39 protein-coding genes and 2 tRNA genes (2 of these 41 cut by a window edge) are annotated in these 57,671 nt (G+C 40.7%); 20 read left to right on the forward strand and 21 right to left on the reverse strand.

Annotation, left to right across the window (positions count from 1 at the left end):
* Window positions 1–1,248, reverse strand: the 5' portion of a protein-coding gene (locus V7K79_RS26360) for a RecQ family ATP-dependent DNA helicase (RefSeq protein ID WP_335051920.1). 198 nt of this gene lie to the left of the window's left edge; only the first 1,248 of its 1,446 coding nucleotides appear in the window; its start codon is at window positions 1,246–1,248; its stop codon lies off the left edge, out of view.
* Between the two features lie 153 nt (window positions 1,249–1,401).
* On the opposite strand from V7K79_RS26360, the gene V7K79_RS26365 reads away from it, so the two are divergent.
* Window positions 1,402–1,839: a GNAT family N-acetyltransferase gene (locus V7K79_RS26365; RefSeq protein ID WP_335051922.1), complete on the forward strand. Its 438-nt coding sequence runs from the start codon at window positions 1,402–1,404 to the stop codon at window positions 1,837–1,839.
* A gap of 134 nt (window positions 1,840–1,973) precedes the next feature.
* Window positions 1,974–2,267 carry a hypothetical protein gene (locus V7K79_RS26370; protein WP_335051924.1) on the forward strand — a complete coding sequence of 98 codons (294 nt, stop codon included), beginning with the start codon at window positions 1,974–1,976 and terminating at the stop codon, window positions 2,265–2,267.
* An 80-nt stretch (window positions 2,268–2,347) separates the two neighbouring features.
* Here V7K79_RS26370 and V7K79_RS26375 read toward each other — a convergent pair whose 3' ends face one another.
* From V7K79_RS26375 to V7K79_RS26390, 4 genes are all read right to left on the reverse strand, one after another.
* A complete protein-coding gene (locus V7K79_RS26375) occupies window positions 2,348–3,028 on the reverse strand; it encodes an ester cyclase (protein ID WP_335051926.1) in 681 nt (226 codons plus the stop codon).
* A gap of 404 nt (window positions 3,029–3,432) precedes the next feature.
* Entirely contained in the window at window positions 3,433–3,939 is a 507-nt protein-coding gene (locus V7K79_RS26380; RefSeq protein WP_442938973.1) for a GNAT family N-acetyltransferase, read from the reverse strand.
* A gap of 74 nt (window positions 3,940–4,013) precedes the next feature.
* Window positions 4,014–5,618 carry a 2-isopropylmalate synthase gene (locus V7K79_RS26385; RefSeq protein WP_335051928.1) on the reverse strand — a complete coding sequence of 535 codons (1,605 nt, stop codon included), beginning with the start codon at window positions 5,616–5,618 and terminating at the stop codon, window positions 4,014–4,016.
* Between the two features lie 91 nt (window positions 5,619–5,709).
* The gene (locus V7K79_RS26390) at window positions 5,710–6,231 is read right to left on the reverse strand and encodes a LabA-like NYN domain-containing protein (RefSeq protein WP_335051930.1); all 522 of its coding nucleotides are present in this window, start codon (window positions 6,229–6,231) and stop codon (window positions 5,710–5,712) included.
* A gap of 734 nt (window positions 6,232–6,965) precedes the next feature.
* On the opposite strand from V7K79_RS26390, the gene V7K79_RS26395 reads away from it, so the two are divergent.
* Window positions 6,966–9,320, forward strand: a complete 2,355-nt coding sequence (locus tag V7K79_RS26395; RefSeq protein ID WP_335051932.1) for a CHASE2 domain-containing serine/threonine-protein kinase — start codon at window positions 6,966–6,968, stop codon at window positions 9,318–9,320.
* A 253-nt stretch (window positions 9,321–9,573) separates the two neighbouring features.
* Here V7K79_RS26395 and gorA read toward each other — a convergent pair whose 3' ends face one another.
* Both gorA and V7K79_RS26405 read right to left on the reverse strand, forming a co-directional pair.
* Window positions 9,574–10,920, reverse strand: coding sequence for a glutathione-disulfide reductase (gorA, locus tag V7K79_RS26400; protein ID WP_335051934.1), 1,347 nt, complete (start codon window positions 10,918–10,920; stop codon window positions 9,574–9,576).
* A 330-nt stretch (window positions 10,921–11,250) separates the two neighbouring features.
* Window positions 11,251–13,578, reverse strand: a complete 2,328-nt coding sequence (locus V7K79_RS26405) for an AAA family ATPase (protein WP_335051936.1) — start codon at window positions 13,576–13,578, stop codon at window positions 11,251–11,253.
* Window positions 13,579–13,842: 264 nt separating this feature from the next.
* Here V7K79_RS26405 and V7K79_RS26410 point away from each other — a divergent pair, with 264 nt between their 5' ends.
* On the forward strand, window positions 13,843–14,688 hold the full coding sequence (locus V7K79_RS26410; RefSeq protein WP_335051938.1) for a peptidoglycan-binding domain-containing protein: 846 nt from the start codon (window positions 13,843–13,845) through the stop codon (window positions 14,686–14,688).
* 553 nt (window positions 14,689–15,241) lie between these two features.
* On the opposite strand, the gene V7K79_RS26415 is transcribed toward V7K79_RS26410, so the two are convergent.
* From V7K79_RS26415 to V7K79_RS26425, 3 genes are all read right to left on the reverse strand, one after another.
* Window positions 15,242–16,843 (reverse strand): TROVE domain-containing protein, encoded by a 1,602-nt coding sequence (locus tag V7K79_RS26415; protein ID WP_335051940.1) that lies wholly within the window; start codon window positions 16,841–16,843, stop codon window positions 15,242–15,244.
* A 37-nt stretch (window positions 16,844–16,880) separates the two neighbouring features.
* Window positions 16,881–17,002, reverse strand: a tRNA-OTHER gene (locus V7K79_RS26420).
* A 36-nt stretch (window positions 17,003–17,038) separates the two neighbouring features.
* Window positions 17,039–17,168: transfer RNA gene (locus V7K79_RS26425), tRNA-OTHER, on the reverse strand.
* 166 nt (window positions 17,169–17,334) lie between these two features.
* On the opposite strand from V7K79_RS26425, the gene V7K79_RS26430 reads away from it, so the two are divergent.
* Entirely contained in the window at window positions 17,335–17,496 is a 162-nt protein-coding gene (locus V7K79_RS26430; protein WP_335051942.1) for a hypothetical protein, read from the forward strand.
* A 209-nt stretch (window positions 17,497–17,705) separates the two neighbouring features.
* Window positions 17,706–18,431: a hypothetical protein gene (locus V7K79_RS26435; RefSeq protein WP_335051943.1), complete on the forward strand. Its 726-nt coding sequence runs from the start codon at window positions 17,706–17,708 to the stop codon at window positions 18,429–18,431.
* A gap of 264 nt (window positions 18,432–18,695) precedes the next feature.
* Here V7K79_RS26435 and V7K79_RS26440 read toward each other — a convergent pair whose 3' ends face one another.
* On the reverse strand, window positions 18,696–19,856 hold the full coding sequence (locus V7K79_RS26440; RefSeq protein WP_335051945.1) for a quinone-dependent dihydroorotate dehydrogenase: 1,161 nt from the start codon (window positions 19,854–19,856) through the stop codon (window positions 18,696–18,698).
* Window positions 19,857–19,870: 14 nt separating this feature from the next.
* On the reverse strand, window positions 19,871–20,245 hold the full coding sequence (locus V7K79_RS26445; RefSeq protein WP_335051947.1) for a hypothetical protein: 375 nt from the start codon (window positions 20,243–20,245) through the stop codon (window positions 19,871–19,873).
* A 116-nt stretch (window positions 20,246–20,361) separates the two neighbouring features.
* On the opposite strand from V7K79_RS26445, the gene V7K79_RS26450 reads away from it, so the two are divergent.
* The 5 genes from V7K79_RS26450 to V7K79_RS26470 all read left to right on the forward strand — a co-directional run bounded on the left by V7K79_RS26450 (window position 20,362) and on the right by V7K79_RS26470 (window position 33,371).
* Window positions 20,362–23,280, forward strand: coding sequence for a sensor histidine kinase (locus V7K79_RS26450; protein WP_335051949.1), 2,919 nt, complete (start codon window positions 20,362–20,364; stop codon window positions 23,278–23,280).
* A 788-nt stretch (window positions 23,281–24,068) separates the two neighbouring features.
* The gene (locus tag V7K79_RS26455) at window positions 24,069–25,901 is read left to right on the forward strand and encodes a vWA domain-containing protein (protein WP_335051951.1); all 1,833 of its coding nucleotides are present in this window, start codon (window positions 24,069–24,071) and stop codon (window positions 25,899–25,901) included.
* 20 nt (window positions 25,902–25,921) lie between these two features.
* The gene (locus V7K79_RS26460; RefSeq protein ID WP_335051953.1) at window positions 25,922–28,669 is read left to right on the forward strand and encodes a tubulin-like doman-containing protein; all 2,748 of its coding nucleotides are present in this window, start codon (window positions 25,922–25,924) and stop codon (window positions 28,667–28,669) included.
* A 30-nt stretch (window positions 28,670–28,699) separates the two neighbouring features.
* The gene (locus tag V7K79_RS26465; RefSeq protein WP_335051955.1) at window positions 28,700–31,756 is read left to right on the forward strand and encodes a hypothetical protein; all 3,057 of its coding nucleotides are present in this window, start codon (window positions 28,700–28,702) and stop codon (window positions 31,754–31,756) included.
* Between the two features lie 757 nt (window positions 31,757–32,513).
* Window positions 32,514–33,371 (forward strand): PEP-CTERM sorting domain-containing protein, encoded by an 858-nt coding sequence (locus V7K79_RS26470; RefSeq protein ID WP_335051957.1) that lies wholly within the window; start codon window positions 32,514–32,516, stop codon window positions 33,369–33,371.
* A gap of 540 nt (window positions 33,372–33,911) precedes the next feature.
* Here the strand turns inward: V7K79_RS26470 and V7K79_RS26475 are convergent.
* Both V7K79_RS26475 and V7K79_RS26480 read right to left on the reverse strand, forming a co-directional pair.
* On the reverse strand, window positions 33,912–34,160 hold the full coding sequence (locus V7K79_RS26475) for a hypothetical protein (protein ID WP_335051959.1): 249 nt from the start codon (window positions 34,158–34,160) through the stop codon (window positions 33,912–33,914).
* 107 nt (window positions 34,161–34,267) lie between these two features.
* A complete protein-coding gene (locus tag V7K79_RS26480) occupies window positions 34,268–34,474 on the reverse strand; it encodes a hypothetical protein (RefSeq protein ID WP_335051961.1) in 207 nt (68 codons plus the stop codon).
* 1,078 nt (window positions 34,475–35,552) lie between these two features.
* Here V7K79_RS26480 and V7K79_RS26485 point away from each other — a divergent pair.
* Both V7K79_RS26485 and V7K79_RS26490 read left to right on the forward strand, forming a co-directional pair.
* Complete coding sequence (locus V7K79_RS26485; protein WP_335051963.1) at window positions 35,553–35,747, forward strand: DUF2256 domain-containing protein; 195 nt, start codon at window positions 35,553–35,555, stop codon at window positions 35,745–35,747.
* Entirely contained in the window at window positions 35,747–36,700 is a 954-nt protein-coding gene (locus tag V7K79_RS26490) for an isoaspartyl peptidase/L-asparaginase (RefSeq protein WP_335051965.1), read from the forward strand. Before V7K79_RS26485 ends, V7K79_RS26490 begins: the two co-directional genes overlap by 1 nt.
* On the opposite strand, the gene V7K79_RS26495 is transcribed toward V7K79_RS26490, so the two are convergent.
* The 4 genes from V7K79_RS26495 to V7K79_RS26510 form a co-directional block, all read right to left on the reverse strand.
* A complete protein-coding gene (locus tag V7K79_RS26495; protein ID WP_335051967.1) occupies window positions 36,691–37,113 on the reverse strand; it encodes a hypothetical protein in 423 nt (140 codons plus the stop codon). The genes V7K79_RS26490 and V7K79_RS26495 overlap by 10 nt on opposite strands.
* A gap of 241 nt (window positions 37,114–37,354) precedes the next feature.
* Window positions 37,355–38,707, reverse strand: a complete 1,353-nt coding sequence (gene glmU, locus V7K79_RS26500) for a bifunctional UDP-N-acetylglucosamine diphosphorylase/glucosamine-1-phosphate N-acetyltransferase GlmU (RefSeq protein ID WP_335051969.1) — start codon at window positions 38,705–38,707, stop codon at window positions 37,355–37,357.
* A 203-nt stretch (window positions 38,708–38,910) separates the two neighbouring features.
* Window positions 38,911–40,158 carry a response regulator gene (locus tag V7K79_RS26505; RefSeq protein ID WP_335051971.1) on the reverse strand — a complete coding sequence of 416 codons (1,248 nt, stop codon included), beginning with the start codon at window positions 40,156–40,158 and terminating at the stop codon, window positions 38,911–38,913.
* A gap of 510 nt (window positions 40,159–40,668) precedes the next feature.
* The gene (locus V7K79_RS26510) at window positions 40,669–41,592 is read right to left on the reverse strand and encodes a tRNA (5-methylaminomethyl-2-thiouridine)(34)-methyltransferase MnmD (protein WP_335051973.1); all 924 of its coding nucleotides are present in this window, start codon (window positions 41,590–41,592) and stop codon (window positions 40,669–40,671) included.
* Window positions 41,593–41,619: 27 nt separating this feature from the next.
* Between V7K79_RS26510 and V7K79_RS26515 the strand changes: the two genes are divergently transcribed.
* Window positions 41,620–42,441, forward strand: a complete 822-nt coding sequence (locus V7K79_RS26515; protein ID WP_335051975.1) for a sulfurtransferase — start codon at window positions 41,620–41,622, stop codon at window positions 42,439–42,441.
* Window positions 42,442–42,489: 48 nt separating this feature from the next.
* Here the strand turns inward: V7K79_RS26515 and V7K79_RS26520 are convergent, their stop codons facing one another.
* Window positions 42,490–43,806 carry a hypothetical protein gene (locus V7K79_RS26520; RefSeq protein ID WP_335051976.1) on the reverse strand — a complete coding sequence of 439 codons (1,317 nt, stop codon included), beginning with the start codon at window positions 43,804–43,806 and terminating at the stop codon, window positions 42,490–42,492.
* Window positions 43,807–44,451: 645 nt separating this feature from the next.
* On the opposite strand from V7K79_RS26520, the gene V7K79_RS26525 reads away from it, so the two are divergent.
* The 4 genes from V7K79_RS26525 (at window position 44,452) to V7K79_RS26540 (ending at window position 49,809) form a co-directional block, all read left to right on the forward strand.
* A complete protein-coding gene (locus V7K79_RS26525; protein ID WP_335051978.1) occupies window positions 44,452–46,140 on the forward strand; it encodes a FecR domain-containing protein in 1,689 nt (562 codons plus the stop codon).
* Between the two features lie 336 nt (window positions 46,141–46,476).
* Window positions 46,477–47,853, forward strand: coding sequence for a glutathione-disulfide reductase (gor, locus tag V7K79_RS26530; RefSeq protein ID WP_335051980.1), 1,377 nt, complete (start codon window positions 46,477–46,479; stop codon window positions 47,851–47,853).
* 70 nt (window positions 47,854–47,923) lie between these two features.
* A complete protein-coding gene (locus tag V7K79_RS26535; RefSeq protein ID WP_335052043.1) occupies window positions 47,924–48,562 on the forward strand; it encodes a YqiA/YcfP family alpha/beta fold hydrolase in 639 nt (212 codons plus the stop codon).
* Between the two features lie 98 nt (window positions 48,563–48,660).
* Window positions 48,661–49,809 carry a histidinol-phosphate transaminase gene (locus tag V7K79_RS26540; RefSeq protein ID WP_335052045.1) on the forward strand — a complete coding sequence of 383 codons (1,149 nt, stop codon included), beginning with the start codon at window positions 48,661–48,663 and terminating at the stop codon, window positions 49,807–49,809.
* Window positions 49,810–49,817: 8 nt separating this feature from the next.
* Here V7K79_RS26540 and V7K79_RS26545 read toward each other — a convergent pair whose 3' ends face one another.
* The gene (locus V7K79_RS26545; protein WP_335051982.1) at window positions 49,818–50,372 is read right to left on the reverse strand and encodes a hypothetical protein; all 555 of its coding nucleotides are present in this window, start codon (window positions 50,370–50,372) and stop codon (window positions 49,818–49,820) included.
* A gap of 898 nt (window positions 50,373–51,270) precedes the next feature.
* Entirely contained in the window at window positions 51,271–51,909 is a 639-nt protein-coding gene (locus V7K79_RS26550; RefSeq protein WP_335051984.1) for a GNAT family N-acetyltransferase, read from the reverse strand.
* A gap of 1,030 nt (window positions 51,910–52,939) precedes the next feature.
* Between V7K79_RS26550 and V7K79_RS26555 the strand changes: the two genes are divergently transcribed.
* Both V7K79_RS26555 and V7K79_RS26560 read left to right on the forward strand, forming a co-directional pair.
* The gene (locus tag V7K79_RS26555) at window positions 52,940–56,467 is read left to right on the forward strand and encodes a response regulator (protein WP_335051986.1); all 3,528 of its coding nucleotides are present in this window, start codon (window positions 52,940–52,942) and stop codon (window positions 56,465–56,467) included.
* A gap of 68 nt (window positions 56,468–56,535) precedes the next feature.
* On the forward strand, window positions 56,536–57,671 hold the 5' portion of the coding sequence (locus V7K79_RS26560) for a hypothetical protein (protein WP_335051988.1). Its footprint extends 79 nt past the window's final position; only the first 1,136 of its 1,215 coding nucleotides appear in the window; its start codon is at window positions 56,536–56,538; the stop codon falls past the right edge of the window.

Here is a 57,671-nt window from a genome sequence, read left to right on the forward strand (position 1 = left end):
TAGCTGACCACTGCTATGGAGTAAAGCTAAAGCGATCGCACCTTCAGGAAATTGTCGGGTTACAGCATTCACTTCTCCCTGTTTTGGTAATTTTTTCACAAGTTGCTGCGCTATTTGTTGTTGCGATCGCATTTGTTGTTGAAAAAATTCCTGTCTTTGCTTATCCCCTGAATCTAACCACCCCGTAGGTTCACTCACCAATGTTAACGCCTCTGCCGGTTTCCCATCCCTTCCAGCCCGGCCAATTTCTTGCACATATTCAGATAATAAATGTGGTGCATGAAAATGGGCAACCCAGCGAACATCTGATTTATTTATCCCCATGCCAAACGCACAGGTACAAACCACAAAAGGTATTTTACCACTTAACCAGCTTGCTTCTACTTCACGGCGTTCACTTGCACCTAATCCCGCATGATAGCTAGCTGTCGCAAAATCCATCTCTGCTAACCATTGGGCTAAATCTTCACTATCTCTGCGAGTGCGAACATAAACTAATCCCGATTGTTGCGGTCTATTTTGAATAAACTTTAATAATTGTTGTTTTCTACCTCGTGGTGTCCAAGCGATGCGAATGCTGGGATGCAAGTTCGGACGGTAGGGATTCAAGCGGAAAATCTCTGGTTGCTGTAATTGTAAAACTGTCTGAATAATTTTTTGGGCTGAGGGGTCAGCAGTAGCAGTAAAAGCGGCGATACTAATTTTTGTTCCTGGTGGTTTTGATTTGAGCAATGCCGGACGCACTGCCCCTAATCTGCGGTAAGCTGGGCGAAAAGTATCACCCCACTGCACTAAACAATGGGCTTCATCTAAAATCAAACCATTAATTTGCAATTGCGGCTGAGATAATTTTTCCCAAACTGGCGCACTCAGCAAAGTTTCGGGTGATAAATAAAGTAATCTTAGCTGTTGACGTTCCAAAGCTTGCAGAGTTGCACGACGTTGAGATGAAGATAATTCACTATGCAAAAGTGCTACTTTTTGGTGGCTTTGTAGTAATTCCTGAACTTGATTTTCCATTAGTGCCACCAAAGGCGAAACTACCAAAGTTAATCCTGTTTGTAGTAGCGCGGGAAGTTGAAAACAAATCGACTTCCCGCCACCTGTGGGCATAATAATCAGCGCATCTTTTTGTGCCAATAAACTGCTGACAATTTCTCCTTGCGGTGGACGGAAATCTTCATAACCCCAGATTTGTTTGAAAGCAGCGCGGACTTCTTGCCAAGATTTTGTTGTAGGCTGATTCATAATCAATGGTAGATACACCCATATCATTGAATGCTGAATATAGCCTTTGTTATCCAACTAATGGTTCAGTAATTTCATCATTTGAGATAACAAACCATTGACCCCAAGAATGAACTATAATTTTTCAACCTATTAAATAAAAGATGTAGTGAGATGAATGAAGAATTAAAACATCGATTTTACATCAATACCGATAAATCTAAATTAGATATTCAAATAGTTCATGATTTTTTACAAACTTCTTATTGGGCTGAAAACATCCCATTAGCCACTGTAGAAAAGTCAATAAACAATTCTTTATGTTTTGGACTTTATGAAGATAATCAACAAGTTGGCTTTGCCAGAGTCATCACTGATTATGCAACTTCTGCGTTGTTAAAAGATGTTTTTATTCTGGAGCCTTATCGAGGACAGGGTTTAGGAAAATGGTTTATAGAATATATTTTAGAATATCCAGAATTGCAAGACGTTCAAAGATGGCTGTTAGGTACAAAAGATGCTCATGGACTTTATCGCCGTTATGGATTTAAAAATTTGACAGAACCGGAAAAAATTATGATGCGTTTAAATGTCAATGCTAATCAAGCTTGAGCAAAGCGGGGGTAAACAAGTGCGACGCCGAATAGCCCGTCGTAGACATCGCTAACCTGTATTGATAGTTAGATTACAATCTAGGTATAGTTTCTCTGACTGGAGTTGTTCATCGGGTGATTCAATCCGATTCAATGACAAAGCATACCAGACAAGTATTACTTAGTGCGGGTTATATCAATGAACGTTCTCGCTTGCGTCAAATACAAGCGTTCGTAGGGGCACAGCAATGCTGTGCCCCTACCGTTTATTGGGGTGTACTGCATTCAAACAAGAAGTGCTATATCTGGGTTTACACCTTCAGTCAAAACACCAGTTACTACTGTGCAAACACGAATACCATGAACGGCATTTTTCAATTCATTAAAGTTTCTCCGCATCTCCTCATCAGCATTAATAATAAGTCTGCAATTGCAGATTTAGGATGATTGTAATCACTAGATCGGCGCTCACTGCTGTTTGGTAAGAGCACCGATCTAGCGTACCGATAGACTATACTAAATCAAAATTAGTGATTATTCTGATTTTGGGAATGGAAAGGACAACCACCTGCGGTTAATTTCTGAAGAAAGACATTATTATCAAAATAATGCTCTAAAGACTCAATCTTTAAATCATCAGTGACGCGAGCAATACTAACTCCGATGATTTCTATTGTTTCACCTGTAGGTGTATAGTCTTTATAGGAACCATTAAATGTTCCCCAATGTCGCCACTTAAAGGTAACATTAGGCGGCCCCGAAAGTACTTCTGTTAATTCCCAGAGGAAGCCATTAGGAAAGGCTTTATGAAAAACTTGAAATGAAGATTCAAAGGTTTCTGTTTCAGAGTTATATTGCTCAGTTTTACCCAAAAACAGGTTATATGTACCCTCAACTGCAACATCCTCAGCAGTGAATTGTTGTCCGCCATTGGTACTCATCTTAAACTTATCAGTAACAATCGAAAGCCACTGTTGAGGATTAGATTTATTAGAAGCTTCCATCTCAAAAGTGCGGACTAAGTTTTGAGCGATCGCTTCTAAAGAACCTTCTGGATGCTGAAATTTACTCTCTTGATGAAGAAATTCATTGGTGTATGAATAATCGGGGCGTTTTCCTTCTCGCCACTGTACTTCTTCATCATGAGCCATGACTATATCTCTATCTTGTACCCAGAGTGGCAATTCTGTTGTTTTCTCGCTACTCATACAAGCTAACTGACTATAAACATCGTTTCTCAGAATAAAGTTTTATGCATACAAGTAAATCGAAAAATCTAAAAAAGTAAAAAATATTCATAATTAACTCAATAAATTTAGCTTATCATATCCGAGATTCCGCACTTTTACTGTCACAATCGGTTTTTTCGGATTTTAATATACAATTAAAGCTACTTTTTATACGAAAGTGAATAAATGTCCAATAGCGATCGCTAATCCCAAATCTTAAAACATCCAAAATTCATTCTGTGACAGTTTAGGGTGCAGAATATGGGTTGTATAAATCCGAGTATAACCAAACACAGATGTTTATTGAGTTAGAAACTTATCCTATCAGATTTAGGTTTATTTATCCGCTAATTACACAGAATTCATTTCTGAATTATATTTTGTTAAATCAAATCTAATTGCATTGCATTACCTTCAGAGAAACCGAGGCTGGAGTAAACTGGTTTACCCAATGGCGAAGCGTTAAGAACCACTCGCGTGCAACCGATCGCTTTTAAATATTCAATTGCTCTATTAGTTAGAGATTTAGCAATGCCTTGTCTGCGGTAAGATTGTTCAACGTAAACGCCCCAAATATATCCAAATTTGCGGTATTCATCTTTGAAAACATTCGGGTATAAACCTGCAAACAGTTGACAATTTACAGAACCCACAACTGTATTATCAATCTCTGCAATAAAAGCCTTATAAAACAAATCTCGACGCGCTTCTTCTATAAATTGTAGGGTAATATTTTGCCACTCCAGAAGAATATTACTCTCATCAACACCAATATCTAGCCACATTTGGTAAGAGTGTTTTGCAATCAGTGAATCTTCTTTGGTAGTGGCCTCTCTGATAGTTATATGTTTTTCTGTCAGCATAATTCCCAACAAGTTTTTGGAACTCACGAATAACTCCTCCCCAAAGTTGGAGAGGAGTTTGTTAGCATCAGCTAAAAACAGATAGTTTGACAGATCCGATCTCAGACTTTCTGTGCAGTTACTTCCTCTAGTTTTTCTTGAGTTCGCAAAGATGCATACAACCTATTCAATGCATTTATATAAGCTTGCGCGGATGCCACAATGATATCTGTGTTTGCTGCATGACCAGAAAAGACTTTAGATTCATAACGTAAACGAATCGTTACTTCGCCAATGGCATCAATACCGGCTGTTACTGATTGCACAGAAAACTCAATCAACTGATTAGGTACATTCACCACACGGTTGATGGCTTTGTAAACTGCATCCACTGGCCCAGTACCGATCGCAGCATCAGTTAATTCTTCACCTTCTGGGGTACGCAGAGTAACTGTAGCAGTAGGACAAGCGTTGCTACCACAGGAAACTTGCACCAACTCTACGCGGAACAAATCGGGTGCTTGTTGGATTTCATCATTAACGATCGCTTCTAAATCCCAATCAGATATTTCTTTCTTTTTATCTGCTACTTCTTTGAATCTGACGAAGGCTTTATTTAATTCAGTATCTGATAGTTCAAAGCCCAATTCTTTCAATCGAGTGCGGAAAGCATTTCTACCTGAATGCTTGCCCAAAACTATTTGATTGTCTGTTAAGCCAATCAATTGGGCATCCATAATTTCGTAGGTAAGCCTGTTTTTTAACACACCATCTTGGTGAATTCCAGACTCATGGGCAAAGGCATTTGCCCCAACGATCGCTTTATTTGGTTGTACCAACATTCCCGTCAAATTGGAAACTAAGCGTGAGGTTTTATAAATTTGTCGGGTGTCGATATTTGTCAGGGATTCTTGAGATTCTTCTGGTCTTCCGAGATAGGGGTTAAAATATTGCCGCCGCACGTGTAACGCCATTACCAATTCTTCTAATGATGCATTTCCGGCGCGTTCGCCAATGCCATTGATCGTACATTCTAGTTGCCGTGCGCCATTTTTTACGGCTTCTAAAAAGTTAGCAACTGCCAAGCCTAAATCATTGTGACCGTGAACTGAAATAATCGCTTGGTCGATGTTGGGGACATTCTCAATAATCCCTTTAATTATGGCTCCAAATTCGCTAGGAGTTGTGTAACCTACAGTATCGGGAATGTTAACTGTTGTTGCACCAGCTGCGATCGTTCGCTCTAATACTTGGTATAAAAATTCTGGATCGGAACGAGCCGCATCCATTGGCGAAAATTCCACATCTGTCATGAAAGATTTGGCATAAGCTACCATTTCTTCAGCGATCGCTAACACTTCAGCCCGTGACTTTCGCAATTGATACTCTAAATGAATATCAGAAGTCGAAATGAATGTATGAATTCTAGCATTAACTGCTGGTTTTAATGCTTCAGCAGCCGCTTGAATATCTGCTTTAATCGCTCTTGCCAAACTACAAACTACCGGGCCATTTTCTGTCCCGACAATTTGAGCAATCTTCTTGACTGCTTCAAAATCTCCGGGACTGGCAAAGGCAAAGCCTGCTTCAATTACATCTACACCTAGACGCGCTAATTGCTTGGCAATAACTAGCTTTTCGTCTATATTCAAAGTTGCTCCCGGACACTGCTCTCCATCTCGCAATGTTGTATCAAAAATAATGATTCGATCTGTTTTGTTTGTCATTTGTCGTTTGTTTTTTAGTGTTTAGTGTTTACTTATGGCTTAATATATCTTCAACTCTAGTTTTGATTTTTGTAAATAATTGTTAAAGTTACTAACCTTCAGTTTTCTCTATTCGATCTCTGATATCATTTAAATCTATATATCTATCAGTAGCATTGCGTAGTTCCCTTGCAATCATTCCTTCTGTTGATACTACTGTAATATGTGTATTTTTTGAGCGTAATAGTTCGATTGCTCTTTCAAAATCTCCATCACCACTGAATAATACTACTCGGTCATACTGGTCTACTGTATTAAACATATCTACAACAATTTCAATATCTAAATTCGCTTTTTGCGAGTAACGACCTGAGGTATCATCATAATATTCTTTAAGAATTTTAGTTCGTACTGTATATCCTAGACTAATTAGAGCATCTCTGAAACCTCGCTGGTCTTGTGGATCTTTTAAGCCAGTGTACCAGAAGGCATTAATTAATGTTGTTTCTGATTGCTCATGTTTGAAGTATTCTAAGACTCGTCGCGGGTCAAAAAACCAGCCATTTTTTTGTTGAGCATAGAACATATTGTTTCCATCTACAAAAATAGACAGACGATTCATTGGAGAACCCATACAAATTTACACCTAATAATATATATGAATTTAGATGGAACAATAGATTATAGCAATTTTCAAATGCCTTGTTTGCTAATATCTATAACGTAGTTTTTTATCTATAGCTTTCATCCTACCTCTTTCAAGACATAAAAACGCTTGCAATATTGGAGTTGATCTCCAGGTGTTAACCTGATTCACCCAGCACTGCAAGAGCCACTCGGCGATCAAAATCTACCCATAAAATTGATCCAGTAACAGCATTCATCGCTGCATAACACTAAAGTTTACTCCTAAAGAGGTATAATATAGGCTTAAGGTAAGATATAAATTAATGCCTATCTTTCATAAAGCTGTCAGTATTAGGACACGCTTTCTGGATATTATCAAGATTGCACCAGAAACAGAAGACAGCCTTGGAACTGCTTCTGGTATAGCACCTAGTTAGTAATGTACTTGTTGGTTAGGTTAGGGTAAAATTTTGCCATAACCAAATACACAGGTAGAGTATATCCGGCTTTCATCTGTGAGACAATGACTACTTGTAACATATTCAACAAAAAAAGAATAAATTAAGTAGTGGTTGAGTAAAATTTTCTGGGGGCTAGTTCTACCAATAAAAGTTTGTTTATAAATAGAAGATACTTTACAAATATATAAGGTTGTCACTTAAGTCTTGTTTCAATGTGCTTACACTAAAACGTGGTCTGAATAAATAAAAGTGTTGGATTAAAATCAATCAGTAACACGATATGGCAGAAGAACCTACATCTACCTTAACTAAAAATTATGTCTCTACTGCCAATAGACCCTCAAGTAAACCAACAAAAGTGACTTCAACAGCATCTGCTCGGCACTCCAGGTGGATGGTTCGCTTAGGTCATCTACTGGCTGGCACTTGGGTAATTGGAGGCGCACTATTGAGTGCTTCTGGTGGGGAATTGGTTCAATTGATGGAAAATCAGATGCTTTCTGGGTTTTTTCAACTGCGCGGGCCGATCGCGCCTCCAGAAGACATTGTAATTTTAGCAATAGACGATCAGTCAATATCGGTTCCCAAAGAATACTATAAAACAGACCCCAAACAGTATGCCTATTTAGAAACACTGAAATCTTATCCTTATAAACGTGCTGCATACTCTCAGGTAATTACAAAATTAATCGAAGCAGGTGCCCGCTCTGTAGCTTTAGATGTAGTTTTTGACACAGCAAGCAGTCATGGAGCTACGGACGATCGCCAATTTCAGGCAGTATTGCAAAAATATGGCAAAAAAGTTACCTTAGCAGCCGTCTACGAAAGTTCCCTGACGCACCAAGGATCTTTTACGCAACTGACAGACCCACAACAAATGTTTCGTACCGGGTCAGTATCCATTGGCTCAGTTAATTTTCCTTTAGAAGTAGATGGAAAAATTCATCGATTAGCGAGTGAGTTTCCCAAATCATTAGGTGAAGATAATTTATTTAACAAAAAGCGACTCTCTTTTGATGAAGCAGCGCTGAGGGCAGCACAAGTAAATTATCCTCAACCAAAAGGCGATCGCATTAATTTTTGGGGACCTGCGGGTACATTTGAGCAAAAACCTTTTTTGCATGTATTCGACCCGCAAAACTGGAACAGCTATTTGCACCAAGGAAAGGTGTTCAAAGACAAGATTGTGCTGATTGGTGCAACAGATAAGTTAGATAATGATTATTATCCAGTCGCTGGTAGTAATAGCACTGAACCGATGTCGGGCGTAGAAATTCACGCTAATGCGATCGCAACATTGATGACAGGCAAAGCGATCGCCCCAGCAATTTCTAGTCCACCATTGCAGGGTTTATTTGTGCTAATGCTAGTGGGCAGTTCAGCCTTGATGATTAGCAGACGCAAGCGTAGCATCCATAGATTTTTCTATGGTCTGGCCTTGTCTGGCACTTGGGGAGGAATTAGCTATGGGTTATTTGTTTATGGTCAGTTAACTTTTCCCACTGCTGTACCAATGATGGCGATCGCCATGACCGGAATTTGCTATTTGGCAACCTCAGCCATCAGGGAAAGCATCAGAAAACGCCAATTAGTAGATATTTTTCAGAAGTATAAAACTTCACCCATTGTCCAAGAAATTATCAGCCAACAAGACGACTTCCAACACCTAATTCAGCAACGAGATTTAGCCTTATCAGGTAAAGTTTTGGCTAGACGATACAAAATTGTCAAAGTTCTCGGTTTCGGTGGATTTAGTGAAACCTACATTGCCGAAGATACCCAACGTCCTGGAAATCCGCGATGTGTTGTCAAACAACTAAAACCAGCTAATACTAAACCAGAAGGATTACAACTTGCCAGACGTTTCTTTAATTCAGAGGCACAAACACTGGAAAAATTGGGAAGGCACGCTCAAATTCCTCAACTTTTAGCTTATTTTGAAGAAGATGAAGAATTTTATTTAGTCCAAGAACAGATAATTGGTCATCCTTTAAATCAAGAACTTTTAGCAGGTAGAGCAATTGAAGAAATTGCAGTGATCAAAATTATCAGGGACTTATTGCAAACATTAATATTTGTCCATGAAAACCACGTGATTCATCGAGATATTAAACCCAGTAATATCATCCGGCGACACTCAGACGGAAAACTGGTATTGATTGACTTTGGAGCCGTCAAGGAAGTCGGCATCAAACAACTTGATCGTCAAGAGTCAACCCCTTTCACCATTGGAATTGGCACTCAGGGTTACGCACCAAGCGAACAATGTTTTGGGCGTCCACACTACAGTAGTGATATCTATGCAGTTGGCATGGTTGGGATTAAAGCCTTAACTGGTATAGCACCCCGTGAGCTAGATAGAGATGCTAACGGGGAGATCAAATGGAGCGAGTGCACTCAGGTGAGTCACTCCCTAGCTCAGATTCTCAGTAAAATGGTGCTGGCTGACTTCAAAGAGCGATATCAGTCTGCATCAGAGGCTCTTAAGGATCTTGAAGCTCTTAAAGCTCTTGACGATTTAGTAAATTTCCAACACACACACCATCTCCCACAAGAAGACTTATTAATGAATACTTTAGACGATTTAGGCATTCCCACAAAATCTTACTCAGAAGGACAAGAGACTTCCAATTAACAATTCAAAATTCAAGAGATTTTGAGTTGGGGATTTAAACCTGAATACAATAATTTGGATAATTTAATTTTTGGAGTTGCCAAAGTATAGCAAGCGAATTAAAGGTTAGGACATCTTGAAAGCGTGGATGCTAGGAATAGTAATGTTTTACCTCCTGCCTCCTGCTATATAATTGAGCATAGAAATAGAGGAGTGAGAAGAAGGATTTCCCCCTTCTCTGTTTGTGGCTTTTCACTCAGCCCTGCACATGATTTTAATTTAACGACAGAAATTCTTCTCCTATTGTGGGATGAATGGCTATGGTTTGATCAAAATCTTCCTTAGTAATGCCCTTACGAATTGCCACACCAAGGCTTTGAATGATATCTGCTGCGTGTTCACCCACCATATGAGCACCCAAAACTTGTCCAGAATCAGCATTAAGCACTAACTTCATAGTAGTTGGCTCATTTTGTTCGATCATCTGATACAACAGTGGTTGGAATTGGGTACGGTAGCATTCTACAGATTCACCAAATGTTTCGCGTGCTTTCGCCTCCGTCATCCCCACACTAGCCGCTTCTGGACGACAAAAAACAGCAGTGGGCACATAATCATAATTTAGTTTTTGCGGCTTGTTCCCAAAAACTGTATCAGCAAAGGCAATACCTTCTGCCTTAGCCACTGGAGTCAATTGCACGCGGCTGGTGCAGTCACCCACAGCAAAAATATTGTTTTGGCTGCTGCGGCTGTATTCATCTACTTTGATTGCACCATCTTCGCCTAGTTCAACATGGGCATTTTCCAAACCAAGATTCTTGGTATTTGGAGCGTAACCTGTGGCAACTAAGATAGTATCTGCTGTAATTATTTCTCGCTTCTTACCAGTGATAGTTAGCAACAAAGTCTCATCTGAGTATTTGATTTCTTGAACAGTGCTGTTGGTGAAAAACTTAATTCCACGTTTAATCAACCCTTGTTGTACAGCAGAGCGAATTTCATCATCAAACCCTGATAAAATCATCTCATCTTTTTCAATTACCGTTACCTTACAACCAAAAGCGTGCATCATGCTGGAAAATTCTACGCCAATGTAGCCGCCGCCAATAATTGCTAAACGTTTTGGTAGATAGGGTAGCTGAAACATCTCGCGGGATGTGATGGCGTATTCTATACTTGGGATTTTGGGCTTAAGGGGTTGCCCTCCCACAGCAATTAAAATTTTGTCAGCTGTAACTTTGCGTCCATCAACATTGATAGTATGGGAATCGATGAAAGTGGCACGTTGAGATATTAACTCAATTCCAGCTTTTTGCAATTGCTGAAAATAGGATTGGTTAACATTGTCAATATGCTGATGTACTGATTTAATAAATAATGTCCAGTCAAAGTATGTTTGACAGTCACTCCACCCATAACTCTGCGCTATTTGATTTTGCAGGGCGAAGTCAGCAGCGTAGACAATCAGCTTTTTGGGAACGCAGCCGCGATTTACACAGGTTCCACCAATGGCTTCTTCTTCGGCAACAGCAACACGTACACCATAACTAGCTGCTTTTTTAGCTGCTGCCAATCCTCCAGGCCCAGCACCAATGACAAACAAATCGTAATCAAATGTCATAAAAATCTGTTCCTTTTTTACTGTTTGGAAAGCAGAGCTATTTCATCCCTTATAGTTAGTCAGACAAAACTTCATCTACTGTCTTTGGGTGGACAATTTGGGATGAAACCAGGCTGATATGTAGGATATTGCCGCATTAATAGTATTAAATCAAAAAGGAACAGCGATCGCCCAATTATTACTAACTTATATTACATTTTTTTGACAAATAACGCATCTTGTCTAAGCAGTACTTAGAAGTGCGATCGCTGGCGACAAGGTGTAACCCATTGCCTAATTTGGGCAGCAGCCATACTAGAAAATAACTGGAAATACGTTGTTTACAGTTAATTATCGGCAATCAAGTAAAGTTTGCATCTCCTGTGCATCCCTTGTCATTCCCAATTGCTCAAAACCATTAATAGCCTGAGTTGACAATTGGCGGGCTTTGTGGACACTTCCCCACTTTTTCTCCCAGCGGGCTAGAGAACGTTGATAACGAGCCAGACGCCGTTTATTATTGCTACTTTCGGCAACAGTTAAGCCTTTAATTAATAGCTTTTGAGCTTCATCGCGATCGCCTTGTTCGATGGCAATATCAGCAAGCCAATTTTGAGCAGAATTAATCACCCGATACCAATTAATTTTTTCTGCACTTTTCATCACATCTTGAAATAGCTTCTTCGTTAATGAATATTCCCCTTCTGAATAAAAGATTTCAGCCCGATGATAAAGAACGGGAATAAAGTAGCGGATGTGCTGTCGCTCGTCTAGATTCGCCTCAATCACCAATTTTTCTTCTACCGTTAGCCAGTGGCGTGCATCTATATAATTATTCTGTCTGATTCGCAGTCTAGCCATACTTTCGGCTAAGTCAGCTTGAACGCATGAATCTGCATGGTCGCGTAAAACCCATGCCCGCTGCAATATTTCGTCTGCTTGCGTAAGACTTTGGGGCGAACACTCCCGAATTAGTAGCCAGGTTTTGCGGATCATGAATTTTACCAAAGATGACCATTCACCACGTCGTTCTGATTGTTCTATCAGCCATTGCAACCAATCGAGGCGATCGTCCCAATAAGCATAGAGATTGGCGTAGTGGTTCAAGAGCAACCATAAATCCCTAACTTCTACATAATGGTCTTGGTTTTTACACCAATAGAGTACTTCGCGGAGATTTCCTTCCTCTTCCTTTAACCTGTTGTAATGTATCCAGTCCTCCCAATCTTCTCCGCCGTATCTGTAAGCAAAATTTAGATACCATTTCACCCACCGTTTCCGTGCTTCTTTCTCAAAATCTGGGTAAGCAGCTAATTGTGCTAAAGCATACTCACGAGTCAGAGAGAGCATTTCGTATCGCTTAGTCTCTTGGTTCAGATTCACTAACGAGAGTTGCTGCAAACGTACCAAGCCCTTACTGACGGAATCAGGAGCAGATGTCAGTCCAGCAACTTCAGCCACAGCAGCTTGGATAGGAGAGTCAGGAAAAATCGCCAATGACATTAGTAACTTGTGGGGTGGCTGTCCCTTCGTATCTTGCACTGATTTCTCAAAGCAAAAACGAGCCACATCGCCTGTAGCGGAGGCTAACTGCTCCAATACGAAGTTCAAAGAGTAGCCACTGGAGACTTGACCGAGTGCGTAGACAATAGCGAGGGGGATTCCTCCAGTGCGATCATAGAGCAAGCTAGAGTCTTCATCTTGGATAGTTATACCTTTCTCTTCTGCTTGTTGCTGAATCAACTGCAAACCATCATTCAAGGGCAAGTTTCGCAGACTGATTGGCAGCAGGGCAATTCGTTCGCGGGTAGTAATTACTACTTTGACGCAAATGGGCAAATTGTATAGGAATTCTATAACCTCATCCCTATCCCTGTCCTCTATAGTCTCCATATTATCCACAATCAGAAGCGTTCGCTGTTTAGAAAGACATTGGCGTACACGGTCAAATTGGTCATTGGGAGGAGATTGAATAATAGTAGAGTCGCTTAAAGCATTGGCAATCACCCGAAAAATCTCGCGCAGGTTATGCTGTCCTTGCTGCCGTTGCAAAATCATATCGGGAATCAGTTCTTGTTGTTTGGCTGAAGTGAAAATAATCGCATCAAATTTAGGTGCATCAGAACTGTTTTCGTTACTAGCTTCTAAGCACACGTAAGCAGCTGCTAACACCAGCGCCGTTTTCCCTACGCCACCAATGCCATGTACTGTAATCATGTGAGCGCCATGCATCGGCAAAAGCCTTTCCAGTAGCTTTTTCATATCTGCCTCGCGCCCAATAAATTCTGTGTAGGTTGGTGATGGCAGATTGTGGGGGATAGAGGCGCTTTCAGTACTAGATGCAGCAACACCTCTGCGATATCCATGTCTCTCTAGAATGTAAATAAGGTTACTTGACTTAACGCTGTTGTCTAGTTCTCCTGTCAAAGTTTCGATATCTCGATAGATATTGCTCAATCCAACTCTTACACTAGCGTTTTCCCTGCACAAGTCCTTACTTATCTTTGTCAAGCTATACCCACATAGCAACCCAAGTAACAGGTCTTTCTTAGTATTTTGCCTATATCGCTCTTGAATTCTAGACTCCAAGTCAGTCAGTAAACGATCTATATCCCAATCCTGTAAAACCTTTTGATACCAAGCTTTAGACAGATTCCCACGCTCTGACTGATCTGACATAAATATCACCCTATTAATTCTGTTGTTAAATGTTGGTTAGCAACATTTTAACTAACAAAACTTTTACCATGTTGTATTAATAAGTTTTAACTAACAAATTTTTAACATTGTTAATTACGCTATTTATGGTCAATTTAGTAGGCTAATTACTAAGTTCATAATTGTTGGTAACAGGCTGCGCGCAAATGCAACATCTATCCTAACAACCAACCAAAAACTCTGGCTGAATTATCCTTTTCAATTTTGACGACAAAGGAGTACTGAATGAATAAACTAATTCAAACTATAAGTATCTTGGTTGGTCTAAAACAATCTCGACTTTATTTTCCTGAAGAAAAACAAGTCTGTGTCTTTAATAAACTTCCGACACTTTACCGTGAGTTTACACCAAAGTCTGTACAAGAATCAATCAACGAATTGCAAGAGCGATTAAAAACTCAAGGTTTACTTGCAGAGATTACTGGTAAATTTGACTTAGAGACAGACGAGGCAGTAAAAGAATTTCAAAAAAGAAATAATCTTCTAGCAGATGGAGTGGTTGGCCCACTGACATGGGCTTGTCTTTTGTACCCAAAACTTTCTCGGAGTCAAAAAATTAAGTCCCCAGAATTAAGGAATACGGTTAAGGAACTGCAAACTATCCTTTATGATGAAGGATTTTTGAAAAAAGAACCTACTAGCTATTTTGACAGTGCGACAGAAAGAGCAGTAAAACGCCTCCAAAGAATTTATGGATTGAAAAATGATGGCATTGTTGGGGCAGCGACTTGGGCAGTATTGCTGGGAATGCGACAAAAAATTGATAAAAGCTTTCCGAGGTTAATTTATTTTTTGTCGCCGCAATCATGGTTTTTATGGGAGCAATTTTTGATGATTTGTTGCATTCTATTGGGTATTTTTTATAGCCCTATACCAGGTCAGACTCCTAAATTAACTACTGCTTTAGCAACTGCCTATGGACTCACCTGTGTAGTACCTTTTTTGTTAGAAAATTTTCCACTGAAGCCTTCACTTAAGCCTAGCTTATCCATCTTGCAATATGCTCCATACGTGTTAACTGGTATCTTTTGGAAACCAATTATCAATTCTTTCGGGAAATTGTTTAATTAATCATTCGCTAGTTGCATAATTGATCGGCAATCAAATTTTTGCGTTGTACTTTTAAAAAAGTGCGATCGCTTCCAACCGAGGTAGGCGATCGTACTTTTATGCAGCAACTGTACTGAAGAAAAAATTCAGCCGATTAAGCCATTGATGCCAGACATGAATTAGCCTTGCACGGTCAGATCAAAAATCTCTGCTTCTTCACCTGGTAAAGCTACGACAATGAGAGCATGGTTAATTTTACAGTTAAAGAGGCGATCGCTAGCATAATTTTAACTAGGAAGTTTGACAAATGCGATCGCACATCGAAGACACCCTACTCTTACCCATCGCTGAAATAGAAAAACAACCATTCAAAAATCAAATCGCTTCTTCTTTGCGTGAGGTAAAAATCAAAAACAAAGGCGGGTGCGGGGATTGAACCCGCTAATCCCCACAATGGTGGAGACGTAACCGATAATCCTAAATTCTTCGGCCCCGAAAGGCAAGTTGCGAACAAGGATAACCCGCCATGAAGTATGAAGGATAAAGTTTTTCATCTTTTACCCTTCAGCAATATCTACAATTCACCCGTAGCTAGCATCTGGATGATCCGAGGCGTACCTGGGTCGAACCCTGCCAAATCCCAAGACAGCGAATCTTCAGGATCTACCAAAGTAATTTGGTAAGGTGTCAAGGTGACATACACCGCCTTGACGTTGGGATTTACCTTTTTGCGGTACTCTTTCAATGCTTGACTTGGATGCTTATATCCAGCCCAGCTTTCCGAGTCAGTCCAAAAGCAGACTACATCAGCTTTGAACTTATTCTTAATCATCCAGTCATAAGCTACAGACGCATCCGTTCCACCGAAGTTTTGATTGCTAGCTTTGCGAACCGCAGAACTAAAACTATCTTTGGCAGTGATACTTAATTCCCGGAATTCAGTAGCAAAACCACGAATCATGTAGTTTTTCTCTGCTTTTGCTGTCACCAATGCCATTGTCGTGGCAATTTCACAGCAAGTTAGTCCCATATCTGCAACCATACTACCCATAGAACCAGAAACGTCTACGGCGTGCATGAAAACTTTACCTGTGGGTTGCACAATATCAAAAGACAGTTCAACCGCCTTTTCTAAAATGTCTACAATCCGAGGAACTGGATTCCAAGTTTTCTTACTGCGTCCTAATCTGCCACCAGATTGATAAGTTTTGAGTGCTTTCAAAACATCAATCGGATGGATGCGACCTTTACGCAGATGTTCTCTGCGATTAAGAACTGCTTCTACTTGCAGCAAGTTGGCGCTTTCATCAGCTCGCAACACACCTAGTTCAGTTAAAGAACCCAAGTTACGCAACATTGCACCTATTGGCATTTCCTGAAATAGCAGCTGCCAAGCAAGCTTATCCATTTTGCCCACAGGTGCAGCCATTTCGTGAGTTAAACGTCCTTGGGAAATAGCTTCATGGGTTTGGGTTGGATTCCGCTTCAGCCACTCATACCACCAAATCTGCGCCAATGCCTCTGAGGGGATATCTGCTGGCAATTCTTCCCAGCCTCTAACTACCCACTCAAATAGTTGACGGTGATTTTCTGTAGGCGGTTTGACATGGAACAACCGCAACGCATCTCGGTGGGAGAAGCCTTGACGCTGTTGATATTTCAACAGTTGATAAGCTAAACCTTTGACATCCTCCCTTGAGAGCCAAGTTTTACCAGCTTCCCGTACAACTTTGCCAAATCCCCGCAGAGATTTAGTATAGTTCAGCCATTCGTAGAAGTGGCTACCAGTGCGGACAACTTGCGGGAAAATTTCACCAAACGCTTGTTTTGCTTCTGGTGCTTCACCCATCGAAAGCAACACTAAAGCCAAGATAGGCGCACTGTTATTGATGGCGCGTCCATCGCTAGCATACAAAATTTCTTCTGCGACACGGCCAGGATTTTCGGCAACAGCAAGTCTTACAACTGTCACAAAATCCTCAGTTAATTCCTGTTTACCAGCGTAGTAAGTGCTTTTTGCTGTGCCAACCAATAAACAACGGCGCAGCATTTTCCAAATACCAGCATCAAACATCCAACCGCCGGAACGTCCCTGAACCATTTCTGCTTCTCGTCCGGGGATAGGTTGATTTTGGGGTGTAGTTGTTTTGTTTTTAGTGAAAAAATTGTAATTCATCGTTTCATCTCCCGGCCCTTGCGGGCAAAAATGAAAGGTGGCGGAGCAGGACTCGAACCTGCGACCTCTCGAACCCGATTCGATAACCCTAATTCGTCGGCCTTTGCAGGCAAGGGTTGAACAAGGATGTTTAGCGCTCTACCACTGAGCTACCCGCCACATGAAAATTAAAATTTCAAATTTCAGAACTAGATTTGGTGTAGTGGAGCGGGAATTGAACCCGCGACCTCCCGCTTAACAGGCGATAACCCTCAATTCGTCGGCCTTTTCAGGCAAGGTGTGAATAAGGACATTTAGGCGCTCTATCCACTGAGCTACCCACCACATATAAATTTGCTCTAACGAAGTAGGATTTTTACCTACACCTCCAGAAGTTTAATCAAGGATTTTTTAGTTATATGCGATAACCCTCAATACGTCGGCCCTTTCGGGTAAGGTGGACGCTCTGCCGAGCTATTCGCTATTGCTGAAAGCTAACTTTTTAGTGAAAGTTGACTTGTATTATTAATGTAGTATATGTAATATTAGTTGTCAAGGGTCTGGTAAACCAATTTATAATTATTGCTTTGGAAAGAAAAGTCTCAGGAGTACAAGCAAGCGATCGCTCAGAATTTCGGGAGGAGATTATCCAAGATGTATGGCGATCGCTCTGATCACAACCCCCTTGTTTTCTCTGGCAAAAAACTTTTGTGCGATCGCAGACCCATATTAAATAAACAGAAGGTTGATAAACCTATAACACTTACTGAGTAAGATTTTGCCGACAAATTTGCCGTAACTTTGCCAAAAGATACAAAAAAGTGTCTCAATTTTTGCCAATATAATAATATTATTTCCCAAAATTCACTTGGCAAAAATCGGCATGAGTGAGAAACCCATAGAAGGTGACGGCAAGGCTTTTCTCGTTCTACTTTTGCCCATCTCGTTTTTGATTATTTTCCTAGTTGCTACTTGGAGAATCTTACTGGCGGGAATTGTGCTGGTAATTGGCTTCAAGCTTTGGCAGGAATATCAATGGCAACAGTGGACTGTGCGAGTTAACCCAATTTTTCATCAGTTGGTTCGCGAAAATCAGGGGAGACTTACGCCGATGGACTTGGCAATCAAGGGCAATTTTCCTGGAACAACGGCAAAACGCTACTTGGATGGTAAAGCCTCGGAATTTGGTGCGAGTATAGTCAACTCTGAAGAGGCAGGGCAGTCTTATTACTTTATAACTGCCAGCATTCTCGGCAATATTCTTGATAGTAGTGAGCCTGTTAAAGAACTTCCGGCTCAACCAGTTACTAAAACAGCGCGATCGCTCCTAGCACCACCACCAACCCCACAGGAGGAAGAACCAGAAACCGAATCACTCCCACAGCAAACACATGAGGAAGCTAAACTATCGCTGGAAAAACAATTAGTTTTTGGCTCTCTGATTCAATCTGAACTTGCGAAACGGCTAAATGTCTATTCCAGCACGGTTTATAAACGGCGAAACGATCCAGAGTTTCCTGACTGGAGTCGCAGCAAAGACCCTGATGGTATTGCCTGGTCATACTCTGAAAAAACTAAGGAGTTTTTCCCAGTGGAGAAAGAAGGTTGAAGGAGGCAGGAGGTAGGAGGCAGGAGGCAGGAGGCAGGAGGAGAAAATTATCCTTTTATTCAAATGAGAATGATTTGGCAACCTGAACTCTCGGTCAGTGCTGTTGTTTTAAACCCTTGCTCTCTCTGGTAACAATAGTTATAAGCTGTCGCGCCTACAAGTTGCATTATCATCTTTTAGGTAAAACCTGCAAACCCTCTTTTCTGTCCCTCTGCTGCTTCAAAGTGCAAATTAAAAGCACAGCAGCTAAGAGTACGGACAGTCTTACTCCTGCTTCCTACCTCGTGCTTCCTGTCTTCGTTGATTTTTGAATTCTAAACCTATAGCATCATTGATGGAATTTAATCCGCTTTGTTCTAGCTTGGAAAGTAAACCAGCTAGAATCCGGCGTACCATCAGCGGCCCTTCGTAAATCCAGCCTGTATAAACTTGGATTAGGCTAGCACCAGCAGTAATTTTTTCCCAAGCATCTTCACTAGAAAAAATGCCACCCACACCAATAATCGGGATTTGTCCTTGAGTTTGCTGCCAAATAAAACGAATTACCTCAGTGGAGCGATCGCGTAATGGTTCACCACTAATTCCGCCAGCTTCATCCTGTGGTGATTTGCCGATTTGGTCAATCACTTGGGTTTTCAGTCCATCACGGCTGATGGTGGTGTTAGTAGCGATAATTCCCGCCAGTTGGTAAGTTTTGGCAAGAGTTATAATGTCAGCGATCGCATCCCATGATAAATCTGGTGCTATCTTGACAAAAAGTGGTTTTTGTGTATTATTTTCTAGTTGTAATAAATCTAAGATGGCACTGAGCATAGAAGCATCTTGGAGCGATCGCAACCCTGGTGTATTTGGAGAAGAGACATTAACAACAAAATAGTCTCCCAAATCTTTGAGTAAACGAAAACTATCAAGATAATCTTTTGCGGCTGCTTCTAGGGGAGTTACTTTAGATTTACCCAAATTTATTCCTATGGGTATCGATCGGGTAAGCTCATGCTTTTCTTGTGCCAAACGTGCCGCCATTGCTGCTGCACCTTTGTTATTAAAACCCATCCGATTGAGAGCAGCTTTATCCAACGGTAGGCGAAACAAACGGGGACGGGGATTTCCTGGCTGTGCATGAAAAGTTACAGTTCCTACTTCTGCAAAGCCAAAACCCAGGTTAGACCAAATACCAGCAGCTACTCCATCCTTATCGAAGCCAGCTGCTAACCCTACAGGATTTGGAAAGTTTAGCCCAAACAAATTTTGTTCTAGGCGGGAATCGTACAGACATAAGGACTGCTTTAAGCGTTGGTTTACCCAACTAGCAGGAGTTTGCGATAGCCAATTAAAACTGCGAATCGTCTGCTGATGTAACCACTCTGAATCAGTTTTTACTACATTGAACAAAAGCGGACGAATAGCAACTTGATAAATATCCATTTCAATCCTTAATACTACGCGAATTCGATAGACTGCCGCGCTTCCTCTTTAGCTTGTCGGAGTTCTTCTTTAGCTTGACGGAGTTCGTCTTTAGATTGCCGTGCTTCCTCTTTAGCTTGTCGGAGTTCTTCTTTGACTACCCGCACTTGTTCAGCAAACTGTCGGGTTTCTTCGGCAGAATTTCTCATTTCTTCAGCAAGCTGTCGGGTTTCTTCGGCAGAATTCCTGATTTCTTCAGCAAACTGTCGCTGCTCCTCTTGTGAGAGCCTACTATCTTCAGCAGACTTTCGCTCTTTTTCTTGCGAGAGCCTGCTATCTTCAGCAGACTCTCGCTTTTCCTCAGAGACTTGTCTTTGCTCCTCTTGAGCATCAGACGTAATTTCGCCCATTTCCCTAGCGCTCCCTAATTTAACTTTCAACTTTTAGCAAACACCTGTGGCAATATTACTCAGGGTGCTTTTCTGGGCATCTTATATATTACAAGTTATGTTAATCAATAAATCAGATGGGGCAGCCGCAAAAACCTATAGCCGCCGAACAGCAGATCCTCTCTTTGGGGCGCGTCCTCCAGAGCCTCAGAGAAGAAGATGATGTTGACGTTCTGATTGAAACTACTATTTCTTATCTAAAAGAAGAGTTTGACTACAAACTGATTTGGATTGCTCTTTACGATCGCTTGAATCACATATTATTCGGCAAAGGAGGCATCACACCCGATCGTGACACGAGCTTTTTACGCCAAAGGGTTGTTCTAAGTCCTGGGGATTTATTAGAGCAAGTAGTAATTGAACAACATCCTTTAGGCATTGCTGATTTGCAAACTGAAATCCGCGCCGCCGAATGGCGAAAAATTGCCGAAAAATCCCACATCCAAGGAACGGTTATTTTACCAATTCGCTATAAAGACCGTTGCTTGGGCTTGCTGTTATTGGGTTCAGAACGCTGGGGCTACCTACTGACAGGAGAAACAAAAGCACGTTTGATGATGGTTTTAGGTGAACTAGGGGCAGTGCTTTATCAAAATGAGATGTATAAGCAGCAAAAGCAAACCAGGCGAACCGACGAGCCATTATTAGAATTGCTAGAAAATTTACGCAACCTCAGTAACCTGAATCAAAGACTTGAAGTGGCGGTGCAAGCAACTCATAAATTTGTCTCCCCCAACCGGACAAATGTTTACTGGTTTGAGCGGGAAGGGCGCTACTTTTGGTGTCGAATGAGCAATCAGCTAGTCAAAATGGATCGCAATTATAGCAGTCAGCAAGCAGCAGGAGTGACTGTACAGGACTTGAGCGATTTTTATTATGCTTTAGCAGTTAACCAAATAGTCTCGATTGGTGATGCCCGCAGTTCTTTAAAAAGCCATTTTACGGCAAAATTGCTGGAACGTTTGAAGGTGCGATCGCTCTTGGCAGCTCCGATTATCTGGCAAAAGAACTTAGTCGGTTTTCTGGCGGTGGAAAGCAATGAACCTCGCATCTGGACAGACACAGATAAAAATTTCGTCCAAGGTGTTGCAGGTTTAATTTCTCTGGTTGTACCTACCGAAGGCATGGAAAGTACGATCAAACAGATTCAAGAGGATGCTCAACTGACTAGCCAAGTTGCCCAAGGTATCTATAGCGAACATGACCTTCAGGTAACTTTACACAGTTGTGCTAAAAGAGTTTTAGCTCGATTAGGTGCTACCCGCTTTTTACTGTTGCAGTATGACCCTGAGCAGAAGAATTATCAATTTACTTACCAAAGTCAGCCCTATAATCGCCGACCGTTGACATTTACCCTGGATACTCTCAAAGAATTAGATGGGCAGCTTTTGCAAAATTCAACTCAAGCGGTGGAAATTGAGAACTTAGATGAAGATTTACGCTTTTTTAACTGGCGACCCTCGTTGTTAGAGAATAATGTGCGATCGCTACTTGTTTGTAAATGCACTCATGAGCATATACCAGCAGCACTTTTGGTGATTACTCATGAAAGCCATCGTTCTTGGACAACTTTAGAAAAGGAATTGCTGTGGGCTGTCAGTCAGCAAATTGGTGTAATTGTTCGTCAGTGGCAATTACATAACCGCACCACCCAGCAGCAAAAAACTTCCCAGGTATTTGAGCAATGCTTACGCATCCTGACACAATCCCAGAACAGCATTGAGGTCGAAAAAAAGGATTTAGAAGGTGCATCTCTCGAACAAATAGCATCAATTTTGGGTTGTCCCTTAGCGCTAATGCTATCCTGGGCACCTGGCGAAAGTTGGGCAGAAATTATTCCTGGAGTGATTGACAACAGCCAATTTGGGATTTTTTCTGATGCATCTATTTCAATCCAGGCTGAAGCCTTAATTCAGTGGGCACTCGCTACAGAGACTTACCTAACTTTGAAGGTGGATAATTTACCTCCAGAAACTCGGAAATGGTTGAATATTCCAGAAAAAAGTCAAATTTTGGTAATGGCATTACGTACAACTGCCGTTTATGAAACTACTGGTGTAGTGTTGCTAGTAGACTATCAACAGCGTCGTTGGTCAGAACAAAGCCTCAGTGCAACAGCAACTTTGATTTCTCAATTAGCCTGGTGGCGTCGTGAAAAGCAAATTACCCGACTTTTAGAATCCACAACCGAAGAATTACGACAACTCAACTGGTACAAACATCGTCGTTTAGAGGAAATTCAAAGAATAACAGCCCATTCTCTGAAACAGATACACGATTTGGGCATTCCTGCTAATGAATTAACTCAGATGCGCTACCAACTATTGCTACGGCAGTTAGATCATACAGCCACCTCTATGAGTGGAATGCTAAAACTTGAGAACTGGCAGCTACATATTAGTTGGGAAACTATGTCCATAGCCAGTTTACTAAAGCGATCGCTCGAACGGATTGAAAATTTACTCAAACAACAAAAGCTGTGGATTGGGGTACATGGTTTGGGACAATCAATTGACGAGCAAGAATCACCCAAGAATTCTTCATTAGTCAGAGCCGTTCCTACCTCCAGCATTCAATCCCCAATGGCGATCGCTGGTGATATTGTCAAAATTGAATTAGTTATCCATGAATTATTGGTTACTGCCTGTAACCGTTCTCAAATCGGCAGCAGAATTGATATTTGGTGTCGCCGTCTAGATGCGTCAAAACCCTCAGATATAAAGCATTCTTCTACAAATGGAGAAGTTGAACATCAGACATCGCTAGAATTATCAATCACATATAACGGTGCGATCGAACCACAGTTACTCACAGAACTACATAATATACCCAAAGATGTGCTTGCTCCCTCCAACCTCGACCAACCACCAGCTTTACATCTAGCAATCTGCCAAAACCTCATGCAGGAACTAGGAGGAGAGTTGAATTTCTATCAGCTACCAGATAATCGGGTAGTTAGCCGTTTGTTATTGCCGTTAGCTGTTCATGATTCTTAGTACAGCTTTGCGTGAAATCGCGGTGAATTAAGGGTTGAAATTTAAACGTAAATACGCTTCCCATTCCCACAGAAAATAGTAGTACAAACGCACTATAATTAATTACCTTACTTGTACGAGAACTGCTATAACTACAAGCTTTAACAATTTATCTTTGTCACGTCAAGGCTAATTAAACGTAAATCTGAAATTATATTGGCAATTATCTCAACTATTTTATATATATTTACTGAGTCTCTCCAGAGTTTAACAGGTAGCTTTTGGTACTTTAATATCTCCGAAAAAACGTGACATTTTTGAAAATAGTGGTTAGCATATAACTTGATTAAATGCTGACAAGCAATATTCTTAGTTTTATTTCCGAAAAAAATAATTAACTGAATAACTTTTGCTCAACAAAGTTTTCTATTAATGCTTCACGTTGCAATTTTTATTAAATTGCAAGTTGTTATTAATTCATTCATTGTTAAATATTTTATTATGCAAAATATCAGAATAATTTTTAACGCTTTGATCAACTGAATTAAAATCAATTTCAAGTTATATATTTAATCTAAGTTTGTATTTTCTTTTAATACGAATTATATGAGCATACATTTTTTAGTTAATAAGATGAAATTAATACATCACATTCTAACTGCCAGTTTATGGATTATAAGTTTACAGCAAAGAAAAGTTTATCGATGCTATCAAATATTTATCAGCATCAATAGAATTAAATCTAAACTCTTAAGCTACTACTTTGAGGAAGACCAATATAAAATTTATCTGCCTGGAGGAATCTATCAATGAGTTTTAGATACCTCAAGCATTGGTTAAAATTTGGTTTAGTCCGAAGCATTATTTTTTTAACTGTAATATCAATTTCTAACTTGTGTAGTGCATCGGCTCAGACCACTAATAAAGGAGGAATTGACTGGATTTTAGTAGTAGATACTTCTGCTTCTATGCGTGGTGTAGGTAGAACAAAAAATATTTTTGAGCCAGTAAAAAAGTCTATTACTGAATTTGTTAACACTGCTAGATTAGGCGATACAGTTACTATTTATAGCTTCGATAAAGATGTCACGCTAAACGCCAATGATATCACTATTAACAGTAATCCAGATAGAGGTAAACTCAAGCAAATAATTAGCTCACTTCAAGCTGAGGGTTTGCGTACTCATACAGGTAAAGCTGTGCAAAAGGCTTTGCAACATTCTGCCCTATTAAATAAACGTCCTGACGCTCTTGGTCGTACTGTCAGTATCGTATTTCTGACGGACGGATTAGAAGATGTGCGTGGTATTCCTAATCCCGTTTCTATTCCTGGGAATACCCAGTTTCTACGTGAGCAACAATGCAAGCCATACATATTTTTTGTATCTTTAGGATTAAAAGAACATGAAAAGCAACTGAATGATTTTGCTAGCAATCCAGCACTTTGCGGTAAGGGACAAGTATTGCGAGATCCTGGAGGAGTTCAGCTGAACCAACTGGCTCAAAATATCCGACCAGCGCTAATTAAGCCCAAGCTTGATGTTAATCTACCCACTGTCAATTTACCGCCAGTATTGCCAGGAGCAACTACTGAACCGCTCAAAATTAATAGCATCAGTAATGTCAATACTAAGGTAAATTTGCAACTGGAAGACCCAAACCAAAGCGGTATTCGCTTAATTTCACCCGATCGCACCATCGATTTAGTTGCTAATCAAGCAACAGCCATTCCCGTGCGTTTGCAGATACCAGCGAACGCAAAGGGGGGCGTGAATAACTTGCGCTTGGTGTTAATCGGCGCAGATCAAGCGGTCGCACCAATTAAAATTGACCTACCCGTAACCATTCAGTCACAACTGCAAATAGAACCTAAAAAGATAGATTTTGGCTCAATAGAAGCAGGTAAAACCACTGAAACCCAAATTTTTACAGTTCCCACCAATATATCTGGAACAGCTAGCTTACAACTGCAAGGCAATTCCAAAGATGTTTCCATAGCAGAACCTTCAGCAGCCATATCATTACAACCAGGAGAAACAAAAATTCCTGTGCAGTTGCAGATTACTGATAGCAGTTTTGCAGGCGATCGCACTTTCACCTTAGTCCTGACTCCAGATAACTCAATTGCTAGTCCTGTAAGTGCGGAAGCTCATCTGTATATTTTGATGCCTTTATGGCGGAAAATAGTTATTTGGTTGCTCTTAGTGCTGTTGGTGTTGTTAATTTCACTGATAGTAGTTTGTTTAATTCAACGCAAAACCCCCTTAGAATTAGCCGAAGATTTCCGCAACCGCGATCGCTTAGAAGGAGCGTTGGTAGTACTAGAACCATTGCCACAATCATCGCAAGACGAAGAGATTAGTCTCACTCACCTACAGAAGGGTAGAGTATGCCTGAGTGATTTGATACCAGCTATTGCAACGACCAATTCTGATGCCGAGTTAGTCACAGTTTGGCGGTTAGGGAAAAAAAATATAGATATACGCTGTTTGAAAGGTGTAATTTTTGTCAATACTAAAAAAATAAATACAGATGAACTCTACGACGAGGACATCATCGAGATTGGCAACGTTAAATTGCTATTTAACTGGATTGAACACCGAAGACCCTCTGAGCCAAGCAGTGGGCAGACAAATTTTTGAATAATATCACAGGAAAGTGAATGTTAAGTCCCACGGTTGTGCGTCCCACGGTTGTTTTTCGTCCTACTGTTGTTATCGGGCTAGGAGGAACGGGTTATGAAGTCATACTCAAACTTAAAAAGCGATTCATAGATGTTTACGGCTCAGTACCAGAAGTTATTCGTTTTATTTCCATTGATACTACTGAAAATATCCAAGAACGAGAAAAATCACCTGATGGTACTAAAGTTTTCTTAGAACCGAATGAACTTTATGCAATTTCTGTCGCCAATCCCCTACCTCTAACACGTAACGACCACATCGCTGAATGGTGGCCTAGAGACATTTCTGCAGCCAGCCTGATCAGTGGCGCTGGACAGATTCGGGCCCGGGGACGGCTCGCCTTGTTTGCGAAAGTAGGCGATATTGACGCTTTAATTGCTCAAGCAATCAATACTGTTCGTGAAATTCGCACCAGTAAACAAGCATTTTCAGATAACTTTCAAGTTTCCAATCGGGATGGTGTCGAAGTTTTTATTGTTGGTAGTTTGGCGGGTGGGACGGGCAGTGGCACATTCTTAGATACGGCTTTTTTAACACGAGGACATCTGAATAATTTTTCTAATATTACGGGAGTATTTGTTTTACCAAGAGTGTTTGCCAATATTCCCCAAACTCACTTGGTAAAGTCTAATGCCTATGGCGCTCTCAAAGAAATCGAACACTTTTGGGGATTGTCACCATCTAATAGCATTGAGATTGATTATGGAATCACAAAAGTTAAAGCCGATCGCCCTCCCTTTGATGCTGTATTTTTAATTGATGGGGTTAACAAAAATGGAACTGTAGTCGGTCGTCCAGACGATTTACAAAATTTAGTTGCAGATGGCTTGTACATCCAAATTGGTTCTCAAATTGGTTTAGACGCTGCTAACGTTGCTGATAACATTCGCGCTTATCTGGCAACTGGTGAAAAAGTTAGAGGACGCAATATAAATTACTGTAGTTTTGGCTTTGCTACCCTGACTCTGCCAGTACAGCAATATGAGCGGATGAAATTAGAGGATGCTCAAAGCTTACTGAAGAATGAGTTGATGGCATCTACCCCAGCAATCGATTTAGAAAGCGACATCGCCCGGTTTTTAGAAGATTGCAAGTTAGCAGAAGCGACTACTGTCCTGAATGCGTTAACTGAAAGCGATCGCGGCGGACAGATGAAACCCGAATTCCGAATAGGCGAAATCCGTCACGATCGCACAGCTTTGGCGACAATCAAAGAACTTTACAAACGGCAGTTAGATCAATTTGAACAACGGACGGCTCAAGAATTAGGATTGAATTTTCATCGCTTACAACAGACTGCAACTGCTGCGATCGCAACTTTCTGGGAACGCGGTCTTAACCGTCCCAATGGACTAGCTTACGTTTTGGACTTTTTGAGCAAACTTTCTTTACAATTAAACGAATTACAGCAAAACGTCCAGCACAAGTCACAAGAAGCGCAATCCAGTTTCAATGCTTTGAAATTAGAACCACAAGAAGAAAAAATTAAAGAAGCCGCAGAAACTTGGTTCCCAAATAAAAACACTATTCAAGCTGCTTGCCAAAGATACAAAGAACGGGCTGACCAAAAATGGAAGACTTATTTACATTGGAAACGGTGTGATAAAGCGGCTGAACTCTATGGTGGATTGCGGACTAAGGTAGAAGAAATCAAAGAAAAATGCCAACGTTTACATAGCAACTTAGATAAAGTTTATCGAGATTTAGAACAAAGTTATCACGAGGTCAACCGTCAAGGAAGCAACGATAATCCTTTTATTCACACCATTGGGCGCATCAATCTGCAATCAAAACGCCCCAAAGTTACTGGTGAAGATTTTATCCGTTGGCATCGAGAACAGTCTCAAACTTTAACAAATTGGTCTGAGAAAAAAGCTGAAGATGTCGAGAGCGAAATTCTCAGATTTGTCGATGAAGCTTACTATCCTCTCACCAGTATGACTGTTGAGGAGGTTTTAACAGATAGTAATCCCGAAGATGCAGGGCAAGATTTGCAACAACTTGGCAAACTTGCAGTTCCTCTCTGGCAGTATGAAGTATCAGAAATTCCCATTCAACAGCAGCACTTAATCACAGAATTTTATTACTACGGAGTAGAAAGTAACAACACAGTTTTTAGCAATCCGCCGCTTTCTAGTCGCTTGCCTAGAGGAAATAATAATCCTTCTTTCGTACCAACAGGCGAACCACATAAGGTGATGCTGTTTCGAGTAGAAGTCGGCGTCCCCTTATTTGCCTTCAACGGCATGAGGGATATGGAGTTAGCTTACCTAGATCCGAATAAAGTTTTCAAGCACTTACATCGCAATTGGACAAACTTAACTAATTTAATTCCTCCAGAAGACGATGGTGGGGCGTTGCGTTGGTTTGCTTTAGCCTTAGCACCCGATCTATATAAATTGATTGTCAATCAGAGTAAAAAATATTTTGTTTCTACAGAACAAGCGAAAAGATTAGAGGGCGGAGTTTTGCCTTTGGGAGGCGATCGCAAGTCAGCATTCAAAGCTTTCAAGAGTAATTTACCTTTAGTCAAAGAAATTGCGAATAAAGTTGAGCGTATTACCCACGAAGACCAAGAAAAAGCCAAATTTACTTTGCAAAACTACATCAATCACCTCAATCAGGTTTTAAAGGGAGGTAAGGTTGATGCCCAAATTCAAGAACAGGTAGAAATGGAAATCCAGGAAATTGAAGCTTACCTGGAAGATTTAGATGTGATTATTTAGCCCCATAATTTGCACTCTGAGAGTGTTCCCATGCCAAAACCAACTATTTTACTTGCACTCGATCCTCACAGTGCCGCTTTTTGTGCAGCCATGAAACGGCAACTGCAAGAATTTCCCGCCGCCGAAAGCTGTTTGATTCAAACTTATACCTTAACTTGGGATGGTCAAGCTTTTGGCTTTAGTGGCGAGTTAGATCAGTTTGCTGATACGAGTTTTGATCTCGCTCAAACTCATAGTAAACAAGCTTATATCTCCAAAATTCGTACCCAGTTGAGCGAAGCGACTGGCGATCTGCAAACTGCACTGATTGAATTATTGAAAACGGCTAGTCAATCAAAAGAAGCGATCGCAGCGAAACGCCAAGGAGTGGAAATCAGCAGCAGCCATCGAGTATATCTCATGCTATCAGCTAGCAATCAATTTGCTAGGGGAGTAGTTTTTGACATAGTACGCTTGATTCGTTGGCTATTTTCTAAGTACTTTACAGATATTCCTTACAGCTTAGAAGCTTTATTGCTACTGCCAGGGTTATTTACCCAAGCCACAACTGCTGATTACGGCGCTGCTTACACGCTCCTAAAAGAGTTAGATTACAAAATGACCAATGGCGTTGTAATTACAGGTACTCAAAAAGTACCACCTTTTGACAATTGCTGGCTAATGGACGAGCGAATTGGCGGACTGAGGGATAATTTGCCTAGCTATGCTGATGCTTTGGCAGGTTTTCTCACCGTAGAACCGGAAACCAGTGGCTTATTGATTGGCGCACAAAAAGTACGGGGAAAAATACCCGCTTATAGTTCATTTGGTTATGGAGAATTGTTTTTTGCAGGAGAAACAACTATTAATCGTTTGAGTGCTGCCTTAGCTGCCGATATTATTATGGAGCAGTTTTTACCGAAGGCAGAATTTACTCCAGAGGCAATTCGCAAATGCCTGTTAGATGCCAAAGGATTTATACTCAGCGAAGATTTCAGTAATGCTTTTCTCGGATTAGAACGAGACAACGGCAAACCAGTTTGGCAAGATTTTAATCCACGCCTTGAGATGCGTGCTGGCCAGGCTCAGGAATATGGGATGGAATTGCAGCGTGCTTATCGGCAATTTGAAAATAAAGAGCTACTTTCCTATAAGCGCACGCTGGAAAATTGTTGCAAACAATTACAGGCAACACTAACCGCCTTCTTAGACCGCACCATTAATCGCTATGCTGATGCTACACCTAGAGGCTTGCATGAAGCAGCTAGGCTATTAAATATATTGACCTTTTCGTATTTAGAACTGCAAACGGATGCCATTGGTGATCAATCCCAGAATCTTGTTACAGAACTACGTGCGGCTGAAGCATTTCTCGACTCAAGATTGCAGATAACAATTGATAAAGAAGCCACTCAAAAGCTACTCAACCAAGTTGTGTCCTTAAAATTGCGGCAGCAACAATTACAAGATATTTTAGCTGAAAGAAAGTCTGAAGAACAACTGCAAGAGCTACAAACAACTCAGAAACAGCTAGAAACGGCAATTGGTGAGTATCGCCAAGCGTTAAATGCCGAAATCGAACAAGCTCGACAAATCCGCTTTATGGCGATCGCTCGCGCTCGTGAACAAGCCGAAGCTGCGATCGCTGTAGCTCAGAACCACTTAACGGCCATTGAAAATCAACTCGAAAAAGCCACAGATAACTTAGATGAACTACTAACAGAAGAAAACCGTTTTCGCTCACAGTATCTAATTGTTTATCCTACCTTGGTTATTAGTGCTTTATTAGCCTTGCTGATTGTGACCGGAATTTTCAGTCAATCAACGCTATGGCTGTTATTGCAAAAGTTTTGGGCTAATTTAGTTAGTTATCTGCTTTGGACTGCGGTAACAATTTTGACTTACTTAGGTATAGTTTGGCTCAAGTACAGCACTAATATTCGCGATCGCATTCAGAAAGTTCAGAAACAAATTAAACGCCTAGAAAGCACTGTTAAAGCAACCGCCGTAGAATTACGCCGCAATTACAATGAACAATTAAAGTTAGAGTACGATTTATACGCCCAAAATCTCCGTGTCGAGGCGTTAAATTATTTGATTAAAACAGCTAAACAAAGAACTGAAACCTTACGTCAAACTTTAGTTGATTTCTCTGAGATATACAATAATTTGGTTGCTCAACGCGATCGAGCTACCACGAAGTTCTCCGAAATTCGGCTCACAGTTCTGACTGATGCAGATATTGATGCTTATTACCAAAGTTTTCTTTCCACATTACCAACAGAGAAGTTTACTCAGGAACAGGTTAGCCGTTCTCAGTCGTGGAAAATTTCTGCTGAAGAATTTCAGAATCAACTTATGCCCTTTGCTCGCCAGCAGTTCGAGCAATTGAGTAATTTGTCTATTGGTGAAGTTTTAAAGCAATCAGATTTAATTGCCACCAATACAGCTACTCTGCGTTTGAATCAGCTTTATGATAGCGCTAATTTGTTGCTGCGAATTCAAGATATCGACACCAACTTAAACCCAACTTCTCAACGGGAGATTACCCTCTGGGTGGGAGCAAAAGATAAAGAACAAGTTTTTGGATTTTACAGTCGCTTTAGTCGTAGTTTAACCGCCTTGGTAGCTGAAGATGAGCAGCGGTTGTGTATTTTGACTCGTTCGTTGGGCTTTCCGGCTTATTTTCTCAGTCAAATTGAGTATTATCGAGACTGCTATGAACGGACTCAGAGCGAACAAATCGATGAAGACGAAAACATTCCCGATTTAATCCCAGAGGAAATTGGTTCTGGTAGGGAATTAAAACTAGCTTATCAAACCCTGCTGTTAGCGATCGCTCTTGGGCTACTATCCCAGCATTCTCAAGGCGATTATCAATTCAAAGGTCGGTCACTTGGTAAAGACCGAGAACAAATTGCCTTAGCTTTAGCAACTGAGTTTACCCTTCAGGAACTCTATGGAGACTTAGAAGAACGTATTGAAACATTTGAACGTGATTTTATCTACCATAAACTACAGGAATTCGGAACATCAGCCTCATATTTAAATCCTTACGAACGCAAGCTTTTAGATCATCTACTCTCAGACTATAACCCTCTGAATTAGGCATTAAATCACCTTTTTTACTTCTCTGGAAATTTAATATAGACCTAACCCAACCCCTAAAGGACTTCCAAAAAATGAATATCCCATCTCTGTGGGACGCTCCGCGAACGTTGGGGCCAAGACCTTGTGCTTCCAGTCAGATATTGAGTCTATGACTCAATAAATGCATTCGCAGTTGGGACTGGGAACGAGAAAAGTCTTATCAGGCTAGGTTTTTAGGACTTATGTGTACACCGTAGCTTTTTAAGAGGCACTAAGGCCGATCTTTAGACTATGCACCTTAACCGAACCGTATTGCTACCAATTTTCACTTCAACAATTGGTATAGGCGATCGTTGCTTGATTTTACACTGATTTCCTTGCTCATTAAAGATGCTTCAGCAATAACATCACTTATGTAAACTCCTGCCTAATTGAATCCTTACGTAAATACCAATAAAAAAACTCTCCGTTTCACCCAAACTTTACAAGAAACAAATCGATCCTAGCTAGTATAAGTATGTAACTAATTTCCTGCTGCCCAGAATTCATGACTAAATTACTGATGCGGTTATTACTGAACTAATCTGGCATAAACGGTAAATAAAAATTCGTTCTTAGAATAGAAAATTTTTTCTACATAAGACAAAAACGGCTTGAAAATTGTTCAAGTTGTCCATCATGCTTGCTTATATTTTAATCCTGCTCATTAGCAAGGAGTCAGTAAGCATGACAATTTTACAATCCTAGATAATAAAAGTAAAAAAAGAGTAATTGTATGAAAGAATACACCAAGTTTGTAAAGCGTTTTTTGACACTGGCTACCCCAGCGATCGCTACTTCGATATTGGCTACCTTACCGAGCCAAGCTGCTACCATTGCATATTCTGAGTCAAAATTCAACATTAACAACTTTAGTAGCAGCCCTTTAGATGTTGGGACTTTAACTGATAACGTGACTAAAACAATTAGCACAGGTGGTCAAGTCACTGCTGATGCTAACGCTGAGGCTAAGTTTAATATCGATGCAAACAACTCTGCCTCTAATTTGTCCTTCAGCCAAGCTCAAGGTCAGGGCGATGGCTATACAGGATCGGCGGAAAGCTTGGCTGCGATTATCGGTTATGATTTTATAGTAGACAAAGAGTTTTCTTTTGATTTCAGTGGCTTATTCAGCCTTAAAACATCCATTGATGATGCATTGACTGAACGTGCAAATGCTAGTGGAGAGTTCTTATATAAGTTATACGACAGCGATACTGGTAATCTTTTGGACTTTTTCAAGATTTCTGGAAATTTATCAACTATAGGTAACAATGATGCTTTTGTATTTGAACCGAGTAGTAGCATAACTTTTGATTCAAATCAGCCTACTATTGATAAATCTTTTGGCGGAACACAGGAATATGCTTCGACTAGCTTTAAAGGTAAATATTCCCGTACTTTCGATAAGTTAACTCATTTAACTTTAATAGAATCTAAAAGTAATCAAGTGAGCGTCTATACTGTCCCAGAACCCTCAACACTTCTAGGTTCGCTGTTCAGTTGCACTATGTTTGCTGCTGTCTCGATACGCAAGCGTAAAAAAGCTTCTTCGGCTGTGTTGTTGGTTAATAAGAATTTAAAGTCTGTTTAGTATGTTTGCACTGAGGAGGTTTAACGCAACCATGACTTAAAAAACTTTCCCAAAATACTCAACTCAAGTACGGAACTGATACCGAGATACTATGGATATCGTTTTAAACCTAGAGTACTCTTTTTAGAGTTGTTATAAAACTGAGAGATAAAAGACCATGCTTGTTCTCCACTGGTAAGTCTTGCCATTGAGTTAAGTTCATTAGCAAAAGAAAAGTTAGCTGCAAATACAGTAGAATCAATTCAATATTGATGCCAATCATTGTTTAGCTGTATTTTGAATATTCATCCATAGCAAAATACAGCTATTTCAAATGAATTTTACAGTCAAAATTGCATTATCTACTGCTGTTATATAGGCTGACTTTTCAGAAGCTTTGAACTAAAAAACAAGCATAGTCATTGAGTAACACCGAAGTGTTGCTTTTACCTACTATCTTATACTGTTATATCTGGTATAAAATAGAGGTATAGAAATATTCCTAACAAGCTTTTATGAATATTGCCCATAAAAGCTTCCTACAATTTGGTTATGCCAGCTTTAGGAAACTGTTGCCGATGTATTGGCAGATACAATAGCCTTATCACCATCAGTAATAGCGCCAGCAAGAGCACCAGCAAGAGCACCTTCAACAGTACCTTCAATACTGTATTTGCCTATTTTATAACCGCTCTTGTTAGCAGTAGAATAACTACGTGCGTAAGCAGATGCAACTCCCCCTTGTACTTGACTACAATCGGAAACTTCATCTTCACAAAAACTGAGATCGGAAATTCTTAATCGTTCCATAAAAAAGCTCTCTTTGAAAAACAAATGTATTGCTGAAAGTTTTTGAGAACTTTCAGCAATTTTTCTATCTAAAATGCACTGTAGTACACTATAGAACTAAGGCATATTTAGCCGGCAGCAGAACTAGATGCACCGTAACTAGCAGATACGCTGTATTTCTTGGAGACAGCAACGGTGCTATTGGAAATGCTGGTGATAGCGATGTTTTTACCAAAAGCGTATGCTGTTGAAACAGCATCTGCAAAAGCTATTCCACCTTGAACATTTTCATTTTCAAGAACTGTTTCTACATGAGAAAGATCGTTGATAATCATGATTTTAGTTTCCTAAGAATTAGTAAGGTCAACTTGTTTGTTGTCGTGCCACTACAACTTGTTTTTTAGTAGCATACAAACAATAGCACTATTACAATTCGATGAATAGTAGTTTTACATAAATTTTTTGTAAAAAAAGAAAAAACTTTACGTTATCAAGTTATTTACATTATTTAGTATTTACCGATTCTTTAAAAGTCACATTGCTATGTATTATCAAGTTACTTCCAACATTCTAGTATTTAGGGGTTATTTGAAAAGTGTTTAGATATGGGTTTAGGCACTTTTAATTTTTCTAACCTCTAAGGCTGTTTGACTCAATCTATTAAGGATATTGTCAACAATATAGGCAATAAATTTGGGGAAGTTAGTAATCAAAAAATTACTATTTCCAAAAGTCAATTTCAGTGCATTGGCGAAACCTTGCTGGAAGTATCACCATTTTTTTGTACAATTAAATTTTTTATTCACCTGATTTTTTGTTTGAAACGCTTGTAAATCAGAACCTTTTAGGCAATGATACAGCCTTGCCCTAACCCGTCAGGGTGTTTCATGACATTCATTGATATCAGTCAACTTAAAGCAAGCTATAGCAGAAGGCAGGAGGCAGAGGGCTGGAGGCAGGAGGTAAAACTATTGCTAACTCTACTATTCACCCCATGCTTATGTCCTAACCTGTGTGACTACGGCTATAACTAAAACTCTTTTAAAATCTCGTTTCCAGCCAGAGGCTAGAAATGCTGCCTCCCATTAGGCATTCCCAATCTTCGACAGAGAGCGAGATAATCTGCTAAAAGCTTTTTCTAGACTGGCTTTAACCTGAAGTTGACATCAATGCAAGTTTTTGCACCTCTACAAATCTAGAAATAATTTGGGATAATTTATTTTTTGCAAGTCCCTGAAAGAGAAAGATAGTAAGATTCAAAGCCTCTTTTCTTTTAGGGAGATGTTAAAAATACTTCTAAAGATAGATTGACAATATATTTGTTCGTTGGATGTATCCTGTCTTCATAGCAAACTGGTTATAATTATTTTCCATCTCCTTTGGAAATGAAATTCTCATTTACACAGTATTTATATGGGACGTGTTCGTTCTAAATCTGACCTACCTACAAAAATCTGTCCGGTATGTCAACGTCCTTTCACATGGCGTAAAAAGTGGCAAGATTGCTGGGACGATGTGAAATATTGCTCAGAACGTTGTCGTCGTCGCCGTTCTGAAGCTCAAAATGAAACCAACCGCAATACAGACGCAAATAGCGCAAAAGATTAATGGAGTTACAGGTGCAACCTAAATTAATTATTCATGGAGGGGCTGGTAGTTCTCTTCACGGTAAAGGCGGATTAGAGGCGGTGCGCCGATCGCTGTATACAGTAATAGAAGAAGTTTATTCTCTACTATTGTCAGGAGCAACTGCCTCTGAAGCGGTGGTGCAGGGTTGCCTAATGCTCGAAGACAACCCCCGCTTTAATGCTGGTACTGGTTCAGTACTACAATCTGATGGACAAATTCGCATGAGTGCTTCCTTGATGGATGGTGCATCAGGGCGGTTTAGTGGTGTGATTAATATCTCGCGGGTGAAAAATCCGATTGATTTAGCGCAATTTTTACAAAGCTCGCCAGACCGAGTGCTATCAGATTTCGGATCGGCTGAGTTGGCGCGGGAAATGCAAATTCCCAGCTATAACGCTTTAACTGATTTGCGGTTAAAAGAGTGGATACAAGAGCGCCAGGATAATTTTAAAAGCACAATGGCTGGCGTGGTAGCAGAACCCGAACTGCTAGAAACCAGCAATGCCGGACGCGGTACTATCGGTGTAGTAGCTTTAGATGCATTTGGTAAGCTAGCTGCTGGCACTTCTACTGGTGGTAAGGGATTTGAGCGGATTGGCAGGGTAAGTGATTCGGCAATGCCAGCAGGTAATTATGCTACTAGTAATGCTGGTGTTAGCTGTACTGGCATTGGCGAAGATATTATCGATGAGTGTTTAGCCGCACGGATTGTAGTGCGTGTCACTGATGGGATGTCACTTAAGGAAGCCATGCAGCGATCCTTTGGGGAAGCCCACAAGAACAAACGCGATTTGGGAGCGATCGCCTTAGATGCTAGTGGAGCGATCGCTTGGGGAAAAACTAGCGAAATCTTACTCGCCGCCTACCACGACGGTGAAAAAATTGGTGACACCTTGGAATGGACTGGCAACGAACTGATCGGCTATTGTTGAATCAGTTTTAGCGCTTCGGCCAAAGTTTCCTGCTGCTCAACCATTGCAGCTAATTCTTGGGCTTCATAACGCCCCTCAAAAGCTTCTAGCGCCGCTCGTTTCAGTGCTACTTGATATCCTTGTTCCAGAATATCGATTAATTCTGCCTGATTCAAGTAAAAACCACCGGATTTGCGGCGCTTATTTATTTTGTTGATTTCACGTACTGTATTTTCTCTCAAAACATCCCAAGAGCGAGTAGAACGTTTTTCGGCTTTTTGTTTAATTAAATGGATGAGCAGAATTACACTATAACTATCAATTTTATTGATTTTGTCACCAAGGCTGATTTCTTCTAACTCATCCACCAACAGCAGCGCCTCATGAATTTTGCCTTGTTTTAGAAGTTGCCTAAGTTCTAGCAGTTCTTCCATCTTCTGTAATTAGTCGCTCTTGGATTTCAGAGGAGTCAGCTGTCTCAAAAAATAATCCCAATGCCTCAACCAAATTATTGCGTGCTTCTTTAATAGTGTCACCTTGGCTAGCAATATCTAATTCTGCACAAAGCGATACATAGCCCTTTTCCTGATGCTCAATAATCGCCGAGAATTTGTTTTGTTTTTCTCATCTTTTACCTTTAGTTTAATCAGCTAATCTGATGATTTAATGATCGCTTTATTGGCTTTTCTTGCGCCAAGCAGGTTTCACCACCTGACGACTACGGGCAATTACCAAAGAATCATCAGGTACATCTTCTGTCACAGTAGAACCAGCTGCGATATAGACATCATCTCCTAAAGTGAGTGGAGCCACTAAAACGCTATTGGCTCCAGTTTTTGTCCGATCGCCTATTTTGGTGGGATGTTTCTTCACGCCGTCATAGTTGGCAGTAATTGTACCAGCACCAATATTTACCTGATTGCCGACAACAGTATCGCCTATATATGACAAGTGTGCTGCATTGGTGCGATCGCCTAATTGCGTATTTTTCAATTCCACAAAATTCCCCACACGGCAACCTGCACCTACTTTTACCTGACCGCGCAAATGAGTATAAGGCCCAATTTGGCTTCCGGTTTCTACGGTGCTATTTATGACTACTGAATATTGCACTGTCACATTTTCACTTAACTGACTATTTTCAATTAAACTCCCTGGCCCGATGTGACTTCCTGTTTTAATTACCGTATTTCCCCGCAGGTGAGTTTGCGGTTCAATAATTACATCCGGCTGTAATTCCACTGTTTCATCAATGGTGATGCTTGTGGGGTCGATGAGGGTGACACCCGCCAGCATCCATTTTTCCTTAACTCGTTTTTGCAAAATTTCGGATGCTGTTGCTAGTTGCAGGCGATCGTTGATGCCAAGAATTTCTTGGTAATCTTCCACATCCACTGCCATTACTTGGCCCACCTGAGTCACGGCATCAGTAAGATAGTATTCTTTTTGGGCATTGTTTGTCTGGAGGTGGGGAAGCACCTTTGCCAAATCTGGCCAGCGAAAGCAGTAAACTCCAGCGTTAATCCGCTGATTTTGTCTTTGAGCAGCCGTACAATCCTTGTGTTCGACCATTTTCTGCACAATATTTTCATCGTTACAAAAAACGCGCCCGTAGCCTGTAGGGTCAGGTAGGTGCGAGGTGAGAATAGTGGCAGAGTTTTGATTTCGGATGTGAGTTTGTAACATCTGCTTAAGAGTTTCGCTGCGTATTAACGGTAAATCGCCGTTAAGTACCAGCAAATCTCCAGTGTAATTTTCCAAGTGAGGAAGTAATTGCTGGATAGCATGACCTGTCCCTAATTGCACACTCTGTTCGACAAACTCCAAACTGGGAATTGAATGTATGGCGGCTTGCACTTCCTCGGATTGATATCCCACAATCACGATTCGTCGTGAAGGCGAAAGTGGTTCTACACTTTCGAGAACTCTCTCTATTAGCGATCGCCCACCCAAAGAATGTAAAACCTTGGGTAAGCGTGATTTCATCCGTGTGCCGCGTCCTGCCGCTAGAATTGCTACGACTACCATAATTAGCTATCAGCTATCAGTGAAATTGTGATTAATGCTGTTGGTACTTTAAAATCTCGGCTCAAATCATACCAGCTAATTATAGAAGACTGAAAATATCAAAGGAGTCAAAATTCAAAAGTCGGTATAATTTCACTCTTCAAAAGCAAAGATTATCATAATACCAATTAGCGTTCATTACAGCAGCTACAAATCATTACTTTCTATTCCCCACTCTTCCCTTTTTGTTGACAAGAGTGAATAAACTCTGTAAATTGCTGCATTAGTTTCGGATTACGCCAACCGGAATCAGTTTCTTCTTGCATCACTAAAAGGGCTTCTGCTGAAGTAAAAGCTCTTTTGTAAGGTCGTTCACTAGTTAGGGCATCGTAAATATCAATTAACTGAAATACTTGCGCTAGGTAGGGAATATCATCCCCCTTGAGTCTATCGGGGTAGCCTGAGCCATCCCAACGTTCGTGGTGATGACGAATAATCGGAATTACACCGCGCATACTCCGTAGTGGTTGGCAGATTTTTTCTCCAATCAAAACGTGCTGCTGCATAATTTGCCATTCTTCGACGGTGAGTTTACCTTTTTTTAGCAGCACAGCATCGGGAATACCCACCTTACCAATATCGTGGAGATAACCACCCCACATCAAATCTCGAATTTGATAGCGTGAGAGGTTGAGGTATTCACCAAAAACTTGTCCTAGTTTTACTAAACGTTCGCAATGGTCCCCTGTATTGGGATCGCGACTTTCAATGGACATGGCAATAGAAAACAGTGCTTGTTCGGCATGGTCTAAATCTTCGTTCAGACGCTTCTGCCGCACCAAGGACTTTACACGCGCCGCTAGTTCCACCCGATCAAAGGGTTTGGTGAGAAAATCATCTGCCCCAACTTCAATTCCCCGAATGCGCGATCGCCTGTCATTTAATGCTGTAATAAAAATTACTGGGATTAACCTAGTCTGCTCATCCTGTTTAAGCAATTGGCACACTTCAAATCCATCCATTCCTGGCATCATTACATCCAGCAAAATCAAATCTGGTTGTTTTTGAGTTACCAATCCGACAACAATAGAACCACTGTCAGCCTCAATCACATCGTATCCTTCCATCCCCAAGAGGGCAACAGCAGTCATCCGACTGACGGCATGATCGTCAACTACTAAAACCTTCGGCGGATCTACTAAATCAAACCCATTCACTTTAGAACCTTTTGCTTGTAGTGTTTTAGAGACCAATGAATCATCACCACAATTAACATCAGATTTTATCCAAGAAGACATTGCTTGCCTATCTTCAAGCATAAAATCTCCTTGAGATGAGCCTAAAGAAGAATCCTCCGCATTTTGCGATTCTACGGCATAATTTGAACCGATACTCTTCACTGTGCTAATGGGGTTTGACCGATTAACAATTTTTTCTGTAAAGCCTGTATGGTTGGATTTGCATTGAATCACAAAGGCACTCCAAGTTTTTGCACAAGTTAGTTAACGGTGTCAGATTTTAAAAACAAATTTAAGATTCAACTGTATCTGAGTCAGAGTTTCGATATGGATTATGCATAATGTCAAGCCGCCGCTCGGAATTTTTTGCAGCATATATGTTTTATGTTACGAACAAGATGAATCTTGTTGTCAAATTTTTTGCTTTTAATTTCAGTATTATAAATTATCACAAATGTTCAATCAGGTTTTTTACGGAGATTTTTTAGCCTTGGGGCTTCAGAAAGCTTTATAATTAAATGCTTTATATCGAAATATCAGATTTTAAGTTTCAAGTTTTTATAGTAATCATTGTATCATGAAATATAAATGTTTTTACTTACTCAGTTAACGCAATACTGAGTAATGTTAAAAATTATGCAATCTTGGACACTAACATATAGATAAGCCATTCGGCTCGTAAAAACTCGTTAAATTAGGCTTCCAGTCCCTAAGTGTAGCATATTGTATGATATTGTAATCTAACTACAAATTAACTCCCATAAAATCCCTGCCTTGTGTTCCCAACAGCCACCTTTTTCGCCAATGGGAGGCAGGTTCCAGACAAGAGGTTTGTTGCTCTTGTTGTCGCCGCCTGACTATAACTTCGGTTGGATCGCTCAATTGAGGATCGCGATAGGGAATAGCAGCACGAGTTAGCAAATGTTCTTTTTCAACTTCTGAGAGGGTAGTGAGTGGAAAGTGGTATTTAGACTCAGCATTTCTAGAATGTGTTGCTACGGTACCAGGCGATCGCCTTCCTACGGGTGGGGTAGAAGATATCACCAAGCCAGCAGACAAAAGTGCTGTGCGTACAGCAGCAGCACAAGAATAGGTGGCTAATAAACCATCTGGATGTAAGCACAATGACAGCTGTTTAATAAATTCAACAGTCCATAATTGAGGACACTGTGGTGGTGAAAAGGGATCGAGGAAAATTGCATCTGCCCAGAAACCCAACTGAGGTATCAGCGTTATCGTAGTTCTAGCATCACCAATTAATAACTTCGCTTTCAGGCAAGGTGTTTGTACTTGATGCTCAAAAGCTAGCTTTTTCAAAATTTCAATATAGTTACAGTTCCAATTGTCAAATAACTGACGAGCGATCGCCGCTTGTGGTACTGCTGGATTCAGTTCTAAACCGATTACTTCAACACAACAACTAGGATTCACTGCCCAAATTGTTTGCAAAGCAGCAGCCGTGTTATATCCTAGACCATAACAAACATCTAATAGTCGCAAGACAGGTTTTTGCGCTACTATAGCCAGTTGAGTAGGTTCCACAAACTTGCAAAAACTTTCCTGCTGCGCTCCATAATGGCTGTGAAACGATTCACCAAACTCTTGAGAGACAAAGGTGAAAGAACCATCTGCTGTTAACTTAGGTGTAAAATTTTCTAAGTCTGACATCTTAACAAAAAAACTAAATAATGACTAATGCCCAATCCCCAATTTATTGTTTCACCAGCTTGGCTGTTTGAACATCTCAAAGATCCGCAAGTCGTTATTGTGGATTGTCGCTTTTCTTTAGCCGATCCACAACTAGGACAACAACAGTACCAAACAAGTCATATACAGGGGTCATATTATCTAGATTTGAATCAGGATCTTTCCAGTCCAGTGGGAAAGCATGGCGGGAGACATCCTTTACCTAACCCTAATGATATAGCTAACAAATTGGCAGCGATTGGGGTAAATTACCAAAAAAGTTTAGTTGTAGCTTATGATGATTCGCGCTTTGCCTTTGCGGCTCGTCTATGGTGGCTGTTACGCTATTTAGGACATGAGCAAGTAGTAGTATTAGATGGCGGGTTTGCTGGATGGCAAAAAGCTGGGTATTCTATTACAGATGTTATTCCTCCTCCCCGAATGGGCACGTTTGTCGCTCAGGTACAAACAGAAAAGGTGGTAGATATTACAGAGGTGAAAAGCTGGAAAGATAACGGTGAAGTAGTATTGGTAGATTCAAGAGACAGCGATCGCTATCGAGGCGAAGGAGAGTCTATCGATCGAATTGCCGGACATATTCCCGGCGCAGTCAACTATCCCTGGCAAGAAGTTACAAACTCTTCCGGCTACCTACTTCCTCAAGAAGAACAACGCCGTCGGTGGGAAAGGCTAGAAACAGCTGAAGAAATATTGGTATATTGCGGTTCTGGCGTTACTGCTTGTGTGAATTTACTTTCTTTAGAATTAGCTGGTATTAGCAAGGGTAAACTTTATGCTGGTAGCTGGAGTGATTGGATTTCTTATTTATAGTAATTGGGCATTGGGCATTGATTTTTGACAAATGACAAATGACAAATTTCAAAACCTACCTAATTGGAAACTGTAATTAATAGTGAAGAACCAGCCATCAAAATCAATGTTTTCGGCGGTTGAACTACCTAAACTTACTCCAGCCTCCATATTCATATTAATGGTGTCGGATATTTGGTAATTTAAGTGTCCAAATAGCCGATAAAATTCGTCTTCTCGATCGCGCTGTGTAAAGTCTGATAAATTCATTTGGTAGTCAATACCAACCTGGAGAGGCTTTTGCAAATAGTAGTTCAGAGACACCCAAAAGGAATTGATTATCCGATTACGACTTTGGGGGTCAGCAAAATTTACACTCAGTTGGTAGAAGCTATCTAGGGTTAATCTTGAAGTTAAGGTATCTCGGCGTCCCAAAGACAGTTGTAGGGAATTTTCATTTAAAAAACGATCGCCTGCTTTGAAGCTATCGAAGCGATCGCTGCTGTTGGCATAAAATAACTGTTGATTGCTCCAACTGATTTCTCCATACATTCGTTGGGATAGCTGCTGGTAAATACTGAGATTGAATCTCACTTGGTTATAATGATATTCTGACTGATTTATATAACGAATTAGATTGCCATCAATTGAGCCATTTACAAAAGTCTTAGATCCCAAAGGAAAATATGTAGAGGCTAATGTCAGTCCAGAAATAATTAAACCATCTTCTATGGGTCTATCATTTGAGGAAAAAATGTTACTCGTTTGAAAGTAACCGACACGTCCTTGTAGATAGCCGATAGGTTTAAATTGGGGTACGGGTTGTTCTGTCGGTGGTGGTAGCTGTTGTTCTAGAGGTCGTAACCGTACCCGTAACCCCAATTCGCGATCGCTATCAGATTCAAACGGTTGTTTTGGCGATCGTAGCAGTTCTATCAACCTCTCTCGCCTTTGAGAATACTCTATCTCAGGTAAATTTAATAGTTGCTCTTTTGAGTCTGAAGGAGATATGGGCACATTATTTGGCTGCGATTCTAGCTGTGGCGGGTCATTTTGCTTTTGAGTATCTGTAGGTTCTTCGGTTTGATCTGCAATTTGAGTTGTTTCTGGTGTTTGCTGTGCCAGATTTAACGGCATTGGAGAGTCTAAAGTATGTGACTCACTTGACAGCTTGCACAAAGAGCTAATTGCCTTTTGCTCCAACTTATGACATAACTGCTCATGAGTTAGCTGTATAGTTGCTAAATGATTAGGATGCCAAACATCTGTAATTGCAGATTCTGCCGCATTTACTCTAATGCAACACCAGCCTCCACCACTGGACGTTAACAAAATACAAAAAAACAAATTTTTCCAGTTCTTGAGTCGCATCTGGTTAGATCGCATTGATTGCGTTTGGCAAATGTAGACCCACAAGCTGTATCGGAAGTTCCGACTACAATGATACAGTTAATTGCATCTATTTTAGCTTTGTAGGTATATACTGAAACTACAAACTAAAATTGCTGCTTTTCGGATTTTCCCAGATTTTTTTGTAGAACTGAGATGGCCGATAAAATTGCTGCTTAAATTTTAGTAAATACAGCTAGTGGATAATTTCACAATAAATCATTAGCAAGTTATTGTCTTATATAATTAATGATCCTCTAACGGAACTGATTATAAAGAATTATATGTAAGGTATTTCTGATTTAATTATTTATATCAAATACTAGCTTTTAATTTACTACAAACTTGATTGCATACAATTTAAGTTTCCGAAGTAAAACTTAAATCAACTAAACACATATAGTAATCCAATTTGACTCATGAACTTGCTTACGTAGAGAAGAAACAGGTGGATATGAAAAAAGATAATAAAATATGTATGTGCTGAATTTTTTAAGAAAAAATATGAGTTATTTATTTTATGTATTAAATCTAAATTAAAATTTAAACTAATTTACTTAAATAAAAACCTCTTAAAAAAATTAGCATTAGCTTAAACTTTAATTTTTATGATATTAGTTGAAAGTTAAAACTTTTTAAACCATGTTTTATAAATCGTTTCCATTATTAGTGATTGGTTTGTGGGGAGTTATAGTACTGCCTCTGCCAAATCGGGTAAGCGCTACAACTCCTCTAACGCGAGCAGAGATTCAGAACCTCCGCAACATCGTACAACTGATACCCAAAGATAAATTGAAGAAACGTCCTGCACGCAAATTAGATGCAATGATCCCTGGGGACGGGTTGTCAACGGGTCGAGCTTCCCTAGCAGATTTGCGTTTTAACGATGGCTCTTTGGCACGAGTTGGAGAACAAGCGTTATTTCAATTTTTGCCAAAGACTCGTGACTTTAGACTGACAAACGGGACTGTGTTGTTGCTCATCCCACCAGGAAGGGGGCAAACACGTATACAAACACCAAATGCAGCAGCAGCAATTCGTGGTTCAGCATTATTTGTACGCTACGACCAACAAACAGACACCACAATTGTAGGTGCGCTGACAGATAGCGGCATTGAAGTTTCTAACAAGAAGTCTGAAACTCAGGTGTTGAAAGCAGGGCAAATGGTGATTATAGTTAAAGGCGAATTTCAGAGGTTATATGATTTTGATCTAAGAAGTTTTTATGAAACGAGCCAGATGGTTCGGGAACTTGATTTGAACAGGGAGAGTCCTGTGCCTACACCTGATCCTGCAATCAAAAGTGTTCAAGCCGAAACTGCTGCTGCTTTGGAAGCACAGCCACCTATAAAAGGCGAGGGAGTAATTGAAAACCCCTCTTTTGTGCAGCTAACTCCTAGTCCTTCAAATCCGTCTAGTAGTAAAGACAATACTTCTGCAAACTCTTCAGAGAAAACAGGACAAGCCTCGACAAATACTAACCAGCAGAGTGTACCAAGTAGTAACAGCAAAGTAAGCACTGAGGATAGTAGCGTTAATGCTGATTCTAATTCAACCCTAACACCAACTCAAAACTCGTCAACAGAAAACCCGACAAATAAAAATCCGCAAAATAACACATTACCAATCAGCCCAACAGAACCAACACCCGTAACCCCAACAGAACCAACATCTGTAACCCCAACACCTGTAACCTCAACAGAACCAACACCCGTAACCCCAACACCCGTAACACCCGTAACCCCAACACCCGTAACCTCGACAGAGCCAACACCCGTAACCCCAACAGACTCAACGCCGGTAACACCAACACCTGTAACCTCGACAGAGCCAACACCTGTAACCCCAACAGACTCAACGCCGGTAACACCAACACCTGTAACCTCGACAGAGCCAACACCCGTAACCCCAACAGACTCAACGCCGGTAACACCAACACCTGTAACCTCGACAGAACCAACACCCGTAACTCCAACAGATCCAACGCCCGTAACACCCGTAACACCAACACCTGTAACACCCGTAACACCTATAACTCCAACACCTGTCACTCCAACACCCGTAACACCTGTAACTCCAACACCTGTAACTCCAACACCCGTAACTCCAACACCCGTAACTCCAACACCTGTAACTCCAACACCTGTAACACCAACACCCGTAACACCAACACCCGTAACACCAACACCCGTAACACCAACACCCGTAACACCAACACCCGTAACACCAACACCCGTAACACCCGTAACTCCAACACCTGTAAGACCTGTAATACCCGTAACACCAACACCCGTAACACCCGTAACTCCAACGGACTCTCCAAGTACATAAAGATTGCTAATGGGGTAAAAAAATGCTCTGCAAATGCCGAAGGCAGTAAGTTTTGTCATAATGTTGCGTAAGTTTTGTGAAACTTAGCTTCTCCAATGCAGTAGCACAGACTTATGCTTGACCACGGGCAGAACTATAACAACTTTTAACTACTGCCTTCTTTATAGCCGCCAAAGCAAAAAGTGATATTCCCTACGACCAGATGGCATCTGCTAACGCTAGATTAAATCAAGGACAGGACTTACACAGGATTCACAGGATATCCTTATATAGTTCAATCAGTTTCTGTGTGTAAGTTCCCAGGAACTAACTTGTTGCTAAAGAGAACATAAAGTTATGACTTTTGATTACGACCTGTTTGTTATTGGTGCGGGTTCTGGAGGTTTGGCGGCTTCCAAACGAGCGGCTAGCTACGGCGCAAAAGTGGCGATCGCTGAATATGATTTAGTTGGTGGCACTTGTGTGATTCGCGGTTGCGTTCCCAAAAAACTCATGGTCTATGGCTCTCACTTTCCTGCACTATTCAGTGACGCTTCCGGCTATGGCTGGAAAGTGGGTAATGCGGAGCTTGACTGGGAATATTTCATTACATCTATCGATAAGGAAGTTCGACGACTATCACAACTACACATCAACTTCTTAGAAAAAGCTGGAGTAAAACTATTTTCCGGTCGCGCCACATTAATAGACCCCCACACTATAGAAGTTGATGGACGTAAAGTTACAGCAGACAAAATTTTAATTGCTGTTGGTGGGCGTCCCGTCAAGCCAGATTTACCTGGGATGGAACATGGCATTACCTCCGATGAAATCTTTCATTTAAAAGAACAACCGAAACACATTGTTATTATTGGCGCTGGCTATATCGGCACGGAATTTGCTTGTATTATGCGCGGTTTGGGTTCTGAGGTGACACAAATTACCAGAGGTGAAAAGATTTTGAATGGGTTTGATGAAGATGTCCGCATAGAAATTGAAGAGGGTATGACAAACCACGGAATTCGCTTGATTAAGAATAATGTGGTGAAAGCAATTGAACGTGTCCCAGAAGGGTTGAAACTGACTTTATCAGGAAACGACCAAAAACCACTAATTGCTGATGTATTTTTAGTAGCGACCGGTCGAACCCCCAATGTAGATGGATTAGGTTTAGAAAACGCTGGGGTTGATGTTGTCGCCAGTTCTATCGAAGGGCCTGGATACCCAACCACAAGTGCGATCGCAGTTAATGAATATAGTCAAACTAGTCAACCAAATATCTTTGCTGTTGGCGATGTCACCGACCGAATCAATTTAACTCCCGTAGCCATTGGTGAAGGTCGCGCCTTTGCCGATAGTGAATTTGGGGATAATCGCCGCGAATTCAGTCACCAAACTGTGCCCACAGCCATATTTTCTAACCCAGAAGCCGCAACAGTCGGCTGGACAGAAGCCGAAGCACGAGAAAAACTCGGTGATGCCGTCAAAATTTTTCATACTCGCTTCCGCGCCATGTATCACAGTTTGACTGGTAAGCAAGAGAAGACAATGATGAAGTTGGTGGTTGATAGCAACACCGACAAAGTTCTAGGCGCTCACATGGTAGGTGAAAGTGCAGCTGAAATTATCCAAGGTGTAGCGATCGCACTCAAGATGGGCGCAACTAAAAAAGACTTTGATGCCACTGTGGGTATTCATCCCTCATCAGCAGAGGAATTTGTCACATTGCGGTAATAAGAGTTATGGGTTATGAGTTGAATAAAGAAATTCATAACTTAAAACTTACAACTCTTAACCATTAACAATCTTGGATTACATATATCTTCACGGCTTTGCTTCTGGTCCTAAATCTGCTAAAGCGCGAGATATAGGCGATCGCTTTACCCAAATTCAGACAAAGCTGAAAATTCCCGATCTCAATGCTGGCGATTTTTCCCAATTGACAATTACTCGTCAGCTCGCTCAAGTTGCCGCAGAATTTAGCAATGATTCTATACCAGTAACGCTCATTGGCTCAAGTTTGGGTGGTTTGACTGCTGCCCACTTGGGACAACAAAATTTACAAGTGCAACGCTTAGTTTTGCTAGCACCAGCTTTTGAGTTTTTATCCCATTGGTTGCCCAAACTAGGGGATGAAGAAGTACAGCGTTGGCAGCAAGAAAAATATATCATGGTCTACCACTATGGAGAGCAGCGATCGCTTTCCTTAAGTTACAATTTCGTTACAGATGCTGCCCAATATCAAGAAAAGCTTTTGCAACGCCCTGTCTCCACACTGATTTTGCATGGCAAAAAGGATGAAGTTATTCCGATTGAAGCTAGTCGTGACTTTGCTCAATCGCGTCCTTGGGTGGAATTAATCGAACTCGACAGTGACCACGCCTTGGGTAATGTTATGGAAGAAATTTGGCAAGCAATTCGCCTCTTTTGCCAATTACCTTGAAGTTGTAAAATATTAGACTTACACATAACTAATGTTCTTAGTCATTTGTCCTTTGTTAGTTACTAATGACCAATGACTAATGACCAATGACTAAAATTATGCTTCCCTTCATTCGGTCAGATTTAGCCCAATTCACCGCCTACAAACCTCATCCTAGCAGCGATACAGCCGATTCTGTCGCCACACAGTTCGATCGGTTAGATACGAATGAAAGCCCCTACGATTTACCACCTGAGTTAAAAGAGAAGTTGGCGTGGACGTATCAGCAAGTAATTGAAACAAATCGTTATCCTGATGGCGGACATGAAACACTTAAGGATGCGATCGCAGAGTACGTTAATCAGTCAGCCGCCTTCTCATCATTGTTGTTTACTGCTGCCAATATTTCTGTTGGTAATGGTTCAGATGAACTAATCCGCTCTTTATTAATCGCCACCTGTCTAGGAGGAGAAGGGTCAATTTTAGTTGCCAATCCCACTTTCTCTATGTACGGGATTTTGGCGCAAACTTTAGGGATTCCTGTAGTGGCAGTAGGGAGAAATGAAACAAATTTTGAAATTGACATCAGCGCTGCACAGTCTGCGATCAAACAAACTCAAAATCCTCCGATTCGCGTAGTTTTCGTAGTACATCCGAATTCGCCGACTGCCAACAGTTTAACTGAGGCAGAGTTGGTATGGTTAAGAAGTTTGCCAGAGCATATTCTGGTAGTAATTGATGAAGCTTACTTTGAATTCAGTCAAACTACCTTAGTAGGTGAATTAGCACAGCGTCCTAATTGGGTAATATTACGTACTTTCTCTAAAGCTTTCCGGTTGGCATCTCTCCGTATTGGTTATTGCGTTGCTCATCCCGAAGCGATCGCCATTTTAGAAAAAGTTCGCTTACCCTATAATCTCCCCAGTTTTTCCATAGCAGCAGCATTAGTTGGTTTACAAAATCGTACACTCTTGCTGGAATCAATTCCCCAAACCCTGAGTGAACGAGCCAAACTCATCAAAATTTTATCCCAGCAACCAGAACTACAAATTACCCCAAGTGCTGCCAACTTTATTTACCTGCGTCTTAAACCAAATGGCTTTGATTCACAAGAAGTTGCTTTAAAAACTTTCCACCAGAAACTTAGAACACTGGGCACTATTGTGCGGCACATTAGTGGGGGATTGCGAATTACTGTCGGAACAATAGAAGAAAACGCCCGCACCGTTAATCGAGTAGAAGCTGCTTTGGCCAATTTGTCATCTTAGCAATTTACTTAGTAGTTAAATCTGCTATTCGCCTCACTGCCCAAACGGCGAACTACTCCTACTGTTTGTGGTAGCACACCCACTAAAAGAGCAAAAGCAACATCCGGCAAAAGAGCCACTATTTCTGGTGGAAAGTATTGTTCAAATTGATCGAGAATTTTCTGGACTCGCTGCTCAGGAAGTGGGTTTTCTGTAATTTGTTTGATTAATCGAATCCACTGTCGCCTAATCAAGTAAGCCTTCTGGCGTTCTTCATTAGATTCAGGAGTTAATAAAGAAAGATTACCTATAGGCAGTGCCTTTTGGCAATCACAATCGTAATCCCCACCCACAGCAGCACCAGGCCCAGCAAATTCTGCATGGTAGCGTTTAAAGAGTATCAATCCATTTCGCCTACGACTATTGACAATGAAAACTTCTCCACTGTGCAAACGTGTAAGGATATCCGAGCCTTGCGATTGCTCAGTTCCGTCTGACATGACAACAGAGTCAAGGAAAGTTGTTTCAGGGTAATAAGTTGATACCATAGAGGTCTGATAGCGTCGATGCTGTTCGCTATCCATGTTTTTTAAACTTTTAATGAATGTTGTTGTAGTATGCACTTCAAAACGGAATTAACTGTTATGTCAAATCAAGTTTTTGAATTCTTTTCTTATCAAAACTTTTCTGGTCAATCCAACTAAAAATAGCAGCAATTAGATAGGCATTGTTTCAGTAATTTAGTGATTATATTTTAAAAGATATAACAAGATTTGTCTGTAAACTCTACTAATGTTTTCTTAAAGTTTTTATAAAGATGAATATCTTAATTACAAAGTTGTTATGAGGAGATAATTATTTTTGGAAACGTAATTTTCCCTATCTTGCCATTATAGTGCATTTTTATCTATATCGAATGCTTTAAAAAATTTGTTAACCACAAATACCATAAGATTAAGTTTAACATTTTTTAATATTAAAAATATTTGCTAATTAAGATAACTATTTTTGTAAGGAGGAGAAGGATTTTTGTAAAAATTTAAAATAAGATATTCTTTTTTAGAAGAATTATTAAAAGTTATTTACTCGCTTCGGAAATTTACATATTTTAGTTTTTATCTATAGGACTCCTATTTGATTGGGTGAAAAAACTCAGTCCAATTCCAAAAGCATTCTTTATCGCTGCTTCTTGCTTGCTAAACCAAGTAAGTTCTCCAAATTCAAGCGAATTTCTATAGATATTTAGCTAATATTGACTGGATTTGTAATAAAACCTCGTCCATTTTAAAACCGGAAGTTCTTAAAAGGACTATATTATAACGTTGTAGCTTGGGTTCTAAGCTTTTTTTAAGTCTAAATAACTATGATTTTCAAGGTAGACGTGGTTTAGGCTAGTTTGTGTTTGATTACCGCTATAAGTTACAAACTTTATCAAATTTAATTGGAATGGAAAATAAAACTTGACAATTGTCAAAACACAATTTAGATAATGGAATCAGTACTCAGGTGCTTGTGTAATAACATCTGGCTTGAGCGTCTTAGAATAAATGTATTCCAATTAGATTCGACTTTATACACTCGATATCCCAGCTTGAAATAAAGCTGTCGTGCTTGATAGTTATTTTCTAAAACATGGAGATATAAGTCTTTAAATCCCCACTCGCGAGAAACTTTTTCACAGTTAGTAAGCAATCCTGAAGCCACACCATGTCTACGGTACTTTGGGTGAACCGCTAAATTAGATAAGTAAGGAAAACCTACACCAACCTGGCTCCATGAATCACTACTATAACGTACACCCAGTTCCACACTTCCCACTAAGTTATTAGCCTCACCAGTAGTAGATTCAAGGGCAACTAAGCAAATATGACGGGGCGTGGGTGATGCCATCCGATGCCTTAAGTCTTCGTAAATACCTAGACGTAGCAACGGGAAAGCCCATCCCCATATACCGTTGTGGGAGTGAAAGCTTTCAGTAATAATTTCGGAAACATCAATCAAATCAGCCGATGTAGCTGTACGAATTTGGAATTGGTAGGAAGCTGGATCGATTGGCTGTTGGTGGTATGGATGAAAAAACCGATATTTCAAGGCTAGTTTAGTATTGATTTTATTCAACAAAAATTTTCTCAAATATCCTAAAACAAGATTTAAACTAAATCAAAACTTTAGAGTTGTCCAGGAGATTTAACTGATACCAATGTTGCTAATTCACTTTTGCTTGTCGATTAAACAAATTTTTACAGTTTAGTTTGGAGTTTTATAACCTGCATTTATAAAAAAGTATTAGGAGTTATAACTTCATAAATCTATAACCTTAAATTCAGTAGATTCATTGCATCCCTCGTTTTAGGTAGCCAGAATATCAAACTGATTGCCACAAAAGCATCTGTAAAGTGATAGAGCTTTGTATGAGTGGGCAGAGGAATAGCATAACTTGTCTGTAAGCAGCATCTTTGAAATTGTTAAGTAAGTACACTATTGGCAAACTCTGGTTTTAAACCACCCTTGCTTGTAGTACTGAACTTGTTTTTGCAGTTGCTGCTACACTGACACTACTTTGCTACCAAGTCATTTAAATAGGCTGTATAAGTACTGGGACAAGAATCTGCAAGGTTCTCTAATCCCTAATATCCAAGCCTTCAACGACTACCACTTGTCTTAATGATAGTTCTGATTGCTAAATTAGAAAAAGGTATTTGTCTAATAGTATACTTTGGCTTTAAATCTTAATTATTCTAATTTGGCTGACTCTACCATGACTACCATAAATAAAATTTACCTGCAAGTGTTATTACAACAGCTGCAAAGGGAAAACTTAATATGCAGCTTATATGGATTTTTCAGCTGGCTATGAGCGCTGTATGTATTATCAGACATTGCTCACAGAAGGTGAAAAAAGATTTGGCAAGCAAGCGTCGACTCCATAACACTAAAACTGACAATGAAAGTAATTACGCTGCACCAACGCAAACGGTAATCGGTACAAGCAATTGAGACGAATTACTGGGAGTAAACGCTCCTACAATCAGCAGTCATGTAGCCAAACAGTCTTATTGGTCGAAATGCTCTGCTCTTACCTGACTCAGAAAAATCCTTACCTGATCAGATTATTCTTTATCCGACTGCCGTTGCAGCAGGAAAGCGGTGCATGAAATCCCAAGCAAACAGTAAGCCTAAAATTTTGGTTGTCGATGATGAACCAGACAACCTTGACTTGCTTTACCGCACTTTCTATCGTGATTATAAGGTGCTAAGGGCAACCTCTGGCCCTGCGGCCCTCGATCTGCTGGCTCAAGAGGGAGAGATAGCGGTGATCATCTCCGATCAGCGGATGCCAATGATGAGCGGTACAGAATTTTTGAGCCTGACAGCAACTCAATATCCAGATATTATCCGGATTATTTTAACTGGCTACACCGATGTCGAAGACTTGGTGGAAGCAATCAACGCTGGTAAGGTCTTTAAATATGTCACTAAACCGTGGGAAGCAGAAGAACTCAAAGCAGTGGTACGCCAAGCTTTGGATACTCACAATGTCCTCAAAGCTAGAACCCGCGAACTTACCCGCACGCTCCGTCAAGAATCGCTGCTGAATACCGTTACCAATACGATTCGCAGTGCTTTAGACTATAGACAAATTTTGCAAGCAATTGTAGATACAGTAGGTCACATGTTGGAGGTGGATGTTTGTCTACTACGTCCCTTCCAAGATGAGCAGTTGGCGGATAAAGGGTTTATTTATCAGAAGCCTCTTTCTGAAGAGGCAGTGCAAAAGAGCAAAAAAGAAGTGGCACTAAGTCTTTCCCCTCTGCCTGCCATATCCTCTGCTCCCTCTCTATCTCTTTTGGCTCAGACGGTGTGGGAAACCCGCGAAGTCCAGGTAATTCATGATGCGATTGATGATGAGCGCATTCACGGTAACACTCCCGAACTGCGCGAGCGTGCGGAAGCTTTTGCTGCTGCTAACATTTGTTCTAGTTTAGTTGTGCCATTGATCTGTCAACAAGAACTGATGGCAGTCCTAGCATTGCACCAGTCTTCTCTGCCTCGCTTCTGGAGTGATGATGAGGTGCAGTTAGTAATGATGGTAGCAGATCAGGCAGCCTTAGCTTTGTCTCAAGCTTATGCTTACGAACAAGTACGTGCCCTTGCCAAGCGAGAGAGCTTGATTAATACGATTACTAGCGCGATTCGCTCTAGCTTAGATCCTCAAGATATTTTTGCGGCAATTACCCAGCAATTGGGACAAGCTTTACAAGTTGATGGCTGCGTCTTGTCTTTGTGGACAGAGGAAGATGAGTTTGTTGAGTGTGTGGGCTTGTATGACAGTTTTCAACATATAGAAAATTTACGATTACCAGCCGCAGTCCATAATTTAAGTAGCAATAATCACCTTCCAATTCTGAGATTACCCTATTCTCAAGCATCTATACAGGAGAATCCCATCCTCCAACAAATGCTACAGACACATCAACCTGTGGTAATTGGTAATGTAAGTCATTCTCACTCTGATGTGCGGGGTTTTGATTTGCCTTTAAAAATGCCAGCGCGATCGCTAATGTTTGTGCCATTATTAGCCGATGGGAAATGTATTGGTAGTATTACTTTGCATGAAGGTAAAAAAATACGCCAGTGGTTGCCATCTGATATTGATTTGGCCAAAGCAGTCGCAGCGCAAGCCGCGATCGCTGTCCAGCAGTCACACTTATATCAAAAAACTCGTCAACAAGCCGAACGCTTACTAGAATTAGACAAACAAAAAACCGAATTTTTCCAAAATATTTCCCATGAGTTTCGCACACCGATTACCTTGATTCAAGGGCCTTTAGAGTCGGCAGTGGCGGCTGGTGAGGGATTATCTTACTCTCAAAGTGCGATCGCCCTGCGTAACTCCCGCCGTCTGCTGCGACTGGTAAATCAACTTCTGGATTTACAACGCCTGAATGCCGGGAGAATGCAGCCTAGCTTCCATCCTTGCGATTTAGTGGAATTTGTCAGCCAAATAGTGGAATCTTTTCGTCCCTACTGCGAGAAAAAGAGACTGCATCTCGTTACTCAGCTAGATGAATGTTCGACGGTGTACTTAGACATGGAAAAATTTGACAAGGTGGTTTATAACCTTTTGTCAAATGCCATGAAGTTTACTCCTGAAGGTGGCACGATTAGTGTTCGACTAAAATCTGAGCGCGATCGTTGCATCTTGCAAGTACAAGATACTGGAATTGGTATTGTTAAAGAACAAATTCCTCACCTATTTGAGCGCTTTCGCCAAGCTGAAGGTTCAGCAAATCGCTCCTATGAAGGCAGTGGTCTAGGTTTAGCTTTAGTTAAAGAATTAGTAGAATTACATGGTGGTCAAGTCACTGTGGAATCAGTTTATGGTGAAGGTACAACCTTTAGTTTATGGCTGGTGACTGGAAATGCTCATTTACCTGCACAGCAAATACTAGAGACGCCTACTGAACTAAATACGAGCCGCGCTAGCGTAGAATTGGCTGATTTAGAACTAGTAGAGTCAACAACAGAAAATATTGAAGATATTACAATAAACCTCTCCCCCAGTGTTGATATTAAAGACTCAGCACTTAAGACTCAGCACTCAATTTTAGTTGTAGATGACAACCCTGATTTGCGAACCTATGTATCTGAAATTTTCCGCCGTAATGGCTATCATGTACAGACAGCTCGTAACGGTCATGAAGGGCACAGTAAAGCTAAGGAAATTATACCCAGCTTGATTGTGACTGACCTAATGATGCCCTTAGTGAGCGGACTTGAGATGATTCAGATGATCCGTAATGAGGAGATATTGAAAGGAACACCAATCATTCTGCTAACAGCGAAAGTAGATGAAGAAACCCGCATCGAAGGTACAGAACATGGTGCGGACGCTTATTTAGCAAAACCATTTAACGATCGGGAACTTTTGGCGGAAGTTCGGAATCTTTTAGCATTGAAAGAAAATGAACGGCGAATCGTGGAGTTAAATACTTATCTAACAGAATCGGTGCTAAAGCGCTTTTTGCCTGCTGTATTGGTGCAAAAAGCCGCAACCGGAGATTTAACGTTAGATTTGCGTCCAGAACCACGCTTAATTACAGTTTTGTTTAGCGATATTGTGGGTTTTACACAGCTAGCCAATACTCTCAGATCCCGACGAGTTGCAGAGTTGCTAAATGAATATTTAGAAGCCATGACTAAAGTTGTCTTTAGCAATGGCGGCACTGTAGATAAATTTATGGGAGATGCTATCTTAGCTTTATATGGAGCGCCGGAAGAACTAACTCCTAACGAACAAGTACGTCGTGCGATTAATACAGCAAGAGCAATGCACCGCTCACTGGCTGACTTGAACCAGCGCTGGCGAGAGCAAGGTGTATTCGATAGTGGCAAACTTACTAGCGTACAGTTTCGGTGCGGTATTCACCAAGGTACTGCTGTTGTGGGGATGTTTGGTGGCGCTGAACGTGCCGATTATACTGCTATTGGCCCAAGTGTGAATATTGCTGCAAGGTTGCAAGCTGCTGCTGTTCCCGGTACAATCCTGGTTTCTGCTGCCGTAGCAGATTATTTACAGGAAGGAGAAATTACTAAAGGTAGGCCGCTAGAACTTAAAGGAGTAGATGAAACAGTTTTGACTTTCGCTGTTTCACCAGAGGTAATGGTTAATCGCTAAAATTTAGACTGGTATTTTAAAGCATTACCAATGAGTAAAAGTGCATAATCATATCCAGTTTATATAATATGACACCATCGGTTGCAGACAAAACACCAATTCCAGCCAACGTCTGGAGACGACACACCGATCCACCAGGTTTGTGGATTTTTGTTGTTATCAGTTCAGTCTCTCTGCACTTGCTGGTGTTCTGGCTGATGCGCTCATCTAATGCATTTAGTCTGTGGTTTCCTCAGCAAAATCAGTCTGCTGTTCCTATTGAATTGATAGACATTACTCCTAAAACAAAATCAATAATCAAATCAAAACCAACAGTCAAAGTAGTTTCGTCAAAGCCATTATCCTTAACTCAAAAATTTGTACCAACACGTTCATCACAAACAGCACGAACTACACCTAAAAATGAAGATTTTGACGCGATAAATTCCCTTAAGAATCTCCAGAAAAAGAGCCGAATTTCTGCTTCTCAACCTAATAGTCAACCCTCTAGACAACAGATAGTTCCTACGCCAACACCGAAACCTACACCTAAAGCCACACCGAAACCTATAGCTAAACTCACACCGACACCTACACCTAAAGTCACACCGACACCTACAGTCCCAATCGGTAATTTACCTTGGAAACGTCGTCAAGAAATTAAACTGGGAAAGGGAACGCAACTACCAACAGGTATTTCATCAAATCAACCAGTTTCAGAACCAGAAAATAGGGAAACTCCAGGAACTTCGACTCGGGAAACTCCAGCAACTCCAACTAGGGAAACTCCAGGAACTTCGACTAGAGAAACTCCAGCAACTTCGACTGGGGAAACTCCAGCAACTCCGACTAGGGAAACTTCAGCAACTCCAACAAGGGAAACTCCAGCAACTTCAACTGGGGGAGCATCGGTAGCAGTAGTAGCTCCCTTATCTAAAGATGAAGTTATTAGCTTGATACAATCAAGAGGATTCCGACAAGATGCTTTACCCGACGTTATCGCTTTATACAGAGGAAGCAATACAAAACAATTAGACCCAAGTTTTCTTGTCCACAATTCTGGACTTGAAGCAGCACAACTCTTGGCTAGCTTAATAATCGATAATAATGGTAATTTTAAACAAGCCGTAGTTCTAGAAATAGAACCAGCAACACTGCAAAGTGAAAAAAGCACATACGAGCAAGTCCTCAATGAAGTTTTCAAAACAGAAAACTTTATTGCTGC

Origin of the sequence: Nostoc sp. (assembly GCF_036917575.1) — a bacterium.
In the GTDB taxonomy this organism is placed as follows: domain Bacteria; phylum Cyanobacteriota; class Cyanobacteriia; order Cyanobacteriales; family Nostocaceae; genus Nostoc.

Coding starts and splice junctions, on each gene's coding strand:
- V7K79_RS26540 (WP_335052045.1), top strand. CDS start 48,661: ATGCTTCCCTTCATTCGGTCAGATTTAGCCCAATTCACCGCCTACAAA.
- V7K79_RS26555 (WP_335051986.1), top strand. CDS start 52,940: ATGAAATCCCAAGCAAACAGTAAGCCTAAAATTTTGGTTGTCGATGAT.
- V7K79_RS26510 (WP_335051973.1), bottom strand. CDS start 41,592: ATGTCAGACTTAGAAAATTTTACACCTAAGTTAACAGCAGATGGTTCT.
- V7K79_RS26450 (WP_335051949.1), top strand. CDS start 20,362: ATGGGGCAGCCGCAAAAACCTATAGCCGCCGAACAGCAGATCCTCTCT.
- V7K79_RS26415 (WP_335051940.1), bottom strand. CDS start 16,843: ATGAATTACAATTTTTTCACTAAAAACAAAACAACTACACCCCAAAAT.
- V7K79_RS26390 (WP_335051930.1), bottom strand. CDS start 6,231: ATGGGTTCTCCAATGAATCGTCTGTCTATTTTTGTAGATGGAAACAAT.
- V7K79_RS26370 (WP_335051924.1), top strand. CDS start 1,974: ATGACAAAGCATACCAGACAAGTATTACTTAGTGCGGGTTATATCAAT.
- V7K79_RS26475 (WP_335051959.1), bottom strand. CDS start 34,160: ATGGAACGATTAAGAATTTCCGATCTCAGTTTTTGTGAAGATGAAGTT.
- glmU (WP_335051969.1), bottom strand. CDS start 38,707: ATGGTAGTCGTAGCAATTCTAGCGGCAGGACGCGGCACACGGATGAAA.
- V7K79_RS26515 (WP_335051975.1), top strand. CDS start 41,620: ATGCCCAATCCCCAATTTATTGTTTCACCAGCTTGGCTGTTTGAACAT.
- V7K79_RS26520 (WP_335051976.1), bottom strand. CDS start 43,806: ATGCGATCTAACCAGATGCGACTCAAGAACTGGAAAAATTTGTTTTTT.
- V7K79_RS26385 (WP_335051928.1), bottom strand. CDS start 5,618: ATGACAAACAAAACAGATCGAATCATTATTTTTGATACAACATTGCGA.
- gorA (WP_335051934.1), bottom strand. CDS start 10,920: ATGACATTTGATTACGATTTGTTTGTCATTGGTGCTGGGCCTGGAGGA.
- V7K79_RS26440 (WP_335051945.1), bottom strand. CDS start 19,856: ATGGATATTTATCAAGTTGCTATTCGTCCGCTTTTGTTCAATGTAGTA.
- V7K79_RS26445 (WP_335051947.1), bottom strand. CDS start 20,245: ATGGGCGAAATTACGTCTGATGCTCAAGAGGAGCAAAGACAAGTCTCT.
- V7K79_RS26410 (WP_335051938.1), top strand. CDS start 13,843: ATGAATAAACTAATTCAAACTATAAGTATCTTGGTTGGTCTAAAACAA.
- gor (WP_335051980.1), top strand. CDS start 46,477: ATGACTTTTGATTACGACCTGTTTGTTATTGGTGCGGGTTCTGGAGGT.
- V7K79_RS26485 (WP_335051963.1), top strand. CDS start 35,553: ATGGGACGTGTTCGTTCTAAATCTGACCTACCTACAAAAATCTGTCCG.
- V7K79_RS26405 (WP_335051936.1), bottom strand. CDS start 13,578: ATGTCAGATCAGTCAGAGCGTGGGAATCTGTCTAAAGCTTGGTATCAA.
- V7K79_RS26490 (WP_335051965.1), top strand. CDS start 35,747: ATGGAGTTACAGGTGCAACCTAAATTAATTATTCATGGAGGGGCTGGT.
- V7K79_RS26365 (WP_335051922.1), top strand. CDS start 1,402: ATGAATGAAGAATTAAAACATCGATTTTACATCAATACCGATAAATCT.
- V7K79_RS26525 (WP_335051978.1), top strand. CDS start 44,452: ATGTTTTATAAATCGTTTCCATTATTAGTGATTGGTTTGTGGGGAGTT.
- V7K79_RS26435 (WP_335051943.1), top strand. CDS start 17,706: ATGAGTGAGAAACCCATAGAAGGTGACGGCAAGGCTTTTCTCGTTCTA.
- V7K79_RS26375 (WP_335051926.1), bottom strand. CDS start 3,028: ATGAGTAGCGAGAAAACAACAGAATTGCCACTCTGGGTACAAGATAGA.
- V7K79_RS26455 (WP_335051951.1), top strand. CDS start 24,069: ATGAGTTTTAGATACCTCAAGCATTGGTTAAAATTTGGTTTAGTCCGA.
- V7K79_RS26545 (WP_335051982.1), bottom strand. CDS start 50,372: ATGGATAGCGAACAGCATCGACGCTATCAGACCTCTATGGTATCAACT.
- V7K79_RS26470 (WP_335051957.1), top strand. CDS start 32,514: ATGAAAGAATACACCAAGTTTGTAAAGCGTTTTTTGACACTGGCTACC.
- V7K79_RS26480 (WP_335051961.1), bottom strand. CDS start 34,474: ATGATTATCAACGATCTTTCTCATGTAGAAACAGTTCTTGAAAATGAA.
- V7K79_RS26395 (WP_335051932.1), top strand. CDS start 6,966: ATGGCAGAAGAACCTACATCTACCTTAACTAAAAATTATGTCTCTACT.
- V7K79_RS26460 (WP_335051953.1), top strand. CDS start 25,922: ATGTTAAGTCCCACGGTTGTGCGTCCCACGGTTGTTTTTCGTCCTACT.
- V7K79_RS26465 (WP_335051955.1), top strand. CDS start 28,700: ATGCCAAAACCAACTATTTTACTTGCACTCGATCCTCACAGTGCCGCT.
- V7K79_RS26495 (WP_335051967.1), bottom strand. CDS start 37,113: ATGGAAGAACTGCTAGAACTTAGGCAACTTCTAAAACAAGGCAAAATT.